We start from the raw sequence: 56,109 nt of genomic DNA on the forward strand, positions 1-56,109 counted from the left end.
TGAATTCGACGCCGCGTTCGGTCTCGCGCGTGACGGTGGCGCCACCGACCTTGGTCGCCTTGATCTGCTCGGCCCAGTCCGGCGGTAGTTGCGGCGCCAGAATCCGGCCGAGGTCGCGAACGGTGACGTCGATCAGGCCCTTGGCGAACTCGCGTGTCGTGTTGCAGCCGTTGAAGCGGGCACGCATGGCATCGGCCTCGCGCTTGCGCTTGGCCAGTGTCGCGCTGCGTTCGGCCGCTGGCACGACGAAGATGACCTGCTGCAGCATGTATTCCATGGCGCTCGGCTTGGCGCCGCCCTTGTCAAGCATGCGCCGCACCGCGTCCTGTTCGGTCACGCTGCCACCTTCACCGGAGCGGTAACGCGCGCTCAAGGCTTGGTTCCATGCCATCTGGGCACGAATGAACTCCTTGAAATGGTCCTTGCTGACGCCGGATTTTTCCATGACGCCGTCGAGCTGGCCGAGCTGCATCTTGTTGTTGGTGGCAAAGCGCTGATAGGCGGCCTCAACCTGGGCATCGCTGATACGGATGCCAAGCCGTCTGGCCTCGGCGAGGCGCAGCGTCTGGTCGATCATTTCCTGGGCAGCGTCGCCCTTCTTGTGTTGCAGCTTCAGGAAGGCGGCACGATGGGCGATGTCACCACTGGTGATTGCTATGTCGTTGACGACGTATTTGATCTCGCTGGCGAAAGCCGGCGGCGTCATCACGGTCATCGACAGGGATGTCGCCGCCACAAGCAACGCGAACCCTGCTGAAAAGAGGTATTTCCTCATCGTTAGCATCCCAATTCTATTCCGGCTCCGCCCAATTCCGTCCCCTTCCGGATACGCGAATCCGTGCCAGCCCTATGCGGCGAAACGATGTCGCCGCTTATTGGATGGTGTCGATTGCGTTGGTCGACGAGCCGAAGTCGCCGAGGGTGCGGAACGACAGGTTGAATCCGATGCTCTGCGTCACTTCCCTGGTGTTCAGGTCACGCGACTGCGCGTACGTCATCAGATAGGTGAAGCAGGAATCGTTGTAGGCGAAGCCCACCCCGTCCTTGACCAGCAGGCCCTCCTGCAAATCGTAGGTTCCTGTTCCGAACACGCGCCAGTTCTCGGCAAGATGTGTCGATGCGCCGAGCGTGACCTCGTGACGGTCGGTCGTGAACCCATAGAGCGGCTGGGCCTGGATGAAGGCATACTTGGCGCTCAACGACACCGGCAGGCCGGAATAAGCAGCTTTCAGCTCGGCGCGGCGGATCTCGAAGCTCTGTTCGTCGAAACGGCCGCTGACGGAGGCCGCGAAGCCATTGGGGCTGGTTATGCCAAACAGGCCGACATAGTCGGACTTGGTCGTCTCAAGCCCTGAATTTGCGCCGACATTGACCAGATCGGGTGCCGCAAAGGAGTTTTCGCCGCCAATCTGATAGGACTGGCCGAAGATCGCATTGGTGCCCCAGCCGTTGATGTAGGAGCCGGAATAGCGCAGGCCGACATTGGCACGCGAGCCGCCCTCGATGCGGTCGTAACCGGAGAACTTGTCGCGTTCGAACAGCGTGGTTGCATCGAAAACCATGCTTTGAGCGTCTTCGTTCGGAATGGAGAGGCCGCCGACATACTGTTCGTTCGGGCGCAGGAACACCTGAGCCATCGGCTCGACAACGTGGCTCGACCCGCTGGCCAGCGAGAACAACAGCGGCCAGCTCATCTCGAGCCCGGCGGTCGCCATGTAGCGTGCGAAGGACGAGCGCATGTCTTCGCTGGTATGTATGTCAGGGTTGGCGGCCATCTCCTGAATGGCCGCGAGCGAAGCCGATGACGCGCGGACGTAGTCAACATCGCCCTGGAATGCCAGCAGTGGTGTCAATACCAGCCCATCATCGGTAACGAATGTCCGCTTCCATTCGGCTTCGGTGGTGAGTCTGCCAGACTCGCCCTCTATGCCACGGACACGCTGTGCCAGCGTGGCAGAATCGTATGGCGTGTTGAAAGCTTCGTCAAGATCTTCGCGGCGAATGACTCGCGTATTTACGTTGAACGACAACTGGCCGCCGGCGACCGATGTGTCGGGGATATAGGCATAGTCGAGCGAGGGCAGCACCCAAGGCTGCTGGCCGCTTCGCGCCGCGGCATTTTCGTTGGGCGTATCTTCCTGGACCTCGAAATGCATGGCGCGCACGTCGAAATAATTACGATCATTAAGGCCGGTCAGGTAGACGGACGACTGGTGAACGTAGGCATTGTACTTGGCGATGTTGTAGGTGTTGGAGAAGTTCTTGTCGGTCTGCAGCAACACGTCCCAGCCGAAATTCCAGCGTTCGTTGATCGCGAACTGCCCCTGCGTGCCCATCATGCCGCGGAACTTGTTCGGATCGCCCACCGCGCCGGAATCGATATTGTGACCAGCGGTCGAGGGGAATGCCGCGCCGTCGATGAAGGCGTCCGGATCCTGCTGCTGAATGCCGGCGATCTTGAAAGTGTATTCGCCATTGTTGAAGCGCTGGCGCCATTCGGCTTCGCCGAGGAAGCCCTGCTTGGTGTAGCCGCTTCCGGTCACCGTCAGGTCATATGTCGGCGAAAGGGCGAAATAGTAGGGGATCTTGACGCTGTACCCCAAGTGACTGTTGTAGCCGATACTGGGGATCAGGAAGCCGCTCTTGCGCTTCACCGTCGGGTCGGCGATCTCGAACGCCGGCAAGTAGGCCAGCGGAAACCCGAAGAACTCGAAATTCGCGTTCTCGAAGCGAACCGTCTTCTTCTCGCCGTTCCAGATGATCTTTCTGGCTTTGACGCGCCATGTCGGCGCCTTGTCGGGCTTGTCTTCGCATGGTTCGCAGGCAGTGTAGACACCATTGTGGAAGGTGGTCAGCACGCCGCCCATGCGTTCGGCGCTTTCGGCGGCGAAATAGGCCTTGTCGACGGTTTCAACGCGCAGCGCGTTGACGAAGCCGTCTGCGAAATCGTCGGTGATGTCGATGTGCTGCGAATTGATCTTGGTGCCGTCGCTGTTGACGATCTCGACATTGCCGCTGGCAACCATTCGCTTGGTGTTGCGGTTGTACACGACCTTCTGGGCGACGAGGCGGTTGCCGCCATAGTCGATCTGCACGCCGCCGATGGCGGTCACCGTCTGGTTGTCGTTGTTGTATTCCAGCGTGTCGGCGGCGAGCAGCATCTGCGAGCCGGACGGAACCGTGGTCGCCATGTTGCCGACATCCTGCGCGAACGCCGGCAGCGGGACGCCGCAGGCGACCAGGCACGCCAAGGCGCTCGCCGCATAGAGGCGCGCCAAACGGGCCTGCCTGTCGCTGGGCAAAAACGCCTCCCTCACTAGCCGTCTTCCTTGTATAGCAGGAAAGTCACCCCGAAGAACATAGCTACCACGACCGGCACCCAGGCGGCTATGGCAGTCGGCACGAACCCCGCCACGCCGAACGCCTTCACCAGCACCGAAACGACATAAAGCAGAAACCCGGCAACGACGCCACCCAGAATCATCGTTGCCGACTGCCCCATTCGCGCAAATCGCATTGAAACTGTTGCCGCAATCAGCGTCATGGCGACGAGGAGAAACGGCAACGCCACCAGCGAATCAAACTGCATGGCAAAGGCATTTGCCTTGAGGCCGAAGGAACGGGCAACCTCGATTTTTCCGGGCAGGTCATAGAAGGGAATTGTCTCCGGGCGTGCCAGCCGCTCCTGCACGAATTCCGGCTTCAGATTGGTCGGCACACGATCGTTCGCGACGGGCTGGATGGTGCCGTTCCTGAAGATCTTCACATCCTGCAATTCCCAATAACCGTCGCGCAGGTAAGCACGCGCCGCATCCTTGCGCTCGACGATATTGCCTTGCTGGTCGAGGATGAAAAAGACCGCGTCGGCCATCTCCAGACCCTGGTCGAGGATGGCCCGCGCGCCGATGATAGTATCGCCGGAACTGGTTTTCTGGCGAATCCAGGGAGCGGCGTCGGCCGAAACCGTGTTGGATTTGCCGGAGCGCAGCTGCGTCTCGATCTGTTCGGACAAGGAGAAGGCGTGCGCGGCGAGCGGGTTGATGATTCCGACCGAGACGGCGCCGAACAGCAGTGCGCCGATGCAGCACGGCAAAAGGAACTGCCAGGCGGAAACGCCCGCGGACCGCGCGATGACAAGTTCGTACCGCCGGTTGAGCGAAACCAGCGTCGCCATCGCCGAGAACAAGCCGACAAACGGCACCGTCTGCAGCATGATCATGGGCATTCGAAGGCCGGAAATGGCCATCGCCGTGCCATAGGTGAACCCTGGCAGGCCGGTGGTGCGGCCGGACAGTTCGGTGAAATCGATAAGGAATACCAGTGCCAGAAGGCCGAGGAAGAACCAGATCGTGATCGCCACGTAGCGGAAGAAGAAATATCGACCCAGAGTCCAGCCCATCAGCCGACCCCCTGGCCTGAGGTGTCGCGCCTGGAGAGACGCAATTTGAGGGCATTCCAGCCATCACCGATTCGGCTGGCCAGGTTTGTCATCCAGTCCGCCCAGGCAACCGGCAGTTCCATGGTCCGGTTCGATACGATGAACCAGATCGCCACCGCGGAAGCCACGATCGGCACGCCATAGACCATGTAGGCATATTGCGGGACCTCATCGGCCTTGCTGGCGGCGAAGAAACCCAGCCAGCGCACGAACAGCGATATCGCGATGGCGGTGATCAGCGGATTGACGCGCGCCTCGCGATGCGAACGCGCGTCTCCCGCCACCGCGAGCGCGATCAGCGCGAAAACCATGGAGTAGGTCCATTCCGAAAACCGCTGGTCGACCTCGGCCCGGTACTCCTGGGGACTTTGCTGGTAATTCTTGTCGTTAGGACTTGGATTGAGCAGGTATTGGGTGGTCTGGTCCTTTGGCAGGAGCGTCACCTGGTTGGCCGCCGACATGAAGGCCGACATGTCGAAGGCATAGGACGTGAACCGGATGACACTGAGGTCGCCCGTCAGCGTTTTGCGATGGATGACGCCGTCATTCATCATCAGCACCTTTTCGCCGCCGCGTTCGATGATGCTGCCGGTCTTGGCATAATAGACGAGATTGACGCCTTCCTCGCGCGAATCGGCGACGAAGATGCCACCCAGCCGGTTGTCGGGAAGCCGCTCGCCAATCTGCAGGAACAGTCCGTCCTCGATCTTGCGGAAGGTGCCTTCCTGGATGATCAGCGACAAAAGGTCGGCGCGCGACTCCGCCACCAGGGCGCGGTTCTTCTGTCGTGCATAGGGGTCGATGCCGTTGTCCACGGCGAACGAAAAGACGCTGGCGGCCAGCGCCAGCAGCATGATCGGCCGCACGATGGTCCATCGTGAGGCTCCCGATGCATTGACCACCGCGAGTTCCGAATCCGAATTCATCACACTGAGCGTCTGGGCGACCGCCACCACGAGCGCGAAAGGCACGACGATCGGAACGATGGAGGGGAGAATAAGGGACGCGACCTCGAAGAAGGTCAAAGCTGACTGACCGCTGTCGGTGACCAGGTTGATCTTGGCCAACACCTGCGTCGTCCACACGATGGCCAGCGTCCAGACCAGTGCTGCCAGGAAGACCACGAAAGTGCGGCGCATGATGTAGCGTTCAACGACCTTCATGAAGGCTTTACTCGATTTTCTCGAACGGCATCATGCCACCACGCTAAGGGTAGCTGTCCGGCGACGCCCGCACAACTGGCTCCGTTGGGCTGCATTAGGCAGGCGATCCGGTTCCCGTCCCACGTCGCGTGCCGCAGTAGGCCGGAGTGTCGGCGGCAATGGATAAGAAAGGACGAACATCGATGGTTAACAACAGGTTGCGGCATGAAGCGGAGCCGTTCCGCGACGAATCGCCATCGATTCCATGTCTCATATGGGTAGCCATTTTGGCAAAGTCTTGCCAAATGCCGGAAAACGACCAAATGTCGCGGATCGCTTCAAACCGCTTCGCGCATCACCGCGCAATCCCCGAAAGCAGGACATGATGAACCCGAGACCGTCGATCGCCTTTGCAAAATTCGCCGCGCCCCAGACGGCGGCGAACAGAAAGGGCACGGTCTTCGTGCTGTCGGCGGATGACGGTGGCCTGAGCGATATGGCCAGGGCTTACGATCCGGGCAAGACGCTGGATCGGGCTTTCCCGGTCGCCGAATTTACCGGCAAGTTCGCCGGCGCTGTCGAAATCCTGGCGCCGGAGGCAACATCGCTCGACAGGTTGGTCGCGGTCGGCGCAGGCAGGGTGTCGGGGCTCGACGAGTATGCCTGGCTGAAGCTCGGCGGCACCATTGCGGCATCGCTGCGCAAGGCAACCGACGTGGCCGTGGTGCTCGACCTGGCCGGTGCCTCGCCCGATGGCAAGGACGCCGCGAACCTTGCGGCCGGCATTCTCTTGCGCGGCTATTCCTTCGACAAGTACAAGACCAGGAAGGATAAGGACGACGGCCAGGGCAGCGGCAAGGCCGATCCGAAAAAGCCGGTCAAGGTGACCATCCATACCGCCGATCCGGTGGGCGCCAAGAAAGCCTTCGCCGATGCCGAGGCGGTGATCGACGGTGTGCTTCTGGCGCGCGATCTGGTCAACGAACCGGCAAACGTGCTGGGACCAGTCGAATTCGCCGCCCGCGCCAAGGAACTCGAGGCGCTTGGCGTCAAGGTCGAGATCCTGGCCGAAAAGGAGATGAAGAAGCTCGGCATGGGCTCGCTGCTCGGTGTCGCGCAGGGCTCGCCGCGTGGCGCCCGTATGGCGGTCATGCAATGGAACGGCGGCAAGCCCAAGGACAGCCCGGTCGCCTTCGTCGGCAAGGGCGTTACGTTCGACACCGGCGGCAATTCGATCAAGCCGGCGTCCGGCATGGAGGACATGAAAGGCGACATGGGTGGCGCTGCCGCCGTGACCGGGTTGATGCACGCGCTCGCCGCGCGCAAAGCCAAGGCCAATGTCGTCGGCATCATCGGTCTTGTCGAAAACGCGGTCGACGGTTATGCGCAGCGCCCGGGCGACATCGTCACCTCGATGTCGGGACAGACCATCGAGGTGCTCAACACCGACGCGGAGGGGCGCCTCGTCCTGGCCGACGCGCTGTGGTACTGCAACGACCGCTTCCAGCCGAAATTCATGGTCAACCTGGCGACGCTGACCGGCGCCATCATGGTTGCGCTCGGCCTGCATTATGCGGGCCTGTTCTCCAACAACGACGAACTGGCGCAAAGGCTGACCGCGGCCGGACAGTCAACGCAGGAACGGCTGTGGCGCATGCCGCTCGGCGCCGAATACGACAAGCTGATCGATTCCAAGAATGCCGACATGAAGAACATCGGTGGCCGCTACGGCGGCGCGATCATCGCCGCGCAGTTCCTGCAGCGCTTCGTCAAGGACACGCCCTGGGCACATCTCGACATTGCCGGTACGGCGATGGGCTCGCCATTGAACGAGATCAACCAGTCGTGGGGTTCGGGTTTCGGCGTACGGCTGCTGGACCGGCTGGTGCGCGATCACTACGAAAGCTGACGTCGATCCATGGCCGATGTGCTGTTCTACCATCTGACCGAATCGACCCTGGAGGATGCGCTTCCGGGGCTGCTCGAGCGCAGCGTCGATCGCGGCTGGCGCGCCGTGGTGCAGACCGGCACCGAGGAACGGCGAGACGCGCTCGACCAGCATCTGTGGACTTTCCGCGATGATTCCTTCCTGGCGCACGCGACCGATCGCGAAGCCTACCCAACTGAACAGCCAATCCTGCTGACCACCGGCGCCGGCAACCCCAACGAGGCCAAAATCAGGTTCCTGGTCGACGGCGCCGCCCCGCCCGACCTCGGCGGTTACGAGCGTGCGGTTTTCCTGTTCGATGGCCATGACGCGGCCCAGGTCGAGATGGCCCGGGCGCATTGGAAGACGATGAAGGACGCGGGCCACGCCGTGACCTACTGGCAGCAGACGTCAGACCGCCGCTGGGAACGCAAGGCCTAGTTTAGAGCAATTCCAGGAAAACTGTGCACCTATCCCGGGAAAGCGCGTAGCGCACTCCATAGGGAGGTGCGTAAGAACCAAGGGCTGGAGCCGTTCGGCGTTTCCCCGAAACGATGAGCATCTCCAGCCCAGCGTCGCGGGTGACAGTTCTAGAGCCTTGCCTTGATTCGGCTCTGTTTCCTGGTGACGTAGTCGCCGTATTTCAATTTCATGAACTCGTCCGAGCGGTTCCGATGCGGGCTCCTGAAAACGTACCATTCGCCATCAGGCGATTTGCGCTTGTAGATCGCCTTGCCGGTCTGGCGATGCTCGAAGCAGGTCATGGAGCCCTTCACGCCCCAGGCGCCGTGCCATTGCGCGCGGTAGCACAACTTGCCGCCGCCGGGGATGAACCATGTCCCGTCGCCATAGCCCGGCTGGCCCTTTTCGGTCGACCAGGCGTTGAATTGCCGCTGCCTGACGGCAAAGAACGCGGCCCCGTGATTGCCCCACATCCACGAATGGTTCTGATAGATTTGGTAGACGCCTTCGTCGGGCACCACGGCGCCCTTTTGCGCCTGCTCGGCGATTTTGGCCGCAGTCTCGGCTGTCGCAGGGACCTGTAAGGCAAGAACAAGAACAGAGCAGGCGAACGCCGCTCCGACACAATTACCCAGCACTCGTTTCACGGAACTACTCCACAGACTGATTCACGCCACGCCTCAACCATCATGCCGAAACACTGGTCCGGCATGGATGCCAATCAAACAAGAAAGATGGAGATCCATCCCGATCGTGTCGGGACGCATCGAACGATGCGTCTACGGCAGGACGTGCTGGGTCACCCTCCAATCGGGCAGACCATAGCCCCCCAGCCACGGCCACACTTCTTTCTGGTTGAAGTAGACAACGGACGTGAGCGCCGGGAACTCCGCATAGGACTTGCGGGAATCGTCCTGCCACTTCGAAACATAGTCCTGCTTGCCGACATAGCCGAGTTCCGCCACCACGATCGGCTTGTTGAAACCCGCCACGCGGTCATAGCCGGGTTTCAGCATCTCGGCGAACGTACGGTCGCGACCGGCCTCGTCATTGTCCTTTTTCTGCAGGCCGAACACCGACAGGCCGATCACGTCGACATAGTCGTCACCGGGGTAGTATTTTTCCAGGCCTTCTTCACCTTTGGGCGACCACATGTATTTGGCCGCGGGGGCCGCCTTGCGGCAGATATCGACTTCACGCTTGTAAGCTGAGATCCAGTCCTTGGGAGCCCAGTTGGCCCAGGTGAAGCGGCCGTTCTTGTCTTCCATTTCCTGCGCCCAGCGAATGGTTACCGGGCTTTTCATCTGTCCCACCAGGCCACAGATCGCCTGCATATTGGCATCATACCTGCCGCCCAATATGCCGTCACGCAGTTCGGGCGGCGTGATGCGCCAGTCCTTCGACCAGGTCCACGGCTCGATCGTGATCAACAGCGAGCGACCGCGCTCCTGGGCATAGGTGTCTGCCAGAGGCAGCGTCGATAGATCGACATCTTCCCAAGGCAGGAACAGTTCCTCGATGCTGGCGGTCTTGTCATTGGTGAAATCGCCATACGGATCGTACGAGCCGAATGCCGACGCGGCGCTGCTCGTCTGGACGGGGTCTGTCGCGGGGGCGGAACCAGCGCTTCCCGCGGAAGGAAACGCGGCACTTCCGCCCAACGCCAGCGCGACTACAAGTACATTTGCTGCGGAGTGTTTCATCGTTGACCTCCTATGGCCTCAGCTTCCCATGGAAGCCAAGGCTTCGCCCGCCGCATCGATGCCTGATCGACACGACTACCCAACACCGATCGGGTCTATTGGCGGAATCTGCGGGATTTCGGAGCGACCATTGGCGGGTGTGCCAACCTGTGCAAGGGGCCACCCAAATTATCTCTCAAGGCGCCGACACTGAGGAGCTTCAGAGAGAAAGTTCGCCGCGATACTCACAAATTCGCGTCAATATTCCGATATATCATCCCTGGCTAATTTAAGAGCCGGACCGGACCAAGAGTCAAGAACAATTAACGATCGGTTAACCTTGGCGCTCGCAACATGGTTAACGCTGCCCGGCGGTGCAGCCTCCAGATCGCCTTGACCCCGGCGAATTCTCCAAAGCGCAAAAAAGGTGCGGTTCATCATTCCGGCATGGGTCGACGGCGACTCTTCGGCGGAATACTTGCTGCGATTCAAAGGCGTTAGGTTAACCAGTTCTCAAGAAAGCTAGTTAAGGATCGGTTAATTTAGTTGACTCTAATGAGATGTGGAGGGATTCTGAAGCCGACCTGAAAAGCGTGTCGGCCGTCGTTCGGCTGATGCTCGGAGTGGCGGCGGTAGTTGTATGAGTGTTTCCGCGGACGCAGGGATCATCAGTCCCAAGACCAGGCCGAACCGGCCGCGTGGGAGGATGCACGCCAACGCCGCGGCGCAGGTTCCTTTCCTGGTGCCCATATTGTCTCCGGTCCGGCAGTGGATCCTGCGGCTCGGCCTGGCTTCCTGGTTCGTCACTCTCGGCTTTTTCTGGATCTGGTGGCTGAAGCCGGACCATATCGGATACCTCGGGTCATACATCTTTGCGACGCTGGTGCTGGCCTGGCTGACCTTGATGCCGATGTATTTCCTGCTCAACGTGCACGCTTCGAGGAAGCCATCCAAGCTTGCCAGCATCCCGAAGCGCTCGCGGGTCGCCATGGTGGTGACCAAGGCGCCGTCCGAACCGTTCGCCGTGGTTGCGCGCACCTTGGAAGCAATGCTTACGCAGGACTATCCGCATGACACCTGGCTGGCCGACGAGGACCCGTCCGACGAGACGGTTCGCTGGTGCGATGCCCACGGCGTGTTCATTTCGACGCGGCGCGGAAGGGAAGACTACCACCGCAAGACTTGGCCGCGCCGCACCCGTTGCAAGGAGGGCAACCTGGCGTTCTTCTATGACCACTACGGTTATGAGCGCTACGATTTCGTCGCCCAGATGGATGCCGATCACAGGCCGACGCCAACCTATCTCAGGGAAATCCTTTATCCTTTCGCCGATCCGGCGGTCGGCTATGTCTCGGCGCCGAGCATCTGCGACAACAACGCCGCCGAAAGCTGGGCAGCGCGTGGCCGGCTGTTTCCAGAAGGGATGTTTCACGGGCCCTTGCAGTCCGGCCATACCGGTGGCGGCGCGCCGCTTTGCATCGGCTCGCACTATGCCGTTCGAACCAAGGCGCTGAGGCAGGCGGGCGGTCTCGGTCCGGAGTTGGCCGAGGATCACTCCACCTCGATGCTGATCAACGCCGCCGGGTGGCGCGGCGTGCATGCGCTCGACGCCATCGCCCATGGCGACGGCCCGCAGACCTTTGCCGATCTCGTCACCCAGGAATTCCAGTGGTCGCGCAGCCTGATGACGATCCTGCTCGAATACTCGCCCACATATTTTCCCAAATTGCCCTGGAGGCTGAAGTTTCAGTTCCTGTTCTGCCAGCTCTGGTATCCACTGTTCGCCATCTTCGCATTGCTGATGTACGTCATGCCGATGTACGCGCTCTTCAGCGGGCGCAACTTCGCCAACGTCATGTATGCCGACTTCCTTCTTCACTATCTGCCCAACGCCGTTGCTCTGGTGGGCCTGGTCATGATGCTGAAGGCATTCGGCCTCTCTCGGCCGCTGACGGCCAAGACGATAAGCTGGGAAGGCACGCTGTTTCTTTTCTTCGCACGCTGGCCTTGGGTACTGGCCGGCACGCTATCGTCGCTGCGCGATTATCTGACCAAATCCTTCGTCGATTTCCGTGTCACCCCCAAGGGCAGCGGTCCCAAAAGCCTGTTGCCGGTCCGCGCCTTCGTTCCCTATGTGGCGCTGGCCATCGGCGCGGCACTGCCCGTGTTGATAATTGAGCACCCTTTCGACGCGACCGGCTTTTTCTGGTTCGCGGCGTTCAATGCATTCCTCTATGGGCTTTTGGTGGTGGTGATCGTTTCAAGACACGTCATCGAGAACAAGATCCCGTTGCGCGCCAATGCCGCGAAGATGACCTTGCAGGCCTCGCTCGCCGTGCTGGCGCTCGCCGTGCCGGCCGTGGGCTTCTACGATCGCGGCATGGAAGGCGTCTACGGATTGCAGCAGGGCGCCGGCGGCTTGCGCATCGTGCGCATAGCCTATGTGATTTCCGGCGCCGGCCAGGGTAACATCGGTGCCCGCAATTTCTACTTCGATCCGGGTTGGGAAACGCCGCGCTGACGTTGAAGAGGCGCGCGCGACAACGCTTCCCTGAACATTCGCCTTGTGAGCCGGCGGGCGTCCGCGCAACCCCGGCGCAGTCTCAATAGATTCAGTTTTAATAATATCCGATCGAGTGCGGACAGACCGCGCTCATCATGTCGCTTGCGCGATTCTTAATAAGTATCCCCTAATATAAGATCATGATGCGAGCGGCGTGAGGCTGCTAGCGTGGCGCGGAACACAAAATAACCGACAATATATCCCCGCGCTCCAGTGGCTTATGTTTTTGCAGGGGACGTCGATGAAAACATATATTGGAAATGGGCCAAGGATCGGCAAGAAATATGCCTGTGCATTCGCAGCTGCTGCATTGATCTCGATGGTGTCCGGTTGTCAGAGTATGGATGCGACCAAGACCGGCTCGATCAGCACCAGGCCGGAGGCTCATATGCTTGGCCAGAAGGCTCACTACGTCCAGAAGAAACGGTTGCATCTGGTCGATCGCAAATCGCTCACGCGGATCACCAGCGTGACACGCACGAGAGAGGAGGCCTATGCGGCTTTCGTCCGGCCGCAGCGGATCGGCAAGACGGCGCCCGTGAAGGTTTCCTACAGTTTGGGCAATAGCGGGCCGTTGCTCGGTCACTCTCCCTGGATTTGCGGCCCGAGCGGCTTTGGCCAGCGCGCCAGCTGCCGTTCGCGGTACTGAAGCAATTACGGGAGCAGTGTGTAACGGTTTTCCCGGGACAAGCGCGTAGCGCTTGTCCTTGCGAAACTGCCTGGAACAAAGAGATGGATTGGTTCGGCGTCCTCTTTGAAACTGTGAACCGTTCTAGGGCGTCAGACCTGGAAGTGGCGGCGTGATTTGACTTATGCAGCCGCCGCTCCGTTCCTCGCGGGGGGCGCGAGCCGAGGGCAAGAGGTTGGCGAGGGATTGCGCCTGACCTCTTGCCCCGCGGCCGCCATTCCTGGCGATGGCAATCGCTGACGCTGCCATTCTGTCCCTCGATCGGCACTTTCCGCCTGAAACCGAAATCCCTGTCCGGTATTCCGATCACGTCACGACAAACGGGCGGGGCGGTGCCAGCCGCTATCATTGTCTTCCGGCGCCGACCGCGGCCGCGCGACGTAGGCCGACGATCCGTTCGCTTCGTGATAGACGCGTGCCAGCATTTCCGCCAGCACGCCCGACGTCACCATCTGCACCCCGGCGATCAGCAGGAAGAAGCCGGTGAACAGCATCGGCCGTGTTCCGATGGCTTCCTCGAAAAACACCTTCAGACAAAGCAGATAGGCAAGGATCAGCGAACCCAGCGCGCCGAGCACGATGCCGATACCACCGAAGAAATGACCGGGCCGGGTGCGATAGCGCATGAAAAAATACATGAACACCAGATCGAGCACGACCCTGAAGGTGCGCGAAATCCCGTATTTGGACTGACCGTGAATGCGGGCGTGATGCGTCACCACCTCTTGTGCGATGCGTCGTGGGGTCGTCACCGTGGCCAGCCATGCCGGGATGAAGCGGTGCATCTCGCCATAGAGCTTGACGCTGCGGATGACGGTGCCGCGATAGACCTTGAGGCTGCAGCCATAATCCTTGAGGCGCACGCCGGTGACACGCGCGATCAACGCGTTGGCGATGCGCGAGGGGAGCCGGCGCATAAAAAACCCTTCCTGGCGATCCTTGCGCCAGCCGACCACCAGGTCGAGATCCTCGCTCAGCAAGCGGTAGACCATGCGCGGAATGTCGTAGGGATCGTTCTGCAGGTCGCCGTCGATCGTGGCGATGACGTCGCCGCGTGCCGCGTCTATGCCGGCCTGCATGGCGGCGGTCTGCTTGTAGTTGCGCACCAGCTCGACCGAATGCACATGCGGGCCGTATTGCGCCGCCAGGCGCCTGATCTCGCTCACGGTCGCGTCGGTGCTGCCGTCATCGACCAGCACGACCTCCCATGGCTGGCCATAATGTTCCATGGCCTGGTGAATCCGCGCCAGCAGCGGCTCGACGTTTTCGGCCTCGTTATACATGGGCACGACGATGGACAGCGTATGGTCCGGCATCACCGCGCCGTCGGGCAGTCCCGAAGCAGGGATAGGTAATACGGTCATAGGGATGGCTTCCTTGCAGATCCGGCGGCCGGGTTCCCCGGCAGCGTCGATTTCGAGGGAAACAGCCAGGCAATCGCGCCCGTGACGACAGCTGAGCACAGGATGAAGAGGTGCAATGCCAGCGCCGCCTGCAAGCCGCTCTTCATCGCAATTCCGGAAGTCAGCAGCGCCGCCGCCGCCGCCGCTTCGTAGGTGCCGAAACCGGCGACGCCTTGCACCGGCAATATCGCGGCGCCTTCGGCGCCGACGACGCCTGGAAAGGCGGTGGTGAACGATGTGCCAAGTATCAGCGCCAGCAGCCATCCCTGCACGGCGAGCTTCAGCGACCAGTTGGCGATCGTCCACCACCAGCCGTAGCGCGAGCGCCCCGTCGCCTCGGTGAAGATGTCGCGAAGCAAGCCGAGCTTGGCCACGATCTTGCCGCGCCCGGCCCAGTCATGCGGCGCGCGCGCCCAGCGCGGCAGGTACCATGCCACCGCGACCAGGACGGCCACGCCCGCGACCCTGATCGCCGGATGCAGGCCTGGCCAAACCGCCAACGCCAGCACGCCGACGACGAAGGCATCCTGCAGCCTGAACCACAGCAGCGAGGCGCTGGCGCGCATGAGCGGTACGCCGAAGATCTGGCGCAGGAGCAGGGGAAAAGCCGTCTCGCCGCCGCGGAAAGGGACGACGTTGATCATCGCGTTGTGGATCAGGATAACGCGCAGGCAGGCGCCGAAACGGCCTTGCACCTCGTCGCGGAACTCGTCGCAGACGCGCAGCGTTCGCAAGACATAGGTGACGAAAAAAGCGAGCGTCGCCACCGCGAACGTCCCGGGCGTGACGCGGTCGAAGGCGTCGCCGACCGTCCTCCAGCGCGAGTCGCTGGCGAGCCAGACCAGCAGGGCCAGCGTCGCGACTATCGAGATTGCTCTTTTCAACCAATTCTCCGCTGGTTTTCGCCGCCTCGTCCGGGCGGCGGCAATGCGTGGTGCCCGGATGTCCATGGCGTCAACCGGACTCGGCGCCTGGCCCACCGCCTTGCCGAACTCCCGCGGACCAAATGCGGAGCCGTCGACTGCTGGGACCATGTCCAAAACCCACGGCCCCCGACCGTCGCGGCTCTCAAGGGCGGGTGATCCTATAGACCAGCAAATCATCGGAATCCACAAGCTTGGTTCCGGTCTTGTCCAGATAGTCGATGACCCCGTCATGATGCTCGACGAACAGCAGGTCTTGCTTGTCGGCGGCGTTCTTGGCCGCGCCGAACAGATCTGCGCCTTGCGCGCGCAACTCCTCGAGCTGCGCGATCGCGGTGTCGTCGTCCGCGACGAATTTCGACCATTCGACATCGCCGCCGCCGGGCGGGAACACCCAGCCGCGCGCCCTGCTGTAGTAGACAGCCACTGGATCGCCGACCTCGGGCGCTATTGCGACGACGAGGTCACCCGGTTGTGCCAATCTCGCCAGTTCCTCGCCGAGCAGCTTGCCATTGATGGCAACCGGCTTCTTCATTGTCTTGACGAGGGGAAAGGTCGACCACACGAGCGTCACGGCCACGATACAGATCGAGCGCAGGACCATGGCCGGCGACGGAGCGTTGCCCCATGGCAGCGTTGCCAGGACCAGTGCTCCTCGGCCGCAGAACATCGCCAACGGGACATGGAAGATGTGGTAATTCCAGGGATTGCTGGTGATCTCGCGCGCCGCCGCCAGATAGACGGCCATGGCCGCCACCAGCCAAACATAAGGAATGGCCGAAAGTGTACGTTGTTTCTGGTTTTCGGCGGGGGGCGGCATCCAGAAGCCCACCGCGATCAGCACCATGAACGGATAGCCGTAGAACCACCAAACCGAGGTGTTCCACACCGATTTGAAGTAGAAGCTCTCCTTGAAGAATGTCCAGAAACCGGAATCCCAGATATAACCGCTGCCCGCGACATGAAATGGCGGATAGGTTCGGCCGAGATAGATCGCCCAGCTGAAATATGCGGCGATGATGGCCAGGCTCAAAAGCCCTGACAGGAACACCCTGGTCGCTTGCTTTCGCTTCTTCTCGACAATCCAGCAAACCATCAGGTAGAAAATGACGGCGCCGGCGGCGAGCCCCGGCGGTTTCGCCAGCACTCCGAGCGAGAAACTGACGGTGGCAACCGGCAAAAGCCAGCTGCTGCCGCCGGCCCAGTACCTCGCGAAAAGCCAGACGCCTGTTGTCACCAGGGCCAACATCGACGGATCTGGAAGAAACGAGCTGTCGATCATGATCGCTGCCGGCATCAGCGCATAGGCAAGCGCCGCCGCATGGGCATGCGTTTCGCCCCAGCATAGCGCCGTCAACCTGTGCAGCGAAAACACCGTGACCAGGCCGAAGAAGGCCGCAACCATGCGGCCAAACCAGTCGTGCCAGCCGAAGAGTTGGTAGAGCAGGGCGGTCAGATAGCTGACGATCTGGAACTCGCGGCCCTGATAACTCGGCCCGGGCCCGGTCCAACTGACCTCAGGGAAGAAGATATTCCAGCTGCGCTGTTGAAAATTGTCGGCCATCATTGCTGTGCTTGTCTCGCGCCAGCTGAAGACGTCGACCAGCGGCAAGGTTATGTTGTGGAACCTGAACACGATCGCGATGAACAGGATCCCCAGCAAGATAGCCGTGTCGAGGTTGAGGTAATTGCGAGCAGCCGAGCCCCAAGCAGTCGGCTGCCGCGGGTATTGCTGAACCTCGGCCTGATTTAGTTCCGGGTCGGCGCCCATTTGAAACCGCATCCTCTCTGACGTCTGCGGATTGCTTTTACACGCGATTGTCAAAGGTGAAGGAGTATACGACGCAATCCTTAATTTTGGCGAAAGCGGGCGTCGCGAAAGTTGACATCGCAGCTCCCGCGGCTGTTAAATAGTTCACAGGCCTGTCGCGCCGACAGCGCTGCCTTGGGCCACAAAACAGACATGCCAACGCCGATTGTACCGATAGCTCCGACCAGCTTGCCGCCGCTTGGCGTCGACCATCGGCCACACAACGAACCTCGTCGGACTGCAACTTTCACGCCGCTGCTGTTTCTCTTCGCCTTCTGCGGTCAGGTGGCCCTCGCGGGAGCGACCCACGCGGCCGCCGCCAAAGACGGCGCACCTGCAAAAGCGGACAGTGCCACTGTGCCAACCCCCTATGAGTTGCAGCTTCTGTATGCCGATCGCACATGGGTGTGGAAAAACGGAGCGGCCTATTTCGCACGGGGCAATCGACGCCTCGAGGCCTGGACGTCGGGGCAGGATTCAGCCTCTGTCGCCGAGGGCAGGTGGCTGGTGACCAAGGACGGCAAGATGTGCATGGATGTCGCCTGGCGATCCAAGAGCTACAAGGGCAAACAGCAGCGTACCTGCTATAGCCATCAGATCAAGGATGGAACCATCGAGCAGCGCAAGGATCCGGACGGGGAATGGTACAGTTTCAAACGAACTCCCGAGGATCCCTCCGACGAACACCGAAAATTCGAACCTGGTGATACCAAGGCCGCTCAGTTTGAAGAGGCCCGTAAGTTGGTCGATTCCAAGAATTAAGGCTGGCCAGGCTGGGCCCACGGCATGACGGGAAACGCCGTTCCTGGCTCCGTTGGCGCGTCCCCATATGGCATCGGTGACGGCGTGTGCGGCGTGTCGGAGTCAGGCAGGCTGCTTTTGCCGGGCCTGTGAAGAAGCTTGCGAATCGCTTATGAAAGCGCGGAGCAGTCCGGCAGGAATTGCCGTCGCACCGACCGCCAAATGGTCGCATTCGATTCCTCTCTGACAGAACGACGAGACGATGGGTACACCACCATACGGCTTTCATGAAATTTAATAATTAGTGATGTCTAATATTCTTGTGTGATGTGCGAGTGGTCACTGAAACGACGTGAGGCGGCGCAGGCGTCGCAACGCGTCCTGGCTTTACTCAAAGGCAAGGGACACATGGCGAACAATTCCGGAGCGGGCGTATTTCGCCCAAGCAAGAAAGCCCTCTCTATTGTTGTGGTGGCGGTGACCTCCCTGGTTGCAGGGTGTCAGGTCATGGATGCGACCAATACCGGTTCCGTCATCATCACGCCAGCCGTGCACCCGGTCCAGAGCAGGCCTCCAGTCCAGCCATTCCAAGGTGGATATGTTGTGCAGTCGCTCAGGGCCGAGCCCCAGGTCCTGATGACAAGCACCACACGGACCACTGAAAGAACTTACGCTTTTGCACCGCCGCCGGTTACAACCCCGACGTTGGGACCTGTGAAGGTCGCTTTCGATCCCGTCGATGGCCCTACGTTCTCGGGCGGTTCGCCCTATGTCTGCAGTCCCAGCGGATTTGGCCAGCGCGCCAGTTGCCGAGCCCGCTCTCTGTGATCTATCGGGCAGATGCTGCCGCCTTGCTTGGCGGCAGTGTCTCCGGTTTCGTCCGCAGCCCGAAGAATGGGGCGGCCGTCCTGACGATCGTGTCGATGTCGGAAAGCTCAGGCACAAAGCCAAGATGCGCGCGCGCCTTGCTCGGATCGGCATAGAGTTCGGCCGGGTCCCCCGGGCGCCGGGCCCTGAAGACGGCCGGGACCGGTCTTGACGTCACCCGGCTGACCGCCTGGACAATCTCCCTGATGGATACGCCTTGTCCGGTGCCGAGGTTGACCGCTAGGCTTTGTCCTCCGCCTTCCAGGTGTTGGAGAGCTTTCAGGTGGGCGCGAGCCAGGTCGCTGACATGGATGTAGTCGCGCACGCAAGTCCCGTCCGGCGTCTCATAATCGGTGCCGAAGACCTCGATTTCATCGATGATGCCTGACGCCGCCATCAGAGCCCTGGGAACCAGATGCGTTTCCGGCGTATGCCACTCGCCGAGTTTCCCGTCGGGATCGGCCCCACAGGCGTTGAAGTAGCGCAGGATGGCAAACTTCATTCCGTATGCGGACGCATAGTCGCCGATGATCTGTTCGCCCATCAGCTTGGTACGGCCATAAGGGCTGATCGGATTTTGCGACGAACTCTCGCGAACGGGCAATGCTTCCGGCACGCCGTAGGTGGCGCAACTGCTGGAGAAAATGATGTTTTCAATGGCGTGCGCGCGTGCGGCATCGAGCACGGCGATGGTGCCCGCCACATTGGTCGAATAGTATTCGGCCGGCTGCTGGACGGACTCGCCGACATAGGCCAGCGCCGCGAAGTGGATGACAGCGGTCGGCTGGTACGTGGCGATAGCCGCCTGCATTGCGGCACGGTCCCGGATATCGCCGACGACAAGCGGCCCCCAGGCGACGGACTTCTCGTTGCCGCGGGATAGATTGTCGAAGGCCACGGGCAGGTAACCGGCGGCGGCAAGCAGTTTGCAGGTGTGGCTGCCAATAAAGCCGGCTCCCCCTGTTACCAGGATTGCTTTCCCGGTCATGAAGCCGCCGCGGCGCCCTTGGCCAGCCGCCTTCCGTAGAGCAGGGTGTCGAAATAGTCGACGGTATGCGCGAGCCCCTGGGCCAAATTGATCCTCGGCTCCCAACCGAGATTGTTCCTGGCGAAGGAAATGTCCGGCTTGCGCTGCCTGGGATCGTCGATCGGCAGTGGCCGATGCACGATCTTTGATCTGGAATTGGTGTAGCCCACGACCAGCGTCGCGAGTTCCATGATGGTGAATTCGCCGGGATTGCCGAGGTTGACCGGGTGGGTAGGGGCACTCGGCGCGTTCATCAGCCGCATGAAGCCCTCGATCAGGTCGTCGGCGTAGCAGAAGGAACGGGTCTGCAAGCCGCTGCCATAGACGGTCAGGTCTTCGCCGCGCAACGCCTGGACGATGAAGTTCGAGACGACGCGCCCGTCGTCGGGCTGCATGCGGCGGCCGTAGGTGTTGAAGATGCGGGCAACGCGAATATCGAGGCCATATGTCCTCGAATAGTCGAAGAACAGGGTTTCGGCCGAGCGTTTGCCTTCATCATAGCAGGACCGCGGTCCGTGCGTGTTGACATTGCCGAAATAGCTTTCGGGTTGCGGGTGCACGAAGGGATCGCCGTAGACCTCGGACGTGGAGGCCTGGAATATCTTGGCGTTGTTGCGACGCGCCAGTTCCAACAGGTTCAGCGCGCCAAGCACGCTCGTCTTGAAGGTATGGATCGGATCTGCCTGGTAGTGTGGCGGAGAAGCGGGGCAGGCGAGATTGTAGATCTCGTCGAACCGGAGGTCCAAGGTCAATGGATCGACGATGTCGTGCTCGATGCAGCTGAATCTCGGATCGTGCAGCAGCGCATTGAGATTGTATCTTTTGCCGGTATGGAAATTGTCCACCGCGACGACGTCGTATCCGTCCTGCAAAAGACGTTCGCACAGGTGCGATCCCAGGAAGCCAGCGCCCCCGGCGACCAGAGCCCGGCTTCGGTTGTGGCCCTTGCCGTTGCCCTTTTGGTCGTTCCTGGAACCAAGTTTCAGAACCTTTACGACCTTACTCATTCAGTCCTCCTACGCACCGCAACACTACCCGTCGGGCCGGGGCAAAGCACTGCCCGGCCACGTTCTTGAAACGCGGCAATCCTCCGCATCCGCGGATCGCCATCATTGATGCGCGCTTGTCATTTTCTGAGTTTGCGGAGCCACTGCCGCGCGGCTTCTATGCTGCCGTTCAGCAGTCCATGCGCCCCGAGATCGCGATCACGCGCTTGGTGCCATCATCGCCGATTGCTCGCCCAAATTGCACATCCCAACGAATTGAAAATATACCTGTGGAAATTCCAGTCAACTAAATTAGCGATTTCTTAACCAATTGTGTTTGCCAATGGTTAATCATGAGGCGGCACGCCCGCTAGTCGCGTGCAGGTGGCCGTGGGCGCGGTTCCTCATTTTGAATCAGCATATTGGCTCGACCGCGAAGAGATTCCACATGCCACGGCGAGCTGCTCTCGGGCGCGCCATCAAAAAGCTTGATATCGAGGAATGCCGGGAAGTGCCCTCGTGAGGCACTGGGATGCGCAGCCCCGGAGAACTACCCGAATGAAGAAGGCTCAGAACGATTCAAATCTTCAGGTTGCAATGAGATTGTTGCCCAAATCCGCTCGGGCTGCAGACGTAAACATTCGGTTGTGAAAACCTTGCCAGTATCGCTTTGTGAATGGAATCCGCATCGCAGCTGGCAGTGGCGCAGGGCAGACCAACAGTCAAAATTAGAAGGCAAAATCGGCCCGCGGGAATAAGGTTTAATCCCGATTTCTTTTCGTCGGGCCGCCCGTGATCTCTGTGCATTCGAGGTCCCTCATCCGTAAAGATGCGAGGCGACATTCCCCTTTCAGGCGCGTCGAATTTATAGTGGAATGCCGGCTATCTCGGCAATGGCATTTGAGGGCTTAGGCAGGCTCTTGTCTATTGCGAGATCACGCATTCGGGTTGAACGCAGCACTGGTGTGCGAGCCGTAAAATGGCCGAGGCTGACGATGGCCCGCTTCGCTGCGGGCCATCCCAGCCCTTTTGTCGAGTGTGATGGATCTCTCTTGAAGCAGGCCAGGCTTGCCAGCGGGCTTACTGCCCGCCCATTTCCTTCTTGAATGTATCGAAATCGACCTGCATGCCGTTGAAGATTGTGCTCCAGTGGCGGGTCAGCGCCGCCATCGCCACGGCTTCCTGGATCTCCTCGTCGGTTGCGCCGGCGCGCTTGGCGTCCTGCGTGTCCGACCAGATGCAGTAGGTGCAAGGGATCTGTGCCGCCACGGCTAGGGAGATCAGCGACTTGACCTTGGGCGGCAGCGCCGTCTTGTCGCTGAGTTCGATGGCCTTGACCTCGGCCCAGGCACCGGGCAGACCGGTTTTGGGAAACTGTTTCACAAAGCTCGGTACACCGCCCATGGTCGACTGTATGTCCTTGAGGGTGGCATCATAGTCGTCGGCACGGGCCAGCCCGGTGCCGAGCGACAGCACGCAGGCGGCGGCGAACAGGAAAGCACGATGGGACGAAGACTGTATGGATTTGACGATGCGATGGTACGACATGGTTTCTCCTCTGGCCTTTGCTAGCCTTACGATGTAAGGTGATCGTGAAAATGAACCTTACACTGTAAGCTGTCAAGCCAGCGCTAATGGATCAATCAATCAAGAAAAAGAGAGCACGCGGGCGTCTGTCCCGCGAAATGATCGAGGACGCGGCTTTCGAGGTGATCGAGAGGGAGGGGCTTTCCGGCTTTTCGATGCGCAAGCTCGCCGCTGCGCTCGGCTGCGAGGCGATGAGCATCTACCATCACTTTCCCTCAGTGGCGCATCTGCACGAAGCGCTGGTCGACCGGCTGATCGGTGCGCTCGAAATCCCCGACGCCAGCCTTCCCTGGCGGCAAAGAATGCGCATCGCCATTGAGGATTTTCGCCGCATCGGCCGCGACCATCCCGCCTATTCCAGTTTCATCGTTACCTATCGGATGAACTCGCCGACTTGCCTTGCCTGGTTGAACGGCATTATCGGCTTGTTCAAGGACGGCGGCTTCGGCACTGAACTCAGCGCGCGGCTGTTCCGCACCGTCGGATACTATCTGATGGGCGCGGTGCTGGACGAGAATGCGGGCTATTCCAGAGGCCCGTCCGCGGTGAACACGGTCAGCGACGAGCAATTGGCCAGGGACTATCCAAATGTCATGGCAGCCGGGCGCTTTTTTGGTGCCGCCGAATTCGACAAGACATTCGAACTCGGCCTCGACATGGTGCTGGACGAAATGGAGCGCCTGCGCGACGGTGCGAATGCAAGCCAGCCGTCCAGCAAGGTTTGATTGCAAGGTGACCGCCTGAATGCGCTTTCTGTTTGTCCTGATCCTGTTGGCCGGCACCGGCATCGGTCTCATCTACCCCTGGGCGATGACGAATTTTTCCGGTCGCGAAATCGGCACCTGGCGGGTCTATGAGCAAGGCCGGTTCAGGCCGTTGACCGTATCGCTCAAAGGTCGAGATGCGCCGGTGCGGGTGCTGGTAGACCTGACGGCAAGGGCCGAACGCATCGTTTCGCAGCAGCGCACGGTGTTGACGCTGACCGCGGCCACCAATGGCCGCACGGTGCTTGCCTCGACGCTGCAGTTCAACCACGTGGACAATCCGCGCCAGGCCAGCCCGCAACTGCCCGACAAGATCTTTCGCGACGAAGCTGGCCTGATTGCCACTGTCAACCCTGGCGCCTACGTCTTCACCGTCGGCCCGGGCGACGCCGACGACATACCGATGCGAGCGGTCGACCTTGTCTTGCGCTCCGGCGTCGGGGAAATCGACGGCCGCTCGCGGCCGATGGGCTTCTCGCTGATGGCGGTCGGCTTGATCGGCTTCCTGCTGTCCTTGCGTTCCGGTGGCGGACGACCGGAAAATCCGAACTCGCAGCCGCCGCCACGCTGGGGCAGGGGTCCCACGTGAACTACCGCCACGCCTACCACGCCGGCAATTTTGCCGATGTCGTCAAGCATGTCGTGCTGACGCGCCTGCTCGAATATCTGAAGCAGAAGGACAAGGCGTTTCGTGTCGTTGACACCCATGCCGGCATTGGCCGCTACGACCTGTCGTCACTCGAAGCGCAAAAGACCGGTGAGTGGCAGGGCGGCATCGGCAGGCTGATCGATACCTCGTTCGACGCGAAGGCGGCGGCGCTGCTGGCGCCCTATCTGGCGGCGGTGCGCTCACTCAATCCCGAGGGCGGCGTGAAGAAATATCCAGGCTCGCCGTTGCTCGCGCGCAATCTCCTGCGCAAGCAGGACCGGTTGTCGGCGATCGAACTGCACCCGAAAGACGCCGCGAAGCTGAAGACGGAGTTCGCCGGCGATTTCCAGACAAGGGTGATGGAACTTGACGGCTGGCTTGCACTCGGAGCGCACCTGCCGCCGAAGGAAAAGCGCGGCCTGGTGCTCATCGATCCGCCCTTCGAGGAAGAGGGTGAGTTCGGCCGCCTCGTCGATGGGCTGGTGAAGGCGCACAAGCGCTGGCCCAGCGGCATCTACGCGCTCTGGTATCCGATCAAGGACCGTAGGGCGGTGATCGCCTTCAGGAAAGCGCTGAAGCAATCCGGCATCCCGAAAATCCTCGACATAGAATTCGAGATCAGGCCGGCCTCGTCGGAACCCAGCCTCGATGGCACCGGCATGGTGGTGGTCAATCCGCCCTTCACGCTGGAAGGTGAGTTGAGAACCGTATTGCCGGCGTTGCACAGATTGCTTGCGCTGGCAAAACCGGCGCACTGGTCGATGGAATGGCTGGCCGGCGAGCAGGTCCCGCCGCCGGGATAGCCGCCTTCGACCGCCGCGCTCGTTACGACCGCACGATCCGCCTTCTGGGGAACTTCGCCGCCGCCAGTGCATTGCTGCTTGCAGCAACTGTCCGGCACCGGTTTCTGGAAACCATTGTTTCGGCAACCGCTTGACCGCCGTCAAGCGAATCCGCACAGTGCGTGCAATCGACCTTGAGAGGCTGCCATGACTCGCTTCGCCAAATCCGCACTTGCTGCCCTGATTTCGCTCTGCACGCCGCTTGCCGCGCCTCTCGGGATCACCCAGGCGGTCAAGGCGGCTGACCTCGCCGTCTATACTGAAGACGATGGCAGCGTCTGCGGCGAATCATGGGTGCTGAGCAAGATCACGGATCGGTTCTCTTATCAGGTGCATCACGTGCCGCATCTGCCCGACGTCGCTATCACCGATTTTCGCGACATTCGCCAGCACCGCTACGAGCAAGCGAGCGAGGAATGGCCGATCGGCCGTCACTATTGCCGGGCAACCGTCAGCCTGTCGGATGGCCGGGATCGGTCGATCTTCTATCTGATCGAGGAAGGCCAGGGCTTTGCCTCGATCGGCGACAATGTCGAGTTCTGCGTCTCGGGCTTCGATCGATGGATGGTCTATAACGGCCGTTGCCGCGTCTTGCGCTGAACGCGTTTCTTCCTTTTCCGATCCTTTTTCGCGCCTGCGGCTTGAACTGACCGCAGGCGTTTTGATGTCCTGTGTTGACAGAAGACGCGTTCCGTCGCATCGTGATGAGACAGACCTGTCTCATCGCTTGGTAGCCGCCATGACACCGTCGCCTCTCTCCGACAAACGCCAGCATGTCGTCGAAACGGCCTATGCGCTATTCAAGCGATCCGGCTTCCATGCCACCGGCATCGACCGGATCATCGCCGAGGCCGACGTGGCCAAGATGACGATGTATCGCCATTTCCCCAGCAAGGACGAGCTGATCGTCGAAGTGCTCGACTATCGCGCCAGGCGTTTTGACGACCAGCTCGACCAGCTCGCCAGGGAGGGCATCACGCCGGAGCAGAAAATCGCGAAGATATTCGACTGGCATGGCCGCTGGTTCCACAGGCCGGATTTTCATGGCTGCCTGTTTGCCCATGCCTTGGCCGAGTTCGGCGATCCCCAGCATCCGGTGTTCAAGGCCGTCGCCAGGCAGAAGGACGGCCTCAGGCAGCGCATGCAGTCGATCCTGGCGCCGGTGATGCCGCGCGGGCGGGCCGAGAGCGCGGCGGCGATCCTGTTGATGCTGATCGAAGGCGCGACCCTGATGGCGCAGATGGGGCAGGGGGACCTCGCCATCCGTGACGCCCGCAAGGCCGCCTTGGACATCATCGCCGCCTCGCGCAGGCCGCAATGAGCCCGCTGGTCATCGGGCTCGCGCTGTTCGCGGCGGTCCTGCACGCAAGCTGGAACGCCTTCCTGCGGACGGGTGCCGACAGGTTGTGGACCGTCACTGTCATGAGTTTCTCCAGCACGGCGCTCGCCTTTCCCCTTGCAATCTTCAACGGTTTTCCTGCGACGTCCGCCTGGCCCTATATCGGGCTGTCGGCCTGCCTGCAGGTCGGCTACAGCGTGTTTCTGGTGGCCGCCTACAGATATGGCGAATTGGGGCAGGTCTACCCGATCGTTCGCGGCAGCGTGCCCCTGCTCGTCACGCTTGGCGGCTTCCTGCTGGCCGGCCAGCATCTCACCGCTCCGGAAACCGTAGGCGTTGCCCTGGTCGGTGGCGGCATCATGGCCCTTTCGCTCGGACGAGGAAGAGCCAGCACGACATCCATCCTCTACGCGCTGGCAACGGGGGCGATCATCGCCGCCTATGCGATGGTCGACGCGATTGGCGTTCGTGCGGCGGGCAATGTCGGCGCCTACACCGCCTGGGTCCTGCTGGCCTATGGCCTGTTGCTGCCGTCGACCTTCGTAGCTTTTCGCGGCAGGCTCGCCGTCGATGCTCGGGCACCGGAAACGTGGAAGGCGCTGGGCGGCGGCCTGTTCGCGCTTTTGGCCTATGGCGTCGTGGTGGCGGCCTTCGCACTCGGTCCTGCCGGTCCGATCACCGCGATCCGCGAGACCAGCGTCGTCTTCGCGGCCTTCATCGGTCGGCTGTTTCTCGGCGAGACGCTGACGCCCCGGCGGGTCGGCGCCTGCGCCGTCGTCGCGCTCGGCGCCATTTGTCTCGGCTTCCAGCCGTGATGACGACGCTCACGCTCGCCGACAAACGCTGCGATGCCGCTGCCATCGACAATTGTCGAGACGATCCTGATTATTCTGATGCCGGCAACGGCCGGTTCGGCTAGGCCGGAAACCCGAGAGCAACAAGTCACTTTCGGGAGCCTCCATGGACCTTGCCACCATCAGGCTCTGGACCGCCGCGCCGGTGGTGCCGGAGCTGAAACCTGTCTCCGGGCGGGGGGCTGTTGTCGATCTTCGCCACGGGTGTCGCACACAATCTCGGCAATCCGAAAATGCCGTTGTTCTATGTGGCGCTGCTGCCGAACGTCGTCGGAACCTCGCTCGCATCAGCGCATCTCGGCATCCTGATCGCGGTGATCCTGGCTGTCGAAATTGTGGTGGTCGGCGGGCACGTCGTTCTCGCCGGCCGCGCTCGTAGTCTGCTGCGAACACCCAGGATCGTGCGACGGGTGAACCGCGCGGCAGGCGGGGTGATGATCGGCGCCGGCGTCGCGGTCGTCGCCACGTGCCGATGTTCGCTTCGTCGCTGGGCTATTTCCTGCGTTGTGCCTCGGCCTGATCGATGATCTTGCGAAGAAAGGCGATATGACCGCGAAAGGCCCGCCGTCCTGCCGTCGTGGCGCTGACCCGTGTCTGCGGCCGACGCCCGACAAAAAGTTTTTCAATGTCGACATAGCCAGCTCTGGCCAGTGTGTCGAGATGTGCCCCGAGATTGCCGTCGGTGGCTTCGATCATGGCTTTCAACTGGGTGAACTCCAAGGCCTCGCGCCTTTCCAGCGTGTTCAGGACGGCCATGATCCTGAGACGCGTACTCTGGTGGATAATGTCGTCGGCGCTCATCAATGGCTCCAATGCGGCAAAGCCTTGGCCTGTCGCCGTGTGACTCGGCAATCCCTGCCAGCGGGTGTCACTTGCCTTTGTATGACCGAAATCGAAGGCGCGATCGGACTCCGTGACAGAATACTCTGTTATACAGAGTATTCTGTCAATCAGAAAGCTGCTGCTCGAAACATGCTTGACAAGGTGATCTTCAGATCGGGCGTCGCATCGCGCTCGTGATCCGCACGGACCGCTCTCTTGCAAAAGATGATCGCCTCGATGAAACGGCAAGTCATGATCTTCACGACCAAAGATCGTGCGTGAAGTTGCTCGCTAATCTTCGGAGCTTGATGGCGAGCTCGCATCGCGAATGCCGATGTCGAATTGCTGGCGATGTCGGAAGATCAACCGCGGATTTTTCCGGTGATGAGTGTGATTGTGTGGCGATCGCAACCAAAATTTAAGGTGAGAAAATCATACCATTGCTTCGCTGGCTAGCGAGACGCGAGTCAGATATGCATTGCGCGCCGGGGTCATTCACGGCCATCGGCATAACGTGAAGGGGCATGACATGGCTAAGCAGTCATCTAAAGCGCCGGCATCCAAGACTCCGGCAAAGAAAGCACCCGCAAAAGCAGTCGCGGCGAAGGCCGCTACGGCAGTGAAGAAAGCAGCGCCTGCGAAGGCGGCGGCAAAGCCCGCAGCGAAAGCAGCACCGGCCAAGAAGCCGGCGCCCGCCAAGGCTGCTGCGAAGCCGGCAGTGAAGAAGGCAGCGCCCGCCAAGGCAGCGGCAAAGCCGGCAGCGAAGGCGGCACCGGCGAAGAAGCCAGCGGCCAAGGCGGCGGCAAAGCCCGCGGCGAAAGCGGCTGCAAAGCCCGCGGCGAAGGCGGCGGCAAAGCCCGCGGCCAAGAAGGCAGCACCCGCCAAGGCTGCGGCGAAGCCCGCCGCGAAGGCCGCGGCAAGGCCAGCCATGAAAGCAGCAGCAGCCGCAACCAAGCCGGCGGTGAAGAAAGCCGCCGCCCCGAAGGCAAAGGCAGCGCCTGCGAAAGCGAAGGCTCCGGCCAAGAAGTAGACGGAGCGTTGGGGCGTCACGTGTCCTTCGGGACACGGCAAGGACGCTCTGACGTTCTGTGTAGGAGCATATTCGGCAGCGGGTTCAGCCTTCGGGGCTGAGCGTCGGTAACGGGCCGAGGGGCAAGCAAAGCGAGGCGCCGGTTGGCTGCCTCGCTCGCCCCACTCTTTCGCTCCTGCCGTGGTTGGCGAAGGTCACGGCACGGCTTCTGGCGCCTCTGAAGTATGGGCGCCTGTGAAGTGTGAATGCAGGTTCGAATTCCAGCGGCTTGCCGTCGTGCCTGCTGATGCTTTCCAGGCTGCTGCTTTCAGGCTTGTGGTGATGCCAGGACGGAAACCGCGGCCGGTTTCTGGCTGCTGTTTTTTTGCACTCTGGCAATTGATCGCAACAGCCCTGCGGTCGACACTGGATGTCCGCAAACAGGAAACCGATCATGCCGAAGCTGCTCTACGCGTCCACCTCTCCCTACAGCTCCAAGGTAAGGATGGCCGCGGCCTATGCCGGGATCGCCATCGATGAGGTGCCGGTCAAGACCGAGGACAGGCCGGCCGAACTGATCGGCGCCAATCCGCTCGGCAAGATCCCGGTGCTGGTGCTCGATGATGGCCGTTCTGTTCACGACAGCCGAGCCATCACCCAGCACCTCAACCGGATTTCGAAGAACGCGTTGTTTCCACGCAATCCCGACAAGCGTCTGGAAGCGGAAGTGCTGGAGGCGCTGGCCGACGGTATCTGCGATTGCGCGCTGTCGATGGTCTATGAGCGCCGCACCCGGCCCGACGAAATGGTTTATCAACCCTGGCTTGACCGCCAGTGGGCGAAGATCACCGCCGCACTCGATTTGCTCAATGCCAATCCGCCAAAACTGCCGAAGAAGATCACGGCCGGTCAGATGGCGTTGCGTGCCTGCCTTGGCTATCTCTCTTTGCGCTTCGCCGGGAAATGGGAAAAGGGCCGCGGCCGGTTGACCCGCTGGGCTGCACGCTTCGACGAAAAATTCCCGGAGCTGAAGTCGGCGGTTCCCGCCTAAAAACGACCCGCAATAAAAAAGCCGGGCGCGAGGCCCGGCTTTTTCGTGTCGTGGCTTGGATGGACTTAGAACTTCATACCGAGGCCGAAGGTGACGCGGTTGTCCGTCGCCTTGACTTTGCCGATACCGTCGAAGCTCTTCGAGCCGAAGTCGGTGTAGCGATACTCGACGCGGCCGAACACGTTGTCGGTCAGCTTGATGTCGGTGCCGACGCCGGCGGTCCAGCCGATCATCGTAGCGGTGTCGCTGGCGAGGAGGTCGGAATCTTCCACTTTCAGGCTTCTGCCGGCGAGACCGCCGGTGCCGTAGAGCAGGATTTCCGGGGTCACAGCATAGCCCAGACGGGCACGCAGCGAACCTTCGAAGCCACCCTTGGAGTGGATACCATTGTCGTCACCCTTGACGCCGTTGTAGCCGAGTTCGGCTTCACCGCCGTACACGAAGTTCTCCTGCTGCCATTGGTAACCGCCGAAGACACTGCCGTCGAAACCCTTGGTGTCGGTCGAGAACCCAAGATCCTTTTCCTTGGTCTTGCCGCTGAAGCCGTAGCCGAGGTTGATACCGGCATAAGGGCCGGCCCACGAAGCGACCGGAAGTTCGGCAACCGGAGCGGGTGCCGGCGGCTCTTCCTGAACGACGTCCGCTGCATAAGCGGTACCACCGAGGGCGAAGAGCCCGATTGCGACAGCCAGCGGCCGTGCGAATTTGAGATTGGCTTGCATTGTTCTTTACTCCTTAAGCCACAGGACACAGGCTTGTTTCTCACGATCGCCATCAACCCGTCCGGGGGGTGAAACGGGTCTGGCGTTCGTCGGTTCCAAATGTCGTGTCAAAATGCGGCTGAACCGAACCTGAACTTGGGTCATTCCCCGGCACGAATGAGGCAGAACCTTGACGTTGCATCTTCGCAACAGCGAAATGTCAGCAGCCAGTTTATGCTGCGCTGCACACCGCTTGGTGCAAGGAGTCCAGCGTCCTATATTGCTGTCCGGCGGTTCCGAGTCCAAGAGGGCTCGGCATGCCGAACGGGCACTTCGCCACAATGCTGCCCCAGGTGCGAACACCATTTAACGCATGCCGGGCCATATTTCGCCGGCGTCGCGTTTTCGGGCCGAAATTGAGGATTGACAACAGATGAGCAAAGCCACTGCCGTGGCGCTGGTGACCGGTGGAGCGAAACGGATCGGCAAGGCGATCGTCGAGGACCTCGCCAGCCATGGTTTTGCGGTCGCCATCCACTCCAACCGCTCGCACGATGAGGCGGATGCGCTGGCCGAGGGGATTAACCGGTCGGGCGGCCGCGCCGCCGTGGTTGCGGCTGATCTGACCGACATGGACGCCGTCAGCGAGCTCGTCGGCCAGGCGGAAGCCGCGCTGGGCCCGATCTCGCTGCTGGTCAACAATGCTTCGCTCTTCGTCGACGATTCAGTGGAAGATTTCGACTGGCACGCCTGGGACCGCCACTTCGCCATTCATGTGAAGACGCCGGCGCTGTTGGCGCAGACCTTCGCCCGTTCCTTGCCGGAGGGGCGGGAGGGGCTGATCGTCAACATCATCGACCAGCGCGTCTGGCGGCCGACGCCGCGCTATTTTTCCTATGCGTTGTCGAAATCGGCATTGTGGACCCAGACGCAGATGTTGGCACAGGCGCTCGGGCCCCGCATCCGCGTCAATGCGATCGGGCCGGGCCCGACGCTGAAGAACGCGCGCCAGGACGATTCGGATTTTGACGCGCAGGTCGCCGGCCTGATTCTGAAGCGCGGCCCGGAATTGCCGGAATTCGGCGCCACCATCCGCTATCTGTGGGAGACGCGCTCGGTCACCGGCCAGATGATCGCGCTCGATGGCGGCCAGCATCTTGCATGGCAGACGCCCGATGTGACAGGCATGGCGGAATAGCAGTCGAAATCCTTGTTGGGGTCTAATTTGATCGGCTAAAAGCACAACCGGGCTGTCCCGACGATTGTGGCTTCTGGAAAAAGTCTCTGACGATGGCGCTCCCCGGGGCTGTTCGGCAGCACTCCCGACCTGCAGCGCTGAGCGGCTCCGGCATGCCGCCAATGTCGGCACTTGCCCAAGCACGGTGCCGCGTAATATGCGGTTGGACGGAAGGGGTCACAGGTGTCCCCACGCCCGACTGCCCCTGAACCGGACGCGTCAACATCCGGCTCTCAGGCGTCATACGCTGGTTCCGGCTTCAAAAGTCCAGTCAGCCAGTAGCAGCCAATGGCCGAGATGGGTGGAACATTGCTGGGCCGGCGGTCAATGCTTGAGGCACTTGCGCGCCATTGCCATTGCTTTGTAAGTCCCCTTCAGATCGACGACAAAGGCTCCCTTGGTCTCAGGAAACACGATCATTTTATATCTCTTCGCCACGTCACGCTTGAATTTCGGGTCGTCGGTCAAGATGTAGCCGCCAGAATATCCGCCCTTGAGTATTCCGTTCGTGGTGGTGGCCACTCCCTTGTAGAGATGGCCGTCGATAGAAACGAAGATATCCGACTGCTTCCCGTTCTGGAGGCCGATATCCACCGTCGTGAACACGCCAAGATACCCGACTTCCCGATTCGCGGTAACACCCATTTGAACCGAACTTGGGCCGTCCGAGTGGACGAGCAAGCAATCGCCGCGGGTTTGATTGGTGTAAACTGTCCAGCCTTGGACGTCTCCATATTTGACCAGGACATCGCTGGCCTTTGGGAGGGGATTCTCTGTCTGGGCATAGGCAGCCATCGCAGACGAAAGAGCTACCGACGTGACCGCGATGAGCGTCATGAACTTTCGCATAACATTTCCCTCGTGAGTAAGTTGAAGTATCTATCACTTGGGCATCGTAGTCGGCTGCCCCATGCCTGGATAGTTGGACCTAGGGGAGGAGCGCTGGCCAACCGCTCGGTTCGTCCGAGGTGGTTTAACTCGGTCATTAATTTGCGGTATCGGGTCAATGCTGCTGTCGCCGGGAGAGGCAACCTACAGTCGTTCCAAGGACTGTCCCGCCACTCCAGCATTGACACCACGGTGAAATATGCCCAGGTCACGCATGACGATCTGGCGGCGGTGTCCCGGAAGGGAGGCTGTGATAAACCCGTGAAGGAAAGCCCAGGAATTAGTCCCGGAGAAACCGGTTCGGTCGCTGTAAAGATTTGAAACGGCGAGTAGTTCGGGCGTGTCCTATTGGGCGCCGGATGTGACAGGCATGAAGGAATGAGTCCCTTAGACCACAAGAGCAAGCCGCGTGGCGGCGCCGATGATTTGCCTCCTGAAATCGACCTCGAGGATGAGGCGATCGAGGAGATCGTCGAACCGGTCGGCCCGGATGTGGCGTTCACGGCAATCGACTGGACGCCGCATGCCGGCGATGCCGAAGGCATGGTGGGTGCCGAGGTGATCCAGACGCTGGTCAAGCGGCTGCCCAATGCGCCCGGCGTCTACCGGATGATGAACGCCGCCGGCGACGTGCTTTATGTCGGCAAGGCGCGCAGCCTGAAGAAGCGTGTCACCAACTACGCGCAAGGCAGATTCCACACCAACCGCATCGGCCGCATGGTGCGCGAGACGTCGACGATGGAGTTCGTCGTCACCCGCACCGAGATCGAGGCGCTGCTGCTCGAAGCCAATCTCATCAAGCGTTTGCGGCCGCGATTCAATGTGCTGATGCGGGACGACAAGTCGTTTCCGTATATCCTTTTGACCGGCGACCATGTCTCGCCCGGCATCTACAAGCATCGCGGCGCGCGGTCGCGCAAGGGCGACTATTTCGGCCCCTTTGCCTCGGCCGGTGCCGTTGGCCGCACCATCAATTCGCTGCAGCGCGCCTTTCTGCTCAGAAGCTGCACCAATTCCTTCTATGAGAACCGCACGCGGCCATGCCTGCTCTACCAGATCAAGCGCTGCGCCGGTCCGTGCACCGGCGAAATCTCGCATGAGGGTTATGCCGAGCTTGTCGACGAAGCGAAGGATTTTTTGTCCGGCCGCAGCCAGAAGGTGAAGACCGAGATTTCGGCTGCCATGCAGCAGGCTTCGCAAGACCTCGATTTCGAGCGAGCCGCCATCTATCGCGACCGGCTGGCGGCCTTGTCGCACGTGCAGAGCCATCAGGGCATCAACCCGGCGACCGTCGACGAGGCCGATGTGTTCGCCATCCACCAGGAAGGCGGCCAGGTCTGCATCCAGGTGTTCTTCTTCCGCACCGGCCAGAACTGGGGCAACCGCGCCTATTTCCCAAAGGCCGATCCGGCGCTGGAGGGATCGGAAGTGCTGGGCTCGTTCCTGGCGCAGTTCTATGACGACAAGCCGACACCGCGTGCCATCCTCTTGTCGCAGACCGTCGAGGACCAGGAACTGCTGGCCGAGGCGCTCTCGACCCGCGCCGGCCGCAAGGTGACGATCTCGGTGCCGCAGCGCGGCGAGAAAAAGGACCTGACCGAAAACGCCTTGCAGAATGCGCGTGAGGCGCTTGGCCGCCGGCTGGCCGAGACCTCGACGCAAGCGCGGCTGCTTGCCGGTTTCGCCGAGACCTTCGGCCTGTCAAAGCCGCCGGTGCGCATCGAGATCTACGACAACTCGCACATCATGGGCACCAACGCCGTCGGCGCCATGGTCGTCGCGGGGCCGGAAGGCTTTGTGAAGAACCAGTACCGGAAATTCAACATACGCTCGACGGAGATCACGCCGGGCGACGATTTCGGTATGATGCGCGAAGTGATGGAGCGGCGATTTTCGCGATTGCTCAAGGAGCATGGCGATGTTGTCCTTGCCGACGATGCGGCAGGGGGCGAGGCAGCGGCAGTCGAGGCGGGCGACGATATCGAAGACGATATCTCCGGAAGCTTCCCTGCCTGGCCCGACGTCATCCTGATCGACGGTGGCCAGGGCCAGATGACGGCGGTGCGCAAGATCCTTTCCGATCTCGGCATCGAGGACCGCGTCGTCGCCATCGGCATCGCCAAGGGGCAGGACCGCGATGCAGGCCGCGAGCGCTTCTTCGTCAAGGGCAGAGACTCGTTTTCGCTGCCCGTGCGCGATCCCGTGCTCTATTTCGTCCAACGCCTGCGCGACGAGGTCCACCGTTTCGCCATCGGTTCGCACCGGGCCCGCCGCAAGAAGGAAATGGTCAAGAGCCCGCTCGACGAAATCGTCGGCATCGGTCCCGGCCGCAAGCGCGCGCTTCTCTTGCATTTCGGCACCGCCAAGGCGGTCAGCCGGGCCGCGGTGGAGGATCTGAGGAAGGTCGACGGCATCTCCGAACAGGTGGCGAAACTGGTCTACAACCACTTCCACGAGAGTTGAAAAAATCGCCACTTTCATCTGGCCAGTCGAATCTGGCCTGTTGACCCCCTACATCCGCTTCTGATTTGAGTACGCAGGCAGAAAGAGTCCACCAGACATGGCCCAGCGCGCGTTTAACCTGCCTAACATGTTGACCTACGCCCGCATCATCGCGGTGCCGCTGGTCGTGCTGTGCTTTTTTCTGGAGGGCCATCTGAAATCGAGCGACTTCGCTCGCTGGTCGGCGCTGGTCATTTTCCTGCTGGCGTCCGTCACCGATTATTTCGACGGCTATTTTGCGCGTGCCTGGCAGCAGACCTCCAACATCGGCAAGATGCTCGATCCGATCGCCGACAAGCTGCTGGTCGCCACGTGCCTCTTGCTGCTTGCGGCTGACACCGACCGTCACGCCGGGATCGCCGGCTGGTCGCTGTGGGCGGCGATCATCATCCTGTGTCGCGAAATCCTGGTCTCGGGCCTGCGCGAATATCTGGCGGCACTCAAGGTCTCGGTGCCAGTGACGCAGCTTGCCAAGTGGAAGACCACCATCCAGATGGTCGCCATCGCCTTCCTCCTGGCGGGACCGGCCGGTGACAAGATCTTTCCGCTGACCACGCAGACCGGCCTGGTGCTGCTGTGGATCGCGGCCCTCGTGACGCTCTACACCGGCTACGACTATTTCCGCGCCGGCCTCAAGCACATCATGGACGAGTGAGATGACGACCCGTCTCATCTATTTCGCCTGGGTTCGCGAACGTATCGGCACATCGGAAGAAGATGTCGAATTGCCCGCCGGCATCGAGACGGTCGCCGACCTCTTGCGCTGGCTGCAATCGCGCGGCGAAGGTTACCAACACGCGCTGCAATATCCCGATGTGATCCGCGTCGCCATCAACCAGGAACATGTCGACCATCGCGAGAAGATATCGGGTGCACGCGAGATCGCGCTGTTCCCGCCGATGACCGGAGGCTGACATCATGTCGGCCGTCCTGGTGCCGACCGTGCGCATCCAGCGCCAGGATTTCGACGTTGCCGCCGAGATCGCCGGGCTGACGCAAGGCCGCGCCGACATTGGCGCGGTGGTCACCTTCTCCGGCCTGTGCCGCGATGAGCAGGGCGCGCTCTCGGCACTCGAACTCGAGCACTATCCCGGCATGGCTGAAGCCGAGATCGGGCGTATCGCTGCCGAAGCCACCGAGCGCTGGCCGCTGCAAGGCCTCACCGTCATACATCGCCATGGCAAGATCGCGCCGGGGGACAACATCGTCCTGGTGGTGGCCGCTTCGGCGCACCGCCAGGCGGCATTCGAGGCGGCGGACTTCCTCATGGACTACCTCAAGTCGCGTGCCCCCTTCTGGAAGAAGGAACATCGCACCGACGGCTCCGAGGGGGGCTGGGTCGAGGCTAAGGAAACCGACGCCCAGGCAGCCCGGCGCTGGAAGCGACCGCCGTCCGAATAATACCGTGCAGGCGTCACGGAACGACCGCAATCCTTCTGCCAACTGGTCACGTGACTGATTTGGGCAAGGGATACGGTCATGCTGGACAGGATCGCCGAATTCTTCGTCTTTGGCTTGGTGCCGCTGGTCGTCGGTATCCTGGCGGTGCCGGAGCTGTCCGTTGCCGCGGAAAAGGCGGTGAGGGGGGAAGTGATCTATCGCGAGCGCATAGCGTTGCCGCCCAGCGCCGTGCTTTCGGTCGAGCTCGCCGACGTCTCGTTGGCCGAGGCGCCGGCCAAGATCATCGGGCAACAGAAGATCAAGCCCGCCGGACAGGTGCCGATCAGCTTCGAGATAAAATTCGACTCCTCCGTCATCCGGCCGCAAATGACCTACGCGCTGCAGGCCCGGATCACCGCGGACGGAAGGCTGATGTTCATCTCCGATGTGCGCCATCAGTTCGATCCGCTGACCGACGCGCCGCAGACCATCATGCTGAAGATGGTTACGCCCAGCAAGGAAACGGCGGCTTCCATCTTTGATCAGCTCTGGGTGGTCGATTATGTCGATGGCATTGGCGCCATCACCGCGCCGCAGGCGACCTTCAGGGTCAGCGAGGCCGGCAAGGCCGGTGGCAGCGGTCCCTGCAACACCTATTTTGCCACGGCGAAGGTCGACGGCCAGGCGATCGGGATCGGCGATATCGGTTCGACTTACAAAGCTTGCGCGCCCGATGTGATGGCCGAGGAAAAAGCCCTGTTCGATGCGTTGGCCAAGGCGGCATCATACAAGGTCGATGCCGGCAAGCTCACCATCTCAGACAAGGACGGGCGCGAAATCCTGCGCTTCAGCGCCGCGAGCTGATTGCACTCCAGAAAAAAGGCCGGCTGAACGCCGGCCTTCCAGATCGGATTTGATGCCGTCGGCTCAGCCGACGATTTCGGTGTCCGAGAACCAGTACTTGATTTCCTGCGCGGCGGTTTCCGGCGCGTCGGAGCCGTGCACCGAGTTCTCGCCGATCGACAGCGCATGCACCTTGCGGATGGTACCTTCGGCGGCGTTGGCCGGGTTGGTGGCGCCCATCACGTCGCGGTTCTTGGTAATGGCGCTCTCGCCTTCAAGGACCTGCACGATGGTCGGGCCCGAGGACATGGATTCCACCAGCTCGCCGAAGAACGGCCGCTCCTTGTGGACGGCGTAGAAGCCTTCCGCCTCGCGGCGGCTCATCCAAACGCGGCGCGAGGCGATGACGCGCAGACCGGCGTCTTCGAGCATCTTGGTGATGGCGCCGGTGAGGTTGCGCCGCGTTGCGTCGGGCTTGATCATGGAGAAGGTGCGTTCGAGCGCCATGGGTCGTCCTTGTCTGAATTTGAATTGAGAGTGGCGGGCTCTATACAAGCCGCCCGGCTTATTGCCAAGAGGGTGAGGAGCGGGTCCGCGCGGCGAGCGGAAAGGCAATTGCTTGGCTTTGCGAGCGACGAACGCCCGGAGCGACAGCGAGCGTCGAACGGCCAGCGCTTCCGTGGCTGGTCGCTGCGGGCAGGCTGGATCAGACGGCTGTAAAGCAACGGTTTGCTTGCTATAGTCGTCCGGTCGGCGCCGCGCTGAAGTCGGCCCGCATGGAGACAATATGACCATGACAGACGATCGTCAGGAGCGCATTCGCAACCGCGCCCATCAGATCTGGCAGGAAGAAGGCCAACCGGCCGGTCACCACGAGCGCCATTGGCAACAGGCGGCCGCCGACATCGATCGGGAGGACGCGGGGTTGGCGGCCAAGAAGCCAGCCAGGAAGGCATCTGGCGCCGGCAAGGCAAAAGCCGCTCCCAAGGAAAAGGCCGCCGCGAAAGCCAGCAAGCCAAAGAAGGCGGCCAAGTAAGGCCAGCTGTTCCGCCGCCGATTTTCGCGACAGTTTGACGGCGCTTGCCTTGCGGGCAGGGCGCGCGCTTGCGGCCGTCACGCCGCCGCCGCAACCGTTCGTCCGAGCCCGCCATGCAGATCGAGGCAGCGGGTGAACCATTGCGCCACCACGTCGCTGTCGTCGAGCAATTTGTAAGGCGTGGCGATGCGTGCCCATTGCAGCGCGCCGAAGACGATATAGTCGGCAAACAGCGGCGAGGCGCCGCCGATGAAAGGCTGGTAGCTCAACATGCAGCGCAGCGGCTCCAGCGCTGCCCGGAAGGTTGCCAGGCCGGCGTCGCGTGCGGCGGCGACGTCCTCCAGCCGCTTGCCGAAGCGCTGCTCCCGGCTCTGGCGGAAATACGAGGCGTTCTCTTCGTCTTGCATGGCATGAAGGTCAACGAGCGCCGCGGTGGTAACATAAGGGTGGATGGTCAATTGCGACCAGCGTTCGATGAAGCGCGCCATCGCCTTGCCGCCTTCGCCGCCAAACAGCGTCGGGCGATCCGGATAGGTCTCATCGAGATAGAGCGCGATGGCGAAGGAATCGATGACGACCTTGTCGCCATCGCGGATGACCGGAACGGTTTTTGAGACACCGCCTTCAATGGCCGGCACTTCGAGAAAACGCGTCGGCGCGGTCGAGATATCAAGTCCCTTGTGGGCCAGCGCCATCGTTGCCTTCCAGCAATGCGGACTGAACGGGCGGCTCTCGTCATGTCCGACCAGGTCGTAAAGCAGAATGGTCATTGGCGTCGGCCCCTTCGCGGTCTAGGTATCGCCCCGAAACCCGAAACGGGCGCGGCGGGAGAAAAGATGAAACAGCACTTCATGATGTTTGCGGCCTACAATCAATGGGCCAATGGCCGCATCTATGATGCCGCCGACGATCTGAACGATGAGGAATTCAATCGCGACGTCGGCGCTTTCTTCGGTTCGCTGATGGGCACGCTCAACCACCTGCTCGCCGCCGATCGCATCTGGATGAAGCGCTTCACCGGCGAAGGCATCGCGCCGACGACATTGGACGCCATATTGCACCGGGCCTTGCCCGTCTTGAGAACCGCGCGCGAGGCGGAGGACCGGCGGATGATCGACTGGCTCGGCGGCCTGGACGACAAAGCGCTGTCGGGTCGCTTCACCTATATGACCGTTTCGGATATGCGCACCGTCTCGCAGCGCCTGGCGCCGGCGCTGGCTCATGTCTTCAACCACCAGACCCATCACCGCGGCCAGGCGCATATGATCCTGACAGTTCTGGGCCGCCCCTCCGTGCCGCTCGATCTGGCGCATTTCCAGCGCACCGAGGAGGGAAGGGCTTTCGCCTGATCCACATGGTTTTCGTTTTGAATTCGGGGCGAGCGTTTGGCGCGGACTATCGCCGCATTTTTTGCCGTAGCATGGCTTTTACGTCCGGCCACTCGGAATCAATAATGCTGAACCGGACGGAATTGCGTTTCCGGCCGTCCGGCATGATCCGTTCATTGCGAACGATTCCTTCCTGTTTTGCTCCTATTCTCAAAATGGCCGCTCTCGACGCGTCGTTGAGTTCGTCGGTGGTGAATTGCACGCGGACACAGTTCATGACCTCAAATGCCTGAATCAGGAGAAGATATTTAGCCTCGGTATTAACCCCCGATCGCTGGACCGAACTGCCGAGCCACGTGTGCCCAATCTCCAATTTTCTGTTCGCGCGGTCGATTTTCCAGAACCGCGTACTACCGCAAATCAAGCCCGTGGCGCGGAGGACGATTGCGTATGGCATGACAGTCCCGGCCTGTCGTCCAGCCAGGGCATTGGCAATATAATCATCGATCGCGTCTGGCCCTGGAACCACGGTGGCCTTCAAGTTCCATAGCTCGCCATCTGCGGCTGCACTCAAAAGCGCTGCGGAATGCTCTGGCTGCAGGGGGCTGAGTTCAACGATATCGCCGACCAAGGCGGGTTGCCTGGATTGGACGCCGCCCATTAATCGATGATCCCTGTTTCTCTTGCCTGCAGTCATCGAGCGACAAATGAGGACCGATCCGACTTTCAGACAGCTTCTGAAGCCAAGCCCGCAATTTCGTTGTCCAGCTGGCGTTGCGTCATGGCCGCTTCCGCCATCACCCATTGCTTGAACAGCAGCATCTTGCGTGCGGCAAGGCCCTTGTGCGGCGAGACGAAGTACCAACCGGCCGTATTCGGATGATGTACGGCAAAGGGAGCGACCAGCCTCTCGGCGCGGATATCGCTGGCCATATAGGCGCGGTTGGCAACGGCAAAACCCATTCCGGCATTGGCCGCCTCGTAGGACATCATGCACGAGTCGAAATAGATGCTCTTGGTCTCGCTGAGCACAAAACTGGCGCCGGCGAAACCAAGCCAGGATTGCCAGTTCTGCGTGCAGGTGTCGGAATGCAGCAGCGTGAAGTGCTTGAGGTCGTCCGGTGTCACCTTTGACACCGGCTTGTCGCCGAGAACCTCGTGGAACAATTTGCGGCTGCACACCGGTGTCAGGTCTTCCTGAAACAACAAGTCGGATGGCAGCCCGTTGAAGTGGCCGTCGCCGTAGCGGATTTCGAGATCGAATTCGGAAGTCGTGAACTCGTGCGTCGCGTACGAGGTCGAAACCCGCATCACGATATCGGGGTGTTGCTGCTGGAACAGCGGCAGGCGCGGAAACAGCCAGCGCGCGGCAAATGTCGGCAGCACCGATATCTTCAGCACATGTTCCTGTGATTGCCCGGTCGCTTCCATGCTGGCGGCGACAATCCGCTCCAGCGCCTCACGAACGCGCGAGACATAGGTTTCGCCCTCCGGTGTCAGCGACACCGCATTGCCGCCGCGCTGGAAAATCTTGAAGCGCAACTGGTCCTCCAGGCTCTTGACGCGCTGGCTGACCGCCGAAGCGGTGATGAACTGCTCTTCGCCGGCACGCGTGAAATTCCCGTGCCTCGCAGCACTCTCCACGATTTTCAGCGAATTGAGGTTGACCTGACTGAGCAGACGCACGGCTTTCGACCTTAAGCTGGGCTTAGGGTAGCACTAGCATTCCTAATTTTACAGGGGGGGCTAATTTAATCGACTGTTAACCAAGTGTTTGCCCCCCACTTGGAGAAGTACAATGAACGCACATACCGTACCCGAACTGCGCTATGCGATGAGCCGCGAGGCCATTATCGGCCACGAAACCGCCTGGAAAGTGTCGAGCTTCGGCGTTGCGCAGTATCGGCATGGCTATGATCCGGCTCTGCTTGCCGCGATCGAGGAGGCCGCCCTGAAGCTCAAGGCCAGCCATGCCGTGCACAAGCACCTCGATCTGACCTTCATCACAGGCGCGGACCGTTTCATTCCCGAAATCAAGGAGTTGCTGAACGACAAGTTGCGCTTGGAACGGCTGTCCGACATGACGGGCACGAAGCTGGAGCCCTATCCGCTGTCGATCGTCGGTTCGACAGTTACCTTCATGAATCCCAGGGATGGCGCCGTCGAATGGCATTGCGACGGCGTTCCGGTCACTGAGCTCATTCCGCTGTCGATCAGCGATCCGCTGGTCGGCGGCCATCTCGAAATCTATTGCGACGATTCCGAGACCGGCCGCGCCATCCTCGAATCCGGCCGCGAGATTCCGCGCAACCGCATCATGCGCATCGATCACAAGATGAACTATGCGACGCTCGGGCAGTTCCTCGGCGTCCTGCATCGTACGGCGCCGATCCAGTTCGGCGAGCGCGTCACGCTGGTGCTCAACCAACGCTCCGTGGCCAAGCCCTATGTCGACGACAACAGGATGTTCTACCTTGCCGCCGACAACGATCACGACCGCGAGTGGGTCAACGAGCTGGCCGAAGATGTGTGGCAAAACCAGCTGCCGGCCTATCGCCGGTTCGAGGCCGAACATCCGACGCCGGCCCCCGCCGAAGCGCCGGTTCCGGGTGGAGCCAGGGAGTCATGGTAGCGACCCATGATCCCGAAAAGTGGAGACCGGTTTTCGGACGGGATCATGGTCGAACGCAGAGATAGGGGCCTATGCCGATTCCTTCTGCATGGATCGGGCTCGATATCCGCGCTGGTCTTCGCTGCCGGGGCGGTGGCGTTGTGGTCGACAAATGCGCTGGTCGGCAAGTCCCTGCTGGCCAGTCACCCGGTGTCGCAGGTGCAGTTCCTGCAATTTGTAGGGGCCGCCCTGGTCTTCGCGGTCATCCGGTCGATGAGCCGCGAGAAAGCCGCGACGACCACGGCAAGCACCGCGCTGGTGCCGCTCGCGGTCGGCTTTATCGGTCTGGTCGGCACCATGGTGCTGCAATATATCGCCTTTGCCTCGATGCCGGTGATCGAAGCCAATCTCGTGGCCTACACCTGGCCCTTGATGGTTGCCGCGGCAGTGATCGCTTTCGACAATCCCCGGCGTCCGGCCTTGCTGGGTATTGCCGCGGCCCTTGGCTTCGTCGGCGTCGCGCTGGTGATTTCGGGAGGGCGTGACCGCACCTGGTTCCAGGGTGATCTCGCCGGCTATTCGGCCGCATTCGGGTCCGCGCTGTGCATGGCTTTCTATTCGGTGATGGTGGGGCGGCTCGCCACGTCGCCGGACCGCCTGTTGCTGCCCTCGTCGCTGGTCGGCGTCGCCTTGACGCTTATATGGTCCGCTCGCGAAGGCGTCGCCTGGCCCACCGGAGTGGATCTGGTCCTCGGGCTTTATCTCGGCGCTGGCCCGATGGGGCTGGGTTATTACTTCTGGTCACGCGCCTTGAAGCTCGGAGGCAGCGGCAAGGTGGCTGTCGTCGCCTATCTCACGCCGATTGCTTCGACGCTGCTGTTGACGTTGTCCGGCGAACGGCTGACGACCACCGCCATTGCCGGAGCCATTCTCGTGATCGGCAGTTGTGTCGCGGTCGGTCTGGAGCGTTCGGAGGCGCAAGACTATGTTTGATGACAATGAACGTCTCGCCAGGCAGGAAGCGCATTGGCTGATCAAGGAATTTGGCGCCGAGGCACCGCTTTACGCCGCAATGAAGGCCGAAAAGGCGATTGAACAGAAGGATTTCGGGCGTTGTGCCCGCTGGAAGCGTATTCTTGAGATATTGGCCGACAGCCGCCCAGCCAAGTCTGCCACCTCCAAGTATTAGATTTTCTAATTTGCACGACGTCGATTTCTCATAAAAGTAGTTGATGCCAAGTCTTGATTCGTTTTGGGATTTGGCGGCCCGTTGGGGGGGCGCGGTTAAAGAGATACATCGACAAAAGTCTTTACTGGGGTAGATGACTTTGTCGCAGATAGGGTGAAAGAATTGTCAAATATCGAGGATAAGACCGTTATCGAGCTGACCGCCGATATTGTCTCGGCCTATGTAGGCAACAATCCGCTTCCGGCTTCCGGCCTGCCTGACCTGATTGCCAGCGTCAGCGCCTCGGTCCGAAAGCTGGCTGGTGCGGCCGTCGTGGAAAGCCCGAGCCTTGTTCCGGCCGTAAATCCGAAAAAGTCGGTGTTTCCCGACTACATCATCTGCCTGGAGGACGGAAAGAAGTTCAAGTCGCTCAAGCGACACCTCAGGACGGACTACGGTTTGAGCCCGGATGACTATCGGGCCAAATGGGGCTTGCCGCCGGACTATCCGATGGTCGCGCCGAATTACTCGGCGACCCGGTCGGCGCTGGCGAAATCGACGGGACTTGGCCGCAAGCCGGTCGCTGCGCCGGCGGTCGTGGCCAAGGCGACAAAGCGTGGCAAGGCCACTGCCTGAGGCCTTTCTGGCCGGTATCGCAGGTCACTGATCGCCTGCTCTGGCGGCGCATTGTGCGCGCCGTTTCCAGGCCTTGTGCGGCCAACTGGCCCGCAAGGTCTTGCGAAGCGTTGATGTCCAGTGCAAAAGCGCGGCCATGCTTATCATCAATGACCTTTCACTCCGCATGGCGGGGCGCTTGCTTCTCGACCACGCCTCGCTCACCTTGCCGGCCGGCACCAAGGCCGGTCTCGTCGGCCGCAACGGCACCGGCAAGACGACGCTGTTCAAGGCCATAACAGGCGATTTTCCCTCCGAGACAGGCTCGATCAGCCTGCCGAAGAATACGCGCATCGGCCAGGTGGCGCAGGAAGCGCCTGGAACCGAGGACCCGCTGATCGAGATCGTGCTCAAGGCCGATCTCGAACGCACGGCGCTGCTCGAAGAGGAAAAGACGGCGACCGATCCGCACCGCATCGCAGACATCCACATGCGGCTGGCCGACATCGACGCTCATTCGGCCGAGTCGCGCGCGGCCACCATTCTCGCCGGCCTCGGCTTCGACGACGCCGCGCAGCGCCGTCCGGCCTCGTCCTTCTCCGGCGGCTGGCGTATGCGCGTGGCGTTGGCCGCCGTGTTGTTTTCCGAGCCGGATCTCCTGCTGCTCGACGAGCCGACCAATTATCTCGACCTCGAAGGCACGCTTTGGCTGGAAAACTACGTCTCAAAGTATCCGCACACCGTGCTCCTGATCTCGCATGATCGCGATCTGCTCAACCGCGCCGTCAACTCGATCGTTCATCTCGACCAGAAGAAGCTGACCTTCTGGCGCGGCGGTTACGACCAGTTCGAGCGCCAGTACACCGAGCAGAAGGAGTTGCAGGAAAAGGGCCGGGTCAAGCAGGAAGCCGCCCGCAAGCATATGGAATCCTTCGTCGAGCGGTTTCGCGCAAAGGCCTCCAAGGCAAGACAGGCACAGTCGCGCATCAAGGCGCTGGAAAAGATGAAGCCGATCTCGGCCATCGTCAACGACACGGTACGGCCGTTCTCTTTCCCCCAACCTGTGAAGACGGTGGCCTCGCCGATCGTTGCGCTGAACAACGTCAATGTCGGCTATACCGAGGGCCAGCCGATCCTGAAGAAGATGACGCTGCGCATCGACGCCGACGACCGCATCGCGCTGCTCGGCGCCAATGGCAACGGCAAGTCGACCTTCGCGAAATTGCTGTCGGGTCGCCTGAAGCAGGAAACCGGCACCATGACGGTGGCGCCCGGGCTGAAGGTGGCGATCTTCGCCCAGCACCAGCTCGACGATCTGCGTCCCGAGGAAAATGCCTATGAGCATGTCCGCCGGCTGATGCCCGAGGCGCCGGAATCCAAGGTGCGCGGCCGCGTCGCCCAGTTCGGTCTCACGACCGAGAAGATGAATACGCCCGCCAAGGACCTCTCCGGTGGTGAGAAGGCGCGCCTTCTGATGGGCCTGTCGGCCTTCGAGGGGCCGAACCTGTTTATCCTCGACGAGCCGACCAACCATCTCGACATCGACAGCCGCGAATCGCTGATCCATGCGCTGAATGAATTTCCCGGCGCCGTCATCCTGATCTCGCACGACCGCCATCTGCTGGAGGCGACGGCCGACCGGCTGTGGCTGGTCAAGGATGGTGCGGTCAATCCCTATGACGGCGATCTGGAAGACTACAAGACGCTGGTGACCGGCGTCTCCGGCGACCGCCGCAGCAAGCGCGAGGCCGACAAGGCGTCAAAAGCCGATCGCCGCCGCGACGCGGCAGCACGCCGCGCCGCCTTCGAGCCGCTGGCCAAGGAAATCCGCGCCACCGAGGCGCTGATGGACCGCATCCGCAAACGCATCGACGGCATCGAGGACGAACTGTCCAACCCGGCGGTCTACGAGAAGGATCCGTCGACGGCGACCAGGCTCGCCAAGGAACGCTCGCAGCTTGCCCAGACGCTGGCCGGCCATGAGGAAAAATGGCTGACCATGTCGGCGGAATATGAGGAAGGAACGGCGGAGTAGAGCTAATCTCCCCCCTCGTGGGGGAGATGCCCGGCAGGGCAGAGGGGGGCGCTGTCCCGCCAACCTGCCGGTCTCTTTGCAATCACCATCGCCAACTTCGGTGGCACATTGATTGGGCTCGATAGGCCGCGATCCTTCGCGCCCCCCTCTGTCCTGCCGGACATCTCCCCCACAAGGGGGGAGATTGGCTAATCATCTGGCCCTACACGCCACCGTCAAAACCCGCTAGACAAATGGCATGAACCAGCACGCGAAGCTCCGCATTGGCCATTCGGCCTGTCCGCATGATTGCCCGTCGACCTGCGCGCTTGAGGTCGAACTGCTTGACGGCAACCGCATCGGCCGCGTCCATGGCGCCAAGTCCAATACCTATACGGCCGGGGTCGTCTGCGCCAAGGTCGCCCGCTATGCCGACCGCGTCCATCATCCCGACCGTTTGCTGAAGCCGCTGGTGCGCAAGGGCGCCAAGGGCGGGGGCGTCTGGCAGGAGGCAAGCTGGGAAGCCGCACTCGACCTCGTTGCCGAGAATTTCATCGCGGCCGAGGAGAAGTACGGATCGGAGACGGTCTGGCCTTACTATTACGCAGGCACGATGGGGCTGGTGCAGCGCGACGGCATCGAGCGGCTGCGGCATGTGAAGAAGTACTCGGGCTTCTTCGGCTCGATCTGCACCAATCTCGCCTGGACCGGCTGGATGATGGGGGCGGGCGCCTTGCGCGGTCCCGATCCGCGAGAAATGGCCAAATCCGATTGCGTCGTGATCTGGGGCACCAATGCGGTGGTCACGCAGGTCAATGTCATGACCCACGCCATCAAGGCGCGCAAGGAACGCGGCGCGAAAATCGCCGTCATCGACGTCTATGAAAACGCCACGATGAAACAGGCCGATATGGGCCTGGTGCTGAAGCCCGGCACCGACGGCGCGCTGGCTTGTGCTGTCATGCATGTCCTGTTCAGGGAAGGCCTGGCCGACCGCGCCTATCTCGAAAGATACACCGACGACCCTCTGGGCCTTGAAGCGCATCTGCGCACCCGCACGCCGGAGTGGGCGGCTGATATCACCGGTTTGACGGTCGCCGAGATCGAGGCCTTCGCCCGGCTCGTCGGCACGACGAAAAAGACTTATTTCCGGCTCGGCTACGGCTTTGCGCGCCAGCGCAACGGCGCCGTCAACATGCATGCGGCGTCATGCATCGCCGCGGTCACCGGCGCCTGGCAGTATGAGGGCGGCGGCGCCTTCCATTCCAATTCCGGCATCTTCAAGCTCAATCAGGATGTGCTGGAAGGCTCAAGAATGCGCGATCCCTCGATCCGCTATCTCGATCACTCGCGCATCGGCCCGGTGCTGACCGGCGCCAGCGACGCGCTCTACGGTGGACCGCCGGTGACGGCCATGCTCATCCAGAACACCAATCCGGTGAATGTCGCGCCCGAGCAGCGGCTGGTGAAGCAAGGTTTTCTGCGCGACGATTTGTTCACCTGCGTGCACGAGCAGTTCATGACCGACACGGCCAAGATTGCCGATGTCGTGCTGCCGGCGACGATGTTCGTCGAGCATGACGACATCTACAAGGGCGGCGGCAACCAGCATATCACGCTCGGCCCCAAGCTGATCGAGCCGCCGGAAGGGCCGCGCACCAACCATTTCGTCATCGAGCAGCTGGCCCAGCGCCTCGGCGTCGCCGATCGGCCGGGCTTTGGCCTCACCGAGCAGCAACATATCGACATCATCCTGGGCAAGCGCGGGTTGGGCAGCTTCGATTCCTTGAAGGAAGAGAAGTGGGTCGACCTGCAGCCGGATTTCGAAACCGCGCATTTCATCCGGGGCTTTGGCCATGCGGACGGCAAATTCCGCTTCCGCGCCGACTGGACCGGGCAGGCGGCTCCCAACCGGCCGCCGAAGAGCATGGGCCTGTTCGGCCCGGTGGCGCGATTGCCGGAATTTCCCGATCATGTCGACCTGATCGAGGTGGCCGACGAAGCGCATCCGTTCCGCCTGACGACCTCGCCGGCGCGCAACTTCCTCAACTCGACCTTTTCCGAGACACCGGTTTCAAGGGCGAAGGAAGGCCGCCCCGAACTCCTGCTGCATCCCGACGATGCGGCGGCTCTCGAACTTGCCGACGGCGACCGTGTCGAGATCGGCAACATGCGCGGCGAGGTGGTGCTGCACGCCAGATTGTTCGACGGCATCAAACGTGGCGTCGTGATCGCCGAAGGCATCTGGCCGAACAGCGCGCATGAGCGCGGCGAGGGCATCAACGTGCTGACCGGCGCCGATGCCCCCGCGCCCTATGGCGGCGCGGCCTTCCACGACAACAAGGTGTGGTTGCGCCGGGCGCAGGAGTCGATCGCCTAGCCCCGGAGATTTCCTGATCCCGATTCCACCTCTGGCCCAAGCACCAGCGGTCGCGAATGCCAGCTCCCGTCTCTATAGAGGCATTCGTCCGTCGCAATGGGAGAGTGACGATGGCAGGCGCGATTTCGCTTCTGGGAATACCGCATGACGGGAATTCATCCTACCTCCAGGGTGCGGCCAAGGCGCCACCGCTGATCAGGCGCGAACTCACCAGCGATGCTTACTCCTCATGGAGCGAGACCGGCTTCGACCTGAGCGACCGCTTCGTCGATCATGGCGATATCGACTTCACCCAACCGGGCGATCCCTGGCAGCGGATCGAAAGCGAAGTCGGCCGCGCACTGGACGCGGGCCATCCGCTGATCAGCCTGGGCGGCGATCACGCCATCTCCTGGCCGGTGCTGCGCGCTGTACGCCGTCGCCATCCAAGCCTGACGATCGTGCATATCGATGCCCACCCAGACATCTATCATGCCTACGATGACAATCCGCGTTCGCACACTTCGCCCTTCGCACGCATCATGGAGGAACGGCTTGCCGACCGGCTGATCCAGATCGGCCTGCGCACCGTGAACGGTCATCACCGCGATCAGTTCAAGCGCTTTGGCGTCGAGGTGGTGGAGGCCGCGCATTTCAGCGAAAGCATTCAGCTCGATCTCGGGACGCCGGTCTATATCTCGATGGATCTCGACGGGCTCGATCCGGCCTTTGCGCCGGGCGTCTCCCACCGCGAGCCCGGCGGCCTGTCGACACGGCAGGTCATCAACCTGATTCAAGGCATCAACCAGCCGATCGTTGCCGCTGATATCGTTGAATACAATCCAAGCCAGGACCTCTCCAACGTGACGGCGCTTGTCGCCGCCAAACTGGCGAAGGAGATCGCCGGCATGATGCTCAGGACATCGCCTGCGGATTGAGAACGCGGCGCGGCTTCACACCGGCAGGGTCTCGGTCGCCTCTTTCCTGTTTTGCCGCTGGCGGATGTCGTCGGCGACCGCCTGGGCTTCGATGCCGATTTCGCGCAGCAGCCCGGTGACCGCATTGTGGAAGCCGACCAGATAGAGGCCGAGATCCGAAGCGCGGGCATTGACGCCGCTGGGGCCTGGCTCGATGCCGGGTTCGAGCAACCTGGCATAGCCCGCCCGGTAGCCGGTGGCGAAGAGGATGGCGTCGAATTCGCCGTGGCCGCCATCGACAAAACGGGCACCGCGTTCCGAGATTTCGGCGATGTCGGGCGCCACCTTGATCGCGCCTTCGCGGATCTTGCCGATAGTGCCGACATCGATCACCGGAATGCGCGACGCAAGGGCGATCTGTTGCAGCAATCCCTGCTTCGGCCGTCTGAGCCGAAATTTCTCCAGCCTGCCCAGCACAAGGTCGAGAATGAGGGGGAACAGGGCGTCATTGATGCGCCGCGGCCCGAGCCGCGTCGCCATGCCGACCATTTGGATCGGCACGCCGAACAGTTCGCGCGGCACGATGTGAACGCCGTCGCGCACCGAGATCGTCGGCCGGGCACCGCCTTCCGCCAGATCGAGCGCGATCTCGGCACCGGTGTTGCCCATGCCGACGACCAGCACCGACTGGCCGGCAAAAGGCGTAGCGTTGCGGTAGTCCGCGCTGTGCAGCGTCTTGCCCTTGAAGGCGTCGATGCCGGCAAATTTGGGCAGCAAGGGCTCGGCATTGTAGCCGGACGCGATCACCACATGCCAGGCACGTAAGGCGCCGGACGTCGATTCCACCCGCCAGCCGCGGCCCTCCCGGGTGATCGCTCGCACGGTTTCGCCGAAGCGGGGCTCGAGGTCGAAACGCTTCGCATAGGCGTCGAGATACTCGACCACGAGATGGCGCGGCACATAGCGCGGATAATCCTTGGGGAAGGGGACGAAGGGCAGCGAAGAGTAGCGTTTGGTCGTATGCAGATGCACGCGATCATAGTGACGCCGCCAGGCTGGCACGGCCTGCTGCTCCTTTTCGAGGATGACAAAATCCACCCCGGCTTGCCGCAGGCACGCGGCAACCGCCAGGCCCGCTGGCCCGGCACCGATGATCGCGACCTTCGTGGTTTCGTCCATGCGCGCCTCGCTCGCTAATTCGCGATCCTGAGAATGTCAGAAACGTGGCAGGGGTGCCACGGGCTCATCCAGGCAAGGGCACCGTCAACCCGACCTTGACGCGGTCCATGGCGACGAAGGTGCGGAACTTCCGCACATTGTTGCTGCCGAAGAACAGTTTTCGCGTCAGCGCCTCATAGGCGCCCATGTCGGCTACGGTGATGACGAGGATGAAGTCGGCCTCGCCGGTGACATAATAGCATTGCTGCACTTGCGGCTCTGCCGAGAATTGCCGCTTGGCCGCATCGATCAGTTCGGTGCGTTCGCTCTCCAACTCGACCTCGACGAAGATGGTGATGGGCCGGCCGACGGCCGCCGGCTCCACCACGGCGACGTTGCCGGCAATGACGCCGGTCTGTTCCATGCGCTTGATGCGGCGCTGCACGGCCGGCGCCGACAGGTTCACCGCCTCGCCGATCAGCCGTTGCGGCGTCGTATTGTCCCGCTGCAGGATGGCAAGGATGGCGAGATCGAAGCTGTCGAGGGAGACCGGCGACTGCGGCATTGGCGTATCCTGACGAAACAAACTTGCATTTTGAGAGCCGAATTACAGCGCCTTTTGCGCATGTCCTGCAATATCTTCTCTCGGACGACGCCGAGGAGACCGCCAATGTTCCTGCCCAATAGCAATGCCTTGCACCGCCGGCCCCTGGGCGCGGCCGATGCCGAAACCCTCGGCATCGCCGGGGCGGATACGGTCGAGCGTTTCCTTGCCCGCCGTGACAATCATCTGGCAACGCCGCTGCACGCGCTGCCGGCGCTGGCGGGCGAGCTCGGTCTCGCTGCCTTGCACGTCAAGGATGAGGGCTTTCGGCTCGGCCTCGGCAGCTTCAAGGCGCTGGGTGGCGCCTATGCGGTCTTCCGCCTGGTCCTGGAAGAAGCCAGCAAGCGTCTGGGCCGCTCCGTCGATGTCGGCGATCTCGATCGGCCCGAAGTCCGGTCGGTCGCGGCGACCATGACGGTTGCTTGCGCCACCGACGGCAATCACGGCCGCTCCGTCGCGCAGGGCGCCGAACTCGTCGGTGCCAAGGCGGCGATCTTCGTCCATGCCGGCGTCAGCGACGAACGCGTCGCGGCCATCGCCCGCTACGGGGCCGAGATGATCCGCGTCGACGGCAATTATGACGATTCGGTCAGGCAGGCGGCGCGCATCGCCGCCGAGAAAGGCTGGACGGTGGTTTCCGATACCTCATGGCCGGGCTACGAACGCATTCCGGGGCTTGTCATGCAGGGCTACACGGCGGTCGTGCGCGAAGCGCTGCGCCAGCTCTCCGAACCGCCGACGCATGTCTTCGTGCAGGCAGGCGTCGGCGGCATCGCGGCGGCGATCGCCGGCCATCTCGCCATCGTGCTCGGAGAAGCCAGGCCTGTTTTCACGGTGGTGGAACCTGCGCGCGCCGCCTGCGTCTTCGGCGCCGCCAAAGCCGGGCACCCGGTCAAGATCGCGCATGGCGAGGCGACGGTCATGGCGATGCTCGAATGCTACGAGGCCTCGCCTGTCGCTTGGCGCGTGCTGGCACGCGTCGCCGATGCCTTCATGACCGTCGACGAGGACGACGCCGTCGCCGTGATGCGGCGGCTGGCAAGGCCGTCCGGCAACGATCCGGCCATCGTTGCCGGTGAAAGCGGAGGGGTCGGTCTTGCCGGACTGATCCGGGCGATGGCCGGTCACAAGGCCGAGCTTGGCCTCGACGCCACTTCGCGCGTGCTGGTCATCAACACCGAAGCCGCGACCGACCCCCGCCGCTATGCCGAGCTCGTCGGCATGAACCCGGCGGATGTGCTTGCCGGCAAGATGCTTTCAGGAGCAACGCCATGATCTCGATCGACGGACAAAGACTGCTTGGCCGCATCCGCGAACTCGGCGGCATCGGCCGTGATGGCGAGGGCAGGCTGGTGCGGCTGGCCGCCTCCGATGCCGACCGGCTGGGTCGCGACCGCTTCGTCGGCTGGCTGCGCGAGGCCGGGCTCGAAATCGCCATCGATCGCATGGGCAACATCTTCGGCATCTGGCAGGTACCTGAGAACGCCGGGCAGGCGCCAATCCTCGTCGGCTCGCATATCGACACCGTCATCGATGCCGGCATTTATGACGGCTGCTACGGTGTACTGGCCGGCCTGGAGGTCATCGAGACGCTGAAGGGGTCAGGCTATGTCCCGTCGCGCCCGCTCGCGGTCGCCGCCTTCACCAACGAGGAAGGGGTTCGCTATTCCCCCGACATGATGGGTTCACTGGTCCATGCCGGCGGCGTCGATATCACGGCGGCGCTGGCCGCCGTCGGCACCGACGGCAGCGTGCTGGGGGAGGAGCTGGCCCGCATCGGCTATGCCGGCGACGAGGAACCCGGCTTCCTCAAACCGCATGTCTATCTCGAACTGCATATAGAGCAGGGCCCGGTGCTGGAACGCGAAGGCGTGCCGATCGGCGCCGTGGAAAACCTGCAAGGCATCTCCTGGCAGCGCATCACCATAGATGGCCTCGCCAACCATGCCGGCACCACGCCGATGTCGATGCGCAATGATGCCGGCCATGCGGCTGCGCGTGTCGTCACTTTCCTGCACGATCGCGCCAAAGCTTCGAACACGCCGACCGTTGCAACCGTCGGCACGATGCGTTTCGAGCCAAACGCCATCAATGTCATTCCCTCGCGCGCCGTCTTCACCGTCGACCTGCGCGACCCTTTCGAGCATCGCCTGCAGGCGGAGGAGGCGGCACTTGCCGCATTTCTCGATGTCCTCGCGGCCGCCGATGGCGTCACGGTCTCGGTCGAGCGGCTGGCCCGCTTCGAGCCGGTGATTTTCGACAGCCGCATCGTCGAACTGATCGAGGCTGCCGCCAGCAACCGCGGATTGGTCTCGAAGCGCATGACGTCAGGCGCCGGCCATGATGCGCAGATGATGGCGCGCCTTGCGCCCGCGGCGATGATTTTCGTGCCGAGCGCCGGCGGCATCAGCCACAATCCGCGCGAACATACGGACGATGCCGAGCTTGTCGCCGGCGCCAACATCCTGCTTGATGTCGTCGCCCGCCTTGCGGATCAGGAGATATCAGGCAATGGCTGAAATCGACCGTGACGCGCTGAAGCTGGAGATGACCGGGTGGCGGCGCGATCTGCACGCGCACCCCGAATTCGGCTTCGAGGAGAAGCGCACCGCGGCCTTCGTCGCGGCCAAGCTGCGCGAATTCGGCCTGGACGATGTCGCCGAGGGTGTCGGCGGCACAGGCGTCGTCGGCACGTTGCAGCGCGGCAACGGCAACCGTGCCATCGCGCTCAGGGCCGACATGGATGCGCTGCGCATATCAGAGCAATCGACCGCGCCACACCGCTCCGGCAATCCCGGTCTCATGCATGCCTGCGGCCATGACGGCCACACGGCGATGCTGCTCGGTGCGGCCAAGCTTCTGGCCGGGGGGGGCGGTTTCGACGGCACCGTGCGCTTCATCTTCCAGCCGGCGGAGGAATGGGGAAAAGGCGCGTTGGCGATGCTCGACGATGGCCTGATGCAGCGCTTTCCCTTCGACGAGGTCTTTGGCCTGCACAACATGCCTGGCCTGCCCGTCGGGCATTTCGAAACCCGCGCCGGTCCGGTCATGTCGGCCGAGGATATCTTCGAGATCGTGCTCAAGGGGTTGGGCGGCCACGCGGCCCGGCCGCATTCGGGTCAGGAAACGCTGGTCGCCGCCTGTGCGCTGGTCACCAGTCTTCAGACCATCGTCTCGCGCCGGCTGAGCCCAGCCGACATCGCCGTGGTTTCGGTGACCGAGCTGATCACCGACGGCACCCGCAACGCACTGCCGGGCTTTGCCCGCGTCCTTGGCGACGCGCGCAGCTTCCGCCCCGAGGTCAGCGCCGAGATCGAGCGCCAGATGCGCATCATCGCCGAAGGCATCGCTGCCGCGTACAATGTTGCCGCCGAGGTCAACTACACCAGGGAATTCGTGCCTTTGCGCAACGATGCCGAACTGGTCGATGCGGCCTTCGCCGCCGCCACGACGGTTTTCGAGCCTGGCAATATCGCGGTCGCCCGCGAACCGATGACGGCGTCGGAGGATTTCGCCCGCTTCCTCGACCACGTGCCGGGCTGCTTCGTCTTCCTCGGCAACGGCGAGGGTTCGGCGCCGCTTCACAATTCCAGCTACGACTTCAACGATGACGGGCTGTTGTTCGGCGTCGATTTCCATGTCGCCATCGCCAGACAGCGGCTTGGGACTTGAACCCACGGGGGGCTTTTCGCGGCATTTTACCGGGGGAAAACGCCCGGAAAAGGCCGATATCCTTGATCTCGCATGACGCTGCGGCAAGACTCAGCTAGCGTGCTTCACGCGGCGGACCTGATATCCGCCTGGCCGGCGCTATCAGATTACCTCCCAAGCGGCGCCGGCCTTCTCGCCTGCGCGCTAAATTAGCTTTCGTTAAATTTAGAATGCTGGCGCTTGGCGGAAGTTAGCGTTTTGCTGCCAAGACTGGTGCTGGGGGGAGCCATGGATGCGCGGGCGGAGCTGGATAAAGGCGTTGCGTCAGGACGAAGCGCGGCGAGTGCGCGCGCGTATCGCTGAACTCGAACAAAACTTGACCGCTGCCTCGGCCCAGACACGACAACTGCGCCAGGACGCTGGCCACGAACTGCGCAATGCCAAGTTCCGCCTCGACCGCCTCGAGGAATGCATCGCGGCGATGCGTTGATGACGACCCCGCAATTGTCGGGGTGCGGGCCACCATTCACTGCCTGGCAATGCCATTGTTCGCGGCCGGAATTGCGAGACCTTGGTCCCCTCCAGTCGCCTTTGTCGGCGGCAGTTTGTTGTCACAGGCCGTGAGCGCCAAGGCGACGAGCGCGAGGATCAGTCCTAGCTTTTTCATCGCTACCTCCTCCAAGTCAGAACGAGGCGGCGCCGGTTTGGTTGCGGCGATTGCGCCGAGGGAACAAAAGGCCCGGCCTCCAGTTGATCCAGAGAAGGAGGACCGCCCACATGATCCGTTTGCTTCTGGTCGGCACGCTGGCCTTTGTCACTTACCGTCTCGCCCGCAAGATGATCGACGAGGTCCCCGACACTGTCGATCCGCTCTTGCTGCCGGCGCCTGCAAACGACCGCGAAGCGCTACGCCGGCAATCGGCGGCGATGGGCGTTGACCCGAAACGCTGATCGTATTGCTCGCCGAATTGGCGGAGCCGCTTCTCTGTTGCGAACAAAGCGGAAACGATGCTTGATGGGCGATGAACCTCGCCGCCCATGATTCGACCTTTTTGGACTCGACCGTCCAGCCGGCCTATCTCGCCCGGCTGAATGATGCCCAGCGCCGGGCCGTCGAACATGGCGACGGCAAGATTGCAGGCCCGCTGCTGGTCATTGCCGGGGCTGGCTCCGGCAAGACCAATACGCTGGCGCACCGCGTCGCTCATCTGATCGTCAAGGGAGCCGACCCGCGCCGCATCCTGCTGATGACGTTTTCGCGGCGCGCGGCATCCGAGATGGCCAGACGCGTCGAGCGCATCGCCGGCGAAGTGCTCGGCCGCGACGCCGCGGTGATCACGGATGCGCTCACCTGGGCCGGCACTTTTCATGGCATCGGTGCGCGGCTGTTGCGCGATTATGCATTGGAGATCGGCCTCGATCCGGCCTTCACCATTCATGATCGCGAGGATTCTGCCGATCTGATGAATCTCGTGCGCCACGAACTCGGTTTCTCCAGGACGGAAGCGCGCTTTCCGACCA

56 protein-coding genes and 1 pseudogene (2 of these 57 cut by a window edge) are annotated in these 56,109 nt (G+C 61.9%); 36 read left to right on the plus strand and 21 right to left on the minus strand.

From position 1 onward, the window contains the following. The 4 genes from EN808_RS05635 to lptF form a co-directional block, all read right to left on the minus strand. Window positions 1-784 carry the 5' portion of a peptidylprolyl isomerase gene (locus tag EN808_RS05635; RefSeq protein ID WP_189524065.1) on the minus strand. Its footprint begins 149 nt before the window's first position, so only the first 784 of its 933 coding nucleotides appear in the window; the start codon lies at window positions 782-784; its stop codon lies beyond the left edge, outside the window. Window positions 785-872: 88 nt separating this feature from the next. Continuing rightward, the gene (locus EN808_RS05640) at window positions 873-3,317 is read right to left on the minus strand and encodes an LPS-assembly protein LptD (protein WP_189524066.1); all 2,445 of its coding nucleotides are present in this window, start codon (window positions 3,315-3,317) and stop codon (window positions 873-875) included. After that, window positions 3,317-4,402, minus strand: a complete 1,086-nt coding sequence (lptG, locus tag EN808_RS05645; RefSeq protein WP_189343640.1) for an LPS export ABC transporter permease LptG — start codon at window positions 4,400-4,402, stop codon at window positions 3,317-3,319. The genes EN808_RS05640 and lptG overlap by 1 nt, the downstream gene beginning before the upstream one ends. Then, a complete protein-coding gene (gene lptF, locus EN808_RS05650; protein ID WP_127276079.1) occupies window positions 4,399-5,601 on the minus strand; it encodes an LPS export ABC transporter permease LptF in 1,203 nt (400 codons plus the stop codon). Before lptF ends, lptG begins: the two co-directional genes overlap by 4 nt. 364 nt (window positions 5,602-5,965) lie before the next feature. Between lptF and EN808_RS05655 the strand changes: the two genes are divergently transcribed. Together EN808_RS05655 and EN808_RS05660 are read left to right on the plus strand one after the other, a co-directional pair. Then, complete coding sequence (locus EN808_RS05655; RefSeq protein ID WP_127276080.1) at window positions 5,966-7,489, plus strand: leucyl aminopeptidase; 1,524 nt, start codon at window positions 5,966-5,968, stop codon at window positions 7,487-7,489. Window positions 7,490-7,498: 9 nt separating this feature from the next. After that, window positions 7,499-7,948 (plus strand): DNA polymerase III subunit chi, encoded by a 450-nt coding sequence (locus EN808_RS05660; protein WP_127276081.1) that lies wholly within the window; start codon window positions 7,499-7,501, stop codon window positions 7,946-7,948. A gap of 149 nt (window positions 7,949-8,097) precedes the next feature. On the opposite strand, the gene EN808_RS05665 is transcribed toward EN808_RS05660, so the two are convergent. Both EN808_RS05665 and EN808_RS05670 read right to left on the minus strand, forming a co-directional pair. After that, window positions 8,098-8,616 (minus strand): DUF995 domain-containing protein, encoded by a 519-nt coding sequence (locus EN808_RS05665; RefSeq protein WP_127871440.1) that lies wholly within the window; start codon window positions 8,614-8,616, stop codon window positions 8,098-8,100. A gap of 132 nt (window positions 8,617-8,748) precedes the next feature. Further along, window positions 8,749-9,672 (minus strand): glycoside hydrolase family 26 protein, encoded by a 924-nt coding sequence (locus EN808_RS05670; RefSeq protein ID WP_127871441.1) that lies wholly within the window; start codon window positions 9,670-9,672, stop codon window positions 8,749-8,751. Between the two features lie 619 nt (window positions 9,673-10,291). On the opposite strand from EN808_RS05670, the gene EN808_RS05675 reads away from it, so the two are divergent. Both EN808_RS05675 and EN808_RS36905 read left to right on the plus strand, forming a co-directional pair. Then, complete coding sequence (locus EN808_RS05675; protein ID WP_135915342.1) at window positions 10,292-12,172, plus strand: cellulose synthase catalytic subunit; 1,881 nt, start codon at window positions 10,292-10,294, stop codon at window positions 12,170-12,172. A gap of 430 nt (window positions 12,173-12,602) precedes the next feature. Next, window positions 12,603-12,863, plus strand: a complete 261-nt coding sequence (locus EN808_RS36905; RefSeq protein WP_245464269.1) for a hypothetical protein — start codon at window positions 12,603-12,605, stop codon at window positions 12,861-12,863. Between the two features lie 350 nt (window positions 12,864-13,213). On the opposite strand, the gene EN808_RS05685 is transcribed toward EN808_RS36905, so the two are convergent. The 3 genes from EN808_RS05685 to EN808_RS05695 form a co-directional block, all read right to left on the minus strand. Then, window positions 13,214-14,218, minus strand: coding sequence for a glycosyltransferase family 2 protein (locus tag EN808_RS05685; protein WP_210212407.1), 1,005 nt, complete (start codon window positions 14,216-14,218; stop codon window positions 13,214-13,216). Window positions 14,219-14,262: 44 nt separating this feature from the next. Next, complete coding sequence (locus EN808_RS05690) at window positions 14,263-15,189, minus strand: lysylphosphatidylglycerol synthase domain-containing protein (RefSeq protein ID WP_127871443.1); 927 nt, start codon at window positions 15,187-15,189, stop codon at window positions 14,263-14,265. 184 nt (window positions 15,190-15,373) lie between these two features. Continuing rightward, window positions 15,374-16,999, minus strand: coding sequence for a glycosyltransferase family 39 protein (locus EN808_RS05695; protein WP_135883309.1), 1,626 nt, complete (start codon window positions 16,997-16,999; stop codon window positions 15,374-15,376). Between the two features lie 192 nt (window positions 17,000-17,191). On the opposite strand from EN808_RS05695, the gene EN808_RS05700 reads away from it, so the two are divergent. Next, window positions 17,192-17,800: a DUF995 domain-containing protein gene (locus EN808_RS05700; protein ID WP_189524067.1), complete on the plus strand. Its 609-nt coding sequence runs from the start codon at window positions 17,192-17,194 to the stop codon at window positions 17,798-17,800. Between the two features lie 808 nt (window positions 17,801-18,608). Here the strand turns inward: EN808_RS05700 and galE are convergent. Beyond that, the gene (gene galE, locus EN808_RS05710) at window positions 18,609-19,634 is read right to left on the minus strand and encodes a UDP-glucose 4-epimerase GalE (RefSeq protein ID WP_135915344.1); all 1,026 of its coding nucleotides are present in this window, start codon (window positions 19,632-19,634) and stop codon (window positions 18,609-18,611) included. Further along, window positions 19,631-20,680 carry a UDP-glucuronic acid decarboxylase family protein gene (locus EN808_RS05715; protein ID WP_135915345.1) on the minus strand — a complete coding sequence of 350 codons (1,050 nt, stop codon included), beginning with the start codon at window positions 20,678-20,680 and terminating at the stop codon, window positions 19,631-19,633. Before EN808_RS05715 ends, galE begins: the two co-directional genes overlap by 4 nt. A gap of 65 nt (window positions 20,681-20,745) precedes the next feature. Between EN808_RS05715 and EN808_RS05720 the strand changes: the two genes are divergently transcribed. Then, window positions 20,746-20,970, plus strand: a complete 225-nt coding sequence (locus EN808_RS05720) for a hypothetical protein (RefSeq protein WP_127279834.1) — start codon at window positions 20,746-20,748, stop codon at window positions 20,968-20,970. 769 nt (window positions 20,971-21,739) lie between these two features. On the opposite strand, the gene EN808_RS05725 is transcribed toward EN808_RS05720, so the two are convergent. After that, window positions 21,740-22,207 carry a carboxymuconolactone decarboxylase family protein gene (locus EN808_RS05725; protein WP_127279835.1) on the minus strand — a complete coding sequence of 156 codons (468 nt, stop codon included), beginning with the start codon at window positions 22,205-22,207 and terminating at the stop codon, window positions 21,740-21,742. Between the two features lie 137 nt (window positions 22,208-22,344). Here EN808_RS05725 and EN808_RS05730 point away from each other — a divergent pair, with 137 nt between their 5' ends. The 7 genes and pseudogenes from EN808_RS05730 to EN808_RS05760 all read left to right on the plus strand — a co-directional run. After that, window positions 22,345-22,971 (plus strand): TetR/AcrR family transcriptional regulator, encoded by a 627-nt coding sequence (locus EN808_RS05730; RefSeq protein WP_245525036.1) that lies wholly within the window; start codon window positions 22,345-22,347, stop codon window positions 22,969-22,971. A 19-nt stretch (window positions 22,972-22,990) separates the two neighbouring features. Continuing rightward, window positions 22,991-23,599 (plus strand): hypothetical protein, encoded by a 609-nt coding sequence (locus tag EN808_RS05735; protein WP_135915347.1) that lies wholly within the window; start codon window positions 22,991-22,993, stop codon window positions 23,597-23,599. Then, entirely contained in the window at window positions 23,596-24,462 is an 867-nt protein-coding gene (locus tag EN808_RS05740) for a 23S rRNA (adenine(2030)-N(6))-methyltransferase RlmJ (protein ID WP_135915348.1), read from the plus strand. Before EN808_RS05735 ends, EN808_RS05740 begins: the two co-directional genes overlap by 4 nt. Before the next feature lie 186 nt (window positions 24,463-24,648). Further along, window positions 24,649-25,101 carry a hypothetical protein gene (locus tag EN808_RS05745; RefSeq protein WP_127871448.1) on the plus strand — a complete coding sequence of 151 codons (453 nt, stop codon included), beginning with the start codon at window positions 24,649-24,651 and terminating at the stop codon, window positions 25,099-25,101. A 139-nt stretch (window positions 25,102-25,240) separates the two neighbouring features. Next, window positions 25,241-25,822 (plus strand): TetR/AcrR family transcriptional regulator, encoded by a 582-nt coding sequence (locus EN808_RS05750; RefSeq protein WP_135915349.1) that lies wholly within the window; start codon window positions 25,241-25,243, stop codon window positions 25,820-25,822. Next, a complete protein-coding gene (locus tag EN808_RS05755) occupies window positions 25,819-26,655 on the plus strand; it encodes a DMT family transporter (protein WP_135915350.1) in 837 nt (278 codons plus the stop codon). Before EN808_RS05750 ends, EN808_RS05755 begins: the two co-directional genes overlap by 4 nt. A 160-nt stretch (window positions 26,656-26,815) precedes the next feature. Beyond that, window positions 26,816-27,221, plus strand: a pseudogene (locus EN808_RS05760) (LysE family transporter); the annotation flags it as partial. Here the strand turns inward: EN808_RS05760 and EN808_RS05765 are convergent. Continuing rightward, complete coding sequence (locus tag EN808_RS05765; RefSeq protein WP_127280633.1) at window positions 27,187-27,495, minus strand: transcriptional regulator; 309 nt, start codon at window positions 27,493-27,495, stop codon at window positions 27,187-27,189. The pseudogene EN808_RS05760 and the gene EN808_RS05765 overlap by 35 nt on opposite strands. Window positions 27,496-28,135: 640 nt before the next feature. Here EN808_RS05765 and EN808_RS05770 point away from each other — a divergent pair. Further along, complete coding sequence (locus EN808_RS05770) at window positions 28,136-28,546, plus strand: hypothetical protein (RefSeq protein ID WP_189343621.1); 411 nt, start codon at window positions 28,136-28,138, stop codon at window positions 28,544-28,546. 433 nt (window positions 28,547-28,979) lie between these two features. After that, window positions 28,980-29,576: a glutathione S-transferase gene (locus EN808_RS05775; RefSeq protein WP_127871450.1), complete on the plus strand. Its 597-nt coding sequence runs from the start codon at window positions 28,980-28,982 to the stop codon at window positions 29,574-29,576. 65 nt (window positions 29,577-29,641) lie between these two features. Here the strand turns inward: EN808_RS05775 and EN808_RS05780 are convergent, their stop codons facing one another. Further along, the gene (locus EN808_RS05780; RefSeq protein WP_127280635.1) at window positions 29,642-30,298 is read right to left on the minus strand and encodes an outer membrane protein; all 657 of its coding nucleotides are present in this window, start codon (window positions 30,296-30,298) and stop codon (window positions 29,642-29,644) included. 412 nt (window positions 30,299-30,710) lie between these two features. Here EN808_RS05780 and EN808_RS05785 point away from each other — a divergent pair, with 412 nt between their 5' ends. Then, complete coding sequence (locus tag EN808_RS05785) at window positions 30,711-31,475, plus strand: SDR family oxidoreductase (RefSeq protein WP_135863803.1); 765 nt, start codon at window positions 30,711-30,713, stop codon at window positions 31,473-31,475. A 363-nt stretch (window positions 31,476-31,838) separates the two neighbouring features. Here EN808_RS05785 and EN808_RS05790 read toward each other — a convergent pair whose 3' ends face one another. Continuing rightward, a complete protein-coding gene (locus EN808_RS05790) occupies window positions 31,839-32,363 on the minus strand; it encodes a hypothetical protein (RefSeq protein ID WP_127280667.1) in 525 nt (174 codons plus the stop codon). Window positions 32,364-32,780: 417 nt separating this feature from the next. Here EN808_RS05790 and uvrC point away from each other — a divergent pair, with 417 nt between their 5' ends. The 5 genes from uvrC to EN808_RS05815 all read left to right on the plus strand — a co-directional run bounded on the left by uvrC (window position 32,781) and on the right by EN808_RS05815 (window position 37,148). After that, the gene (uvrC, locus tag EN808_RS05795; RefSeq protein WP_135863805.1) at window positions 32,781-34,865 is read left to right on the plus strand and encodes an excinuclease ABC subunit UvrC; all 2,085 of its coding nucleotides are present in this window, start codon (window positions 32,781-32,783) and stop codon (window positions 34,863-34,865) included. A gap of 97 nt (window positions 34,866-34,962) precedes the next feature. Continuing rightward, on the plus strand, window positions 34,963-35,559 hold the full coding sequence (pgsA, locus tag EN808_RS05800) for a CDP-diacylglycerol--glycerol-3-phosphate 3-phosphatidyltransferase (protein WP_010915213.1): 597 nt from the start codon (window positions 34,963-34,965) through the stop codon (window positions 35,557-35,559). A 1-nt stretch (window position 35,560) separates the two neighbouring features. Next, window positions 35,561-35,818, plus strand: a complete 258-nt coding sequence (gene moaD / locus EN808_RS05805) for a molybdopterin converting factor subunit 1 (RefSeq protein ID WP_127281088.1) — start codon at window positions 35,561-35,563, stop codon at window positions 35,816-35,818. Between the two features lie 4 nt (window positions 35,819-35,822). Then, the gene (locus EN808_RS05810; protein WP_127281087.1) at window positions 35,823-36,305 is read left to right on the plus strand and encodes a molybdenum cofactor biosynthesis protein MoaE; all 483 of its coding nucleotides are present in this window, start codon (window positions 35,823-35,825) and stop codon (window positions 36,303-36,305) included. Window positions 36,306-36,383: 78 nt separating this feature from the next. After that, the gene (locus EN808_RS05815) at window positions 36,384-37,148 is read left to right on the plus strand and encodes a YbaY family lipoprotein (RefSeq protein ID WP_135863807.1); all 765 of its coding nucleotides are present in this window, start codon (window positions 36,384-36,386) and stop codon (window positions 37,146-37,148) included. A 63-nt stretch (window positions 37,149-37,211) separates the two neighbouring features. Here EN808_RS05815 and ndk read toward each other — a convergent pair whose 3' ends face one another. Continuing rightward, entirely contained in the window at window positions 37,212-37,634 is a 423-nt protein-coding gene (gene ndk, locus EN808_RS05820) for a nucleoside-diphosphate kinase (protein ID WP_127279526.1), read from the minus strand. Between the two features lie 280 nt (window positions 37,635-37,914). Between ndk and EN808_RS05825 the strand changes: the two genes are divergently transcribed. Beyond that, entirely contained in the window at window positions 37,915-38,163 is a 249-nt protein-coding gene (locus tag EN808_RS05825) for a DUF2934 domain-containing protein (RefSeq protein ID WP_135863810.1), read from the plus strand. A gap of 77 nt (window positions 38,164-38,240) precedes the next feature. Here EN808_RS05825 and EN808_RS05830 read toward each other — a convergent pair whose 3' ends face one another. Continuing rightward, complete coding sequence (locus tag EN808_RS05830) at window positions 38,241-38,933, minus strand: glutathione S-transferase family protein (protein WP_135915351.1); 693 nt, start codon at window positions 38,931-38,933, stop codon at window positions 38,241-38,243. A gap of 66 nt (window positions 38,934-38,999) precedes the next feature. Here EN808_RS05830 and EN808_RS05835 point away from each other — a divergent pair, with 66 nt between their 5' ends. Further along, the gene (locus tag EN808_RS05835; RefSeq protein WP_127279523.1) at window positions 39,000-39,512 is read left to right on the plus strand and encodes a DinB family protein; all 513 of its coding nucleotides are present in this window, start codon (window positions 39,000-39,002) and stop codon (window positions 39,510-39,512) included. 46 nt (window positions 39,513-39,558) lie between these two features. Here EN808_RS05835 and EN808_RS05840 read toward each other — a convergent pair whose 3' ends face one another. Then, the gene (locus tag EN808_RS05840; protein ID WP_245512023.1) at window positions 39,559-40,122 is read right to left on the minus strand and encodes a GNAT family protein; all 564 of its coding nucleotides are present in this window, start codon (window positions 40,120-40,122) and stop codon (window positions 39,559-39,561) included. A 95-nt stretch (window positions 40,123-40,217) separates the two neighbouring features. Then, window positions 40,218-41,177, minus strand: coding sequence for a LysR substrate-binding domain-containing protein (locus tag EN808_RS05845; RefSeq protein ID WP_127279521.1), 960 nt, complete (start codon window positions 41,175-41,177; stop codon window positions 40,218-40,220). Between the two features lie 112 nt (window positions 41,178-41,289). On the opposite strand from EN808_RS05845, the gene EN808_RS36210 reads away from it, so the two are divergent. The 7 genes from EN808_RS36210 to speB all read left to right on the plus strand — a co-directional run bounded on the left by EN808_RS36210 (window position 41,290) and on the right by speB (window position 49,196). Continuing rightward, window positions 41,290-42,123, plus strand: a complete 834-nt coding sequence (locus EN808_RS36210) for a hypothetical protein (protein WP_189343622.1) — start codon at window positions 41,290-41,292, stop codon at window positions 42,121-42,123. Between the two features lie 45 nt (window positions 42,124-42,168). After that, entirely contained in the window at window positions 42,169-43,095 is a 927-nt protein-coding gene (locus EN808_RS05860; RefSeq protein ID WP_135915352.1) for a DMT family transporter, read from the plus strand. Then, complete coding sequence (locus tag EN808_RS05865) at window positions 43,088-43,291, plus strand: hypothetical protein (protein WP_135915353.1); 204 nt, start codon at window positions 43,088-43,090, stop codon at window positions 43,289-43,291. Before EN808_RS05860 ends, EN808_RS05865 begins: the two co-directional genes overlap by 8 nt. A 162-nt stretch (window positions 43,292-43,453) precedes the next feature. Continuing rightward, on the plus strand, window positions 43,454-43,906 hold the full coding sequence (locus tag EN808_RS05870) for a MucR family transcriptional regulator (protein ID WP_127871458.1): 453 nt from the start codon (window positions 43,454-43,456) through the stop codon (window positions 43,904-43,906). Between the two features lie 136 nt (window positions 43,907-44,042). After that, a complete protein-coding gene (locus EN808_RS05875) occupies window positions 44,043-45,920 on the plus strand; it encodes an ABC-F family ATP-binding cassette domain-containing protein (RefSeq protein ID WP_135915354.1) in 1,878 nt (625 codons plus the stop codon). Between the two features lie 238 nt (window positions 45,921-46,158). After that, the gene (locus tag EN808_RS05880; RefSeq protein WP_135915355.1) at window positions 46,159-48,279 is read left to right on the plus strand and encodes a molybdopterin oxidoreductase family protein; all 2,121 of its coding nucleotides are present in this window, start codon (window positions 46,159-46,161) and stop codon (window positions 48,277-48,279) included. 110 nt (window positions 48,280-48,389) lie between these two features. Beyond that, a complete protein-coding gene (gene speB / locus EN808_RS05885; protein ID WP_127280717.1) occupies window positions 48,390-49,196 on the plus strand; it encodes an agmatinase in 807 nt (268 codons plus the stop codon). A gap of 15 nt (window positions 49,197-49,211) precedes the next feature. Here the strand turns inward: speB and EN808_RS05890 are convergent, their stop codons facing one another. Beyond that, the gene (locus EN808_RS05890) at window positions 49,212-50,354 is read right to left on the minus strand and encodes an NAD(P)/FAD-dependent oxidoreductase (protein WP_135915356.1); all 1,143 of its coding nucleotides are present in this window, start codon (window positions 50,352-50,354) and stop codon (window positions 49,212-49,214) included. A gap of 64 nt (window positions 50,355-50,418) precedes the next feature. Continuing rightward, complete coding sequence (locus EN808_RS05895) at window positions 50,419-50,898, minus strand: Lrp/AsnC family transcriptional regulator (RefSeq protein ID WP_135883552.1); 480 nt, start codon at window positions 50,896-50,898, stop codon at window positions 50,419-50,421. Between the two features lie 105 nt (window positions 50,899-51,003). On the opposite strand from EN808_RS05895, the gene EN808_RS05900 reads away from it, so the two are divergent. From EN808_RS05900 to EN808_RS05920, 6 genes are all read left to right on the plus strand, one after another. Next, complete coding sequence (locus EN808_RS05900) at window positions 51,004-52,212, plus strand: diaminopropionate ammonia-lyase (protein ID WP_127871464.1); 1,209 nt, start codon at window positions 51,004-51,006, stop codon at window positions 52,210-52,212. Next, window positions 52,209-53,456: a Zn-dependent hydrolase gene (locus EN808_RS05905; protein WP_127871465.1), complete on the plus strand. Its 1,248-nt coding sequence runs from the start codon at window positions 52,209-52,211 to the stop codon at window positions 53,454-53,456. The genes EN808_RS05900 and EN808_RS05905 overlap by 4 nt, the downstream gene beginning before the upstream one ends. Continuing rightward, window positions 53,449-54,609 carry a M20 aminoacylase family protein gene (locus tag EN808_RS05910; protein ID WP_127871466.1) on the plus strand — a complete coding sequence of 387 codons (1,161 nt, stop codon included), beginning with the start codon at window positions 53,449-53,451 and terminating at the stop codon, window positions 54,607-54,609. The genes EN808_RS05905 and EN808_RS05910 overlap by 8 nt, the downstream gene beginning before the upstream one ends. Before the next feature lie 298 nt (window positions 54,610-54,907). After that, entirely contained in the window at window positions 54,908-55,078 is a 171-nt protein-coding gene (locus tag EN808_RS05915) for a hypothetical protein (protein ID WP_245458461.1), read from the plus strand. Between the two features lie 287 nt (window positions 55,079-55,365). Continuing rightward, window positions 55,366-55,539 carry a hypothetical protein gene (locus EN808_RS36215; protein ID WP_167531203.1) on the plus strand — a complete coding sequence of 58 codons (174 nt, stop codon included), beginning with the start codon at window positions 55,366-55,368 and terminating at the stop codon, window positions 55,537-55,539. 71 nt (window positions 55,540-55,610) lie between these two features. Beyond that, on the plus strand, window positions 55,611-56,109 hold the beginning of the coding sequence (locus EN808_RS05920; RefSeq protein ID WP_127871468.1) for an ATP-dependent helicase. It continues 1,595 nt past the right edge of the window; 499 of the gene's 2,094 nt are visible here — the first part of the coding sequence; its start codon is at window positions 55,611-55,613; its stop codon lies off the right edge, out of view.

Origin of the sequence: Mesorhizobium sp. M8A.F.Ca.ET.165.01.1.1 (assembly GCF_004792065.1) — a bacterium.
In the GTDB taxonomy this organism is placed as follows: Bacteria; Pseudomonadota; Alphaproteobacteria; order Rhizobiales; family Rhizobiaceae; genus Mesorhizobium.

Excerpts from the sequence above, each read along its gene's own strand:
- lptF (WP_127276079.1), bottom strand. The coding sequence starts at position 5,601 with ATGAAGGTCGTTGAACGCTACATCATGCGCCGCACTTTCGTGGTCTTC.
- EN808_RS05655 (WP_127276080.1), top strand. The coding sequence starts at position 5,966 with ATGAACCCGAGACCGTCGATCGCCTTTGCAAAATTCGCCGCGCCCCAG.
- EN808_RS05660 (WP_127276081.1), top strand. The coding sequence starts at position 7,499 with ATGGCCGATGTGCTGTTCTACCATCTGACCGAATCGACCCTGGAGGAT.
- EN808_RS05670 (WP_127871441.1), bottom strand. The coding sequence starts at position 9,672 with ATGAAACACTCCGCAGCAAATGTACTTGTAGTCGCGCTGGCGTTGGGC.
- EN808_RS05675 (WP_135915342.1), top strand. The coding sequence starts at position 10,292 with ATGAGTGTTTCCGCGGACGCAGGGATCATCAGTCCCAAGACCAGGCCG.
- EN808_RS36905 (WP_245464269.1), top strand. The coding sequence starts at position 12,603 with ATGCTTGGCCAGAAGGCTCACTACGTCCAGAAGAAACGGTTGCATCTG.
- EN808_RS05685 (WP_210212407.1), bottom strand. The coding sequence starts at position 14,218 with ATGCCGGACCATACGCTGTCCATCGTCGTGCCCATGTATAACGAGGCC.
- EN808_RS05695 (WP_135883309.1), bottom strand. The coding sequence starts at position 16,999 with ATGGGCGCCGACCCGGAACTAAATCAGGCCGAGGTTCAGCAATACCCG.
- EN808_RS05700 (WP_189524067.1), top strand. The coding sequence starts at position 17,192 with ATGCCAACGCCGATTGTACCGATAGCTCCGACCAGCTTGCCGCCGCTT.
- galE (WP_135915344.1), bottom strand. The coding sequence starts at position 19,634 with ATGACCGGGAAAGCAATCCTGGTAACAGGGGGAGCCGGCTTTATTGGC.
- EN808_RS05715 (WP_135915345.1), bottom strand. The coding sequence starts at position 20,680 with ATGAGTAAGGTCGTAAAGGTTCTGAAACTTGGTTCCAGGAACGACCAA.
- EN808_RS05725 (WP_127279835.1), bottom strand. The coding sequence starts at position 22,207 with ATGTCGTACCATCGCATCGTCAAATCCATACAGTCTTCGTCCCATCGT.
- EN808_RS05730 (WP_245525036.1), top strand. The coding sequence starts at position 22,345 with ATGATCGAGGACGCGGCTTTCGAGGTGATCGAGAGGGAGGGGCTTTCC.
- EN808_RS05735 (WP_135915347.1), top strand. The coding sequence starts at position 22,991 with ATGCGCTTTCTGTTTGTCCTGATCCTGTTGGCCGGCACCGGCATCGGT.
- EN808_RS05745 (WP_127871448.1), top strand. The coding sequence starts at position 24,649 with ATGACTCGCTTCGCCAAATCCGCACTTGCTGCCCTGATTTCGCTCTGC.
- EN808_RS05750 (WP_135915349.1), top strand. The coding sequence starts at position 25,241 with ATGACACCGTCGCCTCTCTCCGACAAACGCCAGCATGTCGTCGAAACG.
- EN808_RS05755 (WP_135915350.1), top strand. The coding sequence starts at position 25,819 with ATGAGCCCGCTGGTCATCGGGCTCGCGCTGTTCGCGGCGGTCCTGCAC.
- EN808_RS05765 (WP_127280633.1), bottom strand. The coding sequence starts at position 27,495 with ATGAGCGCCGACGACATTATCCACCAGAGTACGCGTCTCAGGATCATG.
- EN808_RS05775 (WP_127871450.1), top strand. The coding sequence starts at position 28,980 with ATGCCGAAGCTGCTCTACGCGTCCACCTCTCCCTACAGCTCCAAGGTA.
- EN808_RS05780 (WP_127280635.1), bottom strand. The coding sequence starts at position 30,298 with ATGCAAGCCAATCTCAAATTCGCACGGCCGCTGGCTGTCGCAATCGGG.
- EN808_RS05785 (WP_135863803.1), top strand. The coding sequence starts at position 30,711 with ATGAGCAAAGCCACTGCCGTGGCGCTGGTGACCGGTGGAGCGAAACGG.
- EN808_RS05790 (WP_127280667.1), bottom strand. The coding sequence starts at position 32,363 with ATGCGAAAGTTCATGACGCTCATCGCGGTCACGTCGGTAGCTCTTTCG.
- uvrC (WP_135863805.1), top strand. The coding sequence starts at position 32,781 with ATGAGTCCCTTAGACCACAAGAGCAAGCCGCGTGGCGGCGCCGATGAT.
- pgsA (WP_010915213.1), top strand. The coding sequence starts at position 34,963 with ATGGCCCAGCGCGCGTTTAACCTGCCTAACATGTTGACCTACGCCCGC.
- moaD (WP_127281088.1), top strand. The coding sequence starts at position 35,561 with ATGACGACCCGTCTCATCTATTTCGCCTGGGTTCGCGAACGTATCGGC.
- EN808_RS05810 (WP_127281087.1), top strand. The coding sequence starts at position 35,823 with ATGTCGGCCGTCCTGGTGCCGACCGTGCGCATCCAGCGCCAGGATTTC.
- EN808_RS05815 (WP_135863807.1), top strand. The coding sequence starts at position 36,384 with ATGCTGGACAGGATCGCCGAATTCTTCGTCTTTGGCTTGGTGCCGCTG.
- ndk (WP_127279526.1), bottom strand. The coding sequence starts at position 37,634 with ATGGCGCTCGAACGCACCTTCTCCATGATCAAGCCCGACGCAACGCGG.
- EN808_RS05825 (WP_135863810.1), top strand. The coding sequence starts at position 37,915 with ATGACCATGACAGACGATCGTCAGGAGCGCATTCGCAACCGCGCCCAT.
- EN808_RS05830 (WP_135915351.1), bottom strand. The coding sequence starts at position 38,933 with ATGACCATTCTGCTTTACGACCTGGTCGGACATGACGAGAGCCGCCCG.
- EN808_RS05835 (WP_127279523.1), top strand. The coding sequence starts at position 39,000 with ATGAAACAGCACTTCATGATGTTTGCGGCCTACAATCAATGGGCCAAT.
- EN808_RS36210 (WP_189343622.1), top strand. The coding sequence starts at position 41,290 with ATGAACGCACATACCGTACCCGAACTGCGCTATGCGATGAGCCGCGAG.
- EN808_RS05860 (WP_135915352.1), top strand. The coding sequence starts at position 42,169 with ATGGTCGAACGCAGAGATAGGGGCCTATGCCGATTCCTTCTGCATGGA.
- EN808_RS05865 (WP_135915353.1), top strand. The coding sequence starts at position 43,088 with ATGTTTGATGACAATGAACGTCTCGCCAGGCAGGAAGCGCATTGGCTG.
- EN808_RS05875 (WP_135915354.1), top strand. The coding sequence starts at position 44,043 with ATGCTTATCATCAATGACCTTTCACTCCGCATGGCGGGGCGCTTGCTT.
- EN808_RS05880 (WP_135915355.1), top strand. The coding sequence starts at position 46,159 with ATGAACCAGCACGCGAAGCTCCGCATTGGCCATTCGGCCTGTCCGCAT.
- speB (WP_127280717.1), top strand. The coding sequence starts at position 48,390 with ATGGCAGGCGCGATTTCGCTTCTGGGAATACCGCATGACGGGAATTCA.
- EN808_RS05890 (WP_135915356.1), bottom strand. The coding sequence starts at position 50,354 with ATGGACGAAACCACGAAGGTCGCGATCATCGGTGCCGGGCCAGCGGGC.
- EN808_RS05895 (WP_135883552.1), bottom strand. The coding sequence starts at position 50,898 with ATGCCGCAGTCGCCGGTCTCCCTCGACAGCTTCGATCTCGCCATCCTT.
- EN808_RS05900 (WP_127871464.1), top strand. The coding sequence starts at position 51,004 with ATGTTCCTGCCCAATAGCAATGCCTTGCACCGCCGGCCCCTGGGCGCG.
- EN808_RS05905 (WP_127871465.1), top strand. The coding sequence starts at position 52,209 with ATGATCTCGATCGACGGACAAAGACTGCTTGGCCGCATCCGCGAACTC.
- EN808_RS05910 (WP_127871466.1), top strand. The coding sequence starts at position 53,449 with ATGGCTGAAATCGACCGTGACGCGCTGAAGCTGGAGATGACCGGGTGG.
- EN808_RS36215 (WP_167531203.1), top strand. The coding sequence starts at position 55,366 with ATGATCCGTTTGCTTCTGGTCGGCACGCTGGCCTTTGTCACTTACCGT.